General features: G+C 55.4%; 45 protein-coding genes (2 of these 45 only partly in view). 19 read left to right on the top strand and 26 right to left on the bottom strand.

Going from position 1 to position 57,671, the window contains the following annotated elements; translation table 11 throughout:
- A protein-coding gene (gene mnmA / locus SH421x_RS25950) for a tRNA 2-thiouridine(34) synthase MnmA (RefSeq protein WP_488852927.1) crosses the window boundary here: on the top strand, positions 1–1,035 show its 3' portion. It extends 78 nt beyond the left edge of the window; the window shows 1,035 of its 1,113 coding nt (coding positions 79–1,113); its start codon lies beyond the left edge, outside the window; the stop codon is at positions 1,033–1,035.
- A gap of 71 nt (positions 1,036–1,106) precedes the next feature.
- Here the strand turns inward: mnmA and SH421x_RS25945 are convergent, their stop codons facing one another.
- The 3 genes from SH421x_RS25945 to SH421x_RS25935 all read right to left on the bottom strand — a co-directional run bounded on the left by SH421x_RS25945 (position 1,107) and on the right by SH421x_RS25935 (position 3,906).
- The gene (locus SH421x_RS25945) at positions 1,107–2,054 is read right to left on the bottom strand and encodes a DUF1559 family PulG-like putative transporter (protein WP_488852926.1); all 948 of its coding nucleotides are present in this window, start codon (positions 2,052–2,054) and stop codon (positions 1,107–1,109) included.
- A gap of 88 nt (positions 2,055–2,142) precedes the next feature.
- Complete coding sequence (locus SH421x_RS25940; RefSeq protein ID WP_488852925.1) at positions 2,143–2,610, bottom strand: carboxypeptidase regulatory-like domain-containing protein; 468 nt, start codon at positions 2,608–2,610, stop codon at positions 2,143–2,145.
- Positions 2,611–3,099: 489 nt separating this feature from the next.
- Positions 3,100–3,906 (bottom strand): segregation and condensation protein A, encoded by an 807-nt coding sequence (locus SH421x_RS25935; protein WP_488852924.1) that lies wholly within the window; start codon positions 3,904–3,906, stop codon positions 3,100–3,102.
- Positions 3,907–4,707: 801 nt separating this feature from the next.
- Between SH421x_RS25935 and SH421x_RS25930 the strand changes: the two genes are divergently transcribed.
- Positions 4,708–5,334 carry a pentapeptide repeat-containing protein gene (locus SH421x_RS25930; protein ID WP_488852923.1) on the top strand — a complete coding sequence of 209 codons (627 nt, stop codon included), beginning with the start codon at positions 4,708–4,710 and terminating at the stop codon, positions 5,332–5,334.
- Positions 5,335–5,642: 308 nt separating this feature from the next.
- A complete protein-coding gene (gene der / locus SH421x_RS25925) occupies positions 5,643–7,082 on the top strand; it encodes a ribosome biogenesis GTPase Der (protein WP_488852922.1) in 1,440 nt (479 codons plus the stop codon).
- Between the two features lie 24 nt (positions 7,083–7,106).
- On the opposite strand, the gene SH421x_RS25920 is transcribed toward der, so the two are convergent.
- From SH421x_RS25920 to SH421x_RS25895, 6 genes are all read right to left on the bottom strand, one after another.
- A complete protein-coding gene (locus tag SH421x_RS25920; protein ID WP_488852921.1) occupies positions 7,107–7,658 on the bottom strand; it encodes a GrpB family protein in 552 nt (183 codons plus the stop codon).
- 5 nt (positions 7,659–7,663) lie between these two features.
- Positions 7,664–8,083, bottom strand: coding sequence for a response regulator (locus SH421x_RS25915; RefSeq protein WP_488852920.1), 420 nt, complete (start codon positions 8,081–8,083; stop codon positions 7,664–7,666).
- A gap of 16 nt (positions 8,084–8,099) precedes the next feature.
- A complete protein-coding gene (locus SH421x_RS25910; RefSeq protein ID WP_488852919.1) occupies positions 8,100–9,569 on the bottom strand; it encodes a sensor histidine kinase in 1,470 nt (489 codons plus the stop codon).
- Positions 9,570–9,864: 295 nt separating this feature from the next.
- Positions 9,865–10,197 (bottom strand): hypothetical protein, encoded by a 333-nt coding sequence (locus SH421x_RS25905; RefSeq protein ID WP_488852918.1) that lies wholly within the window; start codon positions 10,195–10,197, stop codon positions 9,865–9,867.
- Positions 10,198–10,294: 97 nt separating this feature from the next.
- Positions 10,295–10,807 carry a hypothetical protein gene (locus SH421x_RS25900; protein WP_488852917.1) on the bottom strand — a complete coding sequence of 171 codons (513 nt, stop codon included), beginning with the start codon at positions 10,805–10,807 and terminating at the stop codon, positions 10,295–10,297.
- Positions 10,808–10,851: 44 nt separating this feature from the next.
- Positions 10,852–11,190 (bottom strand): hypothetical protein, encoded by a 339-nt coding sequence (locus SH421x_RS25895; RefSeq protein ID WP_488852916.1) that lies wholly within the window; start codon positions 11,188–11,190, stop codon positions 10,852–10,854.
- A gap of 472 nt (positions 11,191–11,662) precedes the next feature.
- On the opposite strand from SH421x_RS25895, the gene SH421x_RS25890 reads away from it, so the two are divergent.
- The 4 genes from SH421x_RS25890 to SH421x_RS25875 all read left to right on the top strand — a co-directional run bounded on the left by SH421x_RS25890 (position 11,663) and on the right by SH421x_RS25875 (position 16,562).
- Positions 11,663–13,750, top strand: coding sequence for a DNA topoisomerase VI subunit B (locus SH421x_RS25890; protein WP_488852915.1), 2,088 nt, complete (start codon positions 11,663–11,665; stop codon positions 13,748–13,750).
- A 305-nt stretch (positions 13,751–14,055) separates the two neighbouring features.
- Positions 14,056–15,225 (top strand): DNA topoisomerase IV subunit A, encoded by a 1,170-nt coding sequence (locus SH421x_RS25885; protein ID WP_488852914.1) that lies wholly within the window; start codon positions 14,056–14,058, stop codon positions 15,223–15,225.
- Positions 15,226–15,314: 89 nt separating this feature from the next.
- Complete coding sequence (locus tag SH421x_RS25880) at positions 15,315–15,761, top strand: acyl-CoA thioesterase (protein ID WP_488852913.1); 447 nt, start codon at positions 15,315–15,317, stop codon at positions 15,759–15,761.
- A 12-nt stretch (positions 15,762–15,773) separates the two neighbouring features.
- Entirely contained in the window at positions 15,774–16,562 is a 789-nt protein-coding gene (locus SH421x_RS25875; protein WP_488852912.1) for a class I SAM-dependent methyltransferase, read from the top strand.
- A 34-nt stretch (positions 16,563–16,596) separates the two neighbouring features.
- On the opposite strand, the gene SH421x_RS25870 is transcribed toward SH421x_RS25875, so the two are convergent.
- From SH421x_RS25870 to SH421x_RS25860, 3 genes are all read right to left on the bottom strand, one after another.
- Positions 16,597–17,502 carry a DUF1559 family PulG-like putative transporter gene (locus SH421x_RS25870; RefSeq protein WP_488852911.1) on the bottom strand — a complete coding sequence of 302 codons (906 nt, stop codon included), beginning with the start codon at positions 17,500–17,502 and terminating at the stop codon, positions 16,597–16,599.
- A gap of 69 nt (positions 17,503–17,571) precedes the next feature.
- On the bottom strand, positions 17,572–17,988 hold the full coding sequence (locus SH421x_RS25865) for a hypothetical protein (RefSeq protein ID WP_488852910.1): 417 nt from the start codon (positions 17,986–17,988) through the stop codon (positions 17,572–17,574).
- A 347-nt stretch (positions 17,989–18,335) separates the two neighbouring features.
- Positions 18,336–18,746, bottom strand: coding sequence for a response regulator (locus SH421x_RS25860; protein WP_488852909.1), 411 nt, complete (start codon positions 18,744–18,746; stop codon positions 18,336–18,338).
- A gap of 435 nt (positions 18,747–19,181) precedes the next feature.
- Between SH421x_RS25860 and SH421x_RS25855 the strand changes: the two genes are divergently transcribed.
- The 3 genes from SH421x_RS25855 (at position 19,182) to sdhB (ending at position 23,053) form a co-directional block, all read left to right on the top strand.
- The gene (locus SH421x_RS25855) at positions 19,182–20,051 is read left to right on the top strand and encodes a succinate dehydrogenase cytochrome b558 subunit (protein ID WP_488852908.1); all 870 of its coding nucleotides are present in this window, start codon (positions 19,182–19,184) and stop codon (positions 20,049–20,051) included.
- 78 nt (positions 20,052–20,129) lie between these two features.
- Positions 20,130–22,118, top strand: a complete 1,989-nt coding sequence (gene sdhA / locus SH421x_RS25850) for a succinate dehydrogenase flavoprotein subunit (protein ID WP_488852906.1) — start codon at positions 20,130–20,132, stop codon at positions 22,116–22,118.
- A 71-nt stretch (positions 22,119–22,189) separates the two neighbouring features.
- A complete protein-coding gene (sdhB, locus tag SH421x_RS25845; protein WP_488852905.1) occupies positions 22,190–23,053 on the top strand; it encodes a succinate dehydrogenase iron-sulfur subunit in 864 nt (287 codons plus the stop codon).
- Between the two features lie 913 nt (positions 23,054–23,966).
- Here the strand turns inward: sdhB and SH421x_RS25840 are convergent.
- From SH421x_RS25840 to SH421x_RS25830, 3 genes are read right to left on the bottom strand one after another with little or no spacing between them, the layout of a single operon-like run.
- Complete coding sequence (locus SH421x_RS25840) at positions 23,967–25,262, bottom strand: tetratricopeptide repeat protein (RefSeq protein WP_488852904.1); 1,296 nt, start codon at positions 25,260–25,262, stop codon at positions 23,967–23,969.
- Positions 25,263–25,313: 51 nt separating this feature from the next.
- On the bottom strand, positions 25,314–26,630 hold the full coding sequence (locus SH421x_RS25835) for a tetratricopeptide repeat protein (protein ID WP_488852903.1): 1,317 nt from the start codon (positions 26,628–26,630) through the stop codon (positions 25,314–25,316).
- A 54-nt stretch (positions 26,631–26,684) separates the two neighbouring features.
- Positions 26,685–28,025 (bottom strand): AAA family ATPase, encoded by a 1,341-nt coding sequence (locus SH421x_RS25830; protein ID WP_488852902.1) that lies wholly within the window; start codon positions 28,023–28,025, stop codon positions 26,685–26,687.
- A 209-nt stretch (positions 28,026–28,234) separates the two neighbouring features.
- On the opposite strand from SH421x_RS25830, the gene SH421x_RS25825 reads away from it, so the two are divergent.
- Positions 28,235–28,801 carry a rhodanese-like domain-containing protein gene (locus SH421x_RS25825; RefSeq protein ID WP_488852901.1) on the top strand — a complete coding sequence of 189 codons (567 nt, stop codon included), beginning with the start codon at positions 28,235–28,237 and terminating at the stop codon, positions 28,799–28,801.
- A 205-nt stretch (positions 28,802–29,006) separates the two neighbouring features.
- Positions 29,007–29,615, top strand: a complete 609-nt coding sequence (locus tag SH421x_RS25820; RefSeq protein ID WP_488852900.1) for a hypothetical protein — start codon at positions 29,007–29,009, stop codon at positions 29,613–29,615.
- An 82-nt stretch (positions 29,616–29,697) separates the two neighbouring features.
- Here the strand turns inward: SH421x_RS25820 and SH421x_RS25815 are convergent, their stop codons facing one another.
- Positions 29,698–30,789 (bottom strand): hypothetical protein, encoded by a 1,092-nt coding sequence (locus tag SH421x_RS25815; RefSeq protein WP_488852899.1) that lies wholly within the window; start codon positions 30,787–30,789, stop codon positions 29,698–29,700.
- Positions 30,790–31,260: 471 nt separating this feature from the next.
- On the opposite strand from SH421x_RS25815, the gene SH421x_RS25810 reads away from it, so the two are divergent.
- A complete protein-coding gene (locus tag SH421x_RS25810; RefSeq protein WP_488852898.1) occupies positions 31,261–32,586 on the top strand; it encodes a flavin-containing monooxygenase in 1,326 nt (441 codons plus the stop codon).
- A 211-nt stretch (positions 32,587–32,797) separates the two neighbouring features.
- On the opposite strand, the gene SH421x_RS25805 is transcribed toward SH421x_RS25810, so the two are convergent.
- From SH421x_RS25805 to SH421x_RS25795, 3 genes are all read right to left on the bottom strand, one after another.
- Positions 32,798–33,535 carry an MBL fold metallo-hydrolase gene (locus SH421x_RS25805; protein WP_488852897.1) on the bottom strand — a complete coding sequence of 246 codons (738 nt, stop codon included), beginning with the start codon at positions 33,533–33,535 and terminating at the stop codon, positions 32,798–32,800.
- 211 nt (positions 33,536–33,746) lie between these two features.
- A complete protein-coding gene (locus SH421x_RS25800; RefSeq protein ID WP_488852896.1) occupies positions 33,747–34,208 on the bottom strand; it encodes a hypothetical protein in 462 nt (153 codons plus the stop codon).
- The gene (locus tag SH421x_RS25795; protein ID WP_488852895.1) at positions 34,198–35,109 is read right to left on the bottom strand and encodes a DUF1559 family PulG-like putative transporter; all 912 of its coding nucleotides are present in this window, start codon (positions 35,107–35,109) and stop codon (positions 34,198–34,200) included. The genes SH421x_RS25800 and SH421x_RS25795 overlap by 11 nt, the downstream gene beginning before the upstream one ends.
- A 264-nt stretch (positions 35,110–35,373) precedes the next feature.
- Between SH421x_RS25795 and hemP the strand changes: the two genes are divergently transcribed.
- The 4 genes from hemP (at position 35,374) to glgC (ending at position 39,544) form a co-directional block, all read left to right on the top strand.
- On the top strand, positions 35,374–35,574 hold the full coding sequence (gene hemP / locus SH421x_RS25790) for a hemin uptake protein HemP (protein ID WP_488852894.1): 201 nt from the start codon (positions 35,374–35,376) through the stop codon (positions 35,572–35,574).
- A 121-nt stretch (positions 35,575–35,695) separates the two neighbouring features.
- Entirely contained in the window at positions 35,696–36,256 is a 561-nt protein-coding gene (locus tag SH421x_RS25785) for a sigma-70 family RNA polymerase sigma factor (protein WP_488852893.1), read from the top strand.
- A gap of 66 nt (positions 36,257–36,322) precedes the next feature.
- Positions 36,323–37,957 (top strand): serine/threonine-protein kinase, encoded by a 1,635-nt coding sequence (locus SH421x_RS25780; protein WP_488852892.1) that lies wholly within the window; start codon positions 36,323–36,325, stop codon positions 37,955–37,957.
- A 324-nt stretch (positions 37,958–38,281) separates the two neighbouring features.
- A complete protein-coding gene (gene glgC, locus SH421x_RS25775) occupies positions 38,282–39,544 on the top strand; it encodes a glucose-1-phosphate adenylyltransferase (RefSeq protein ID WP_488852891.1) in 1,263 nt (420 codons plus the stop codon).
- 160 nt (positions 39,545–39,704) lie between these two features.
- Here the strand turns inward: glgC and SH421x_RS25770 are convergent, their stop codons facing one another.
- From SH421x_RS25770 to ppk1, 4 genes are all read right to left on the bottom strand, one after another.
- On the bottom strand, positions 39,705–40,733 hold the full coding sequence (locus SH421x_RS25770) for a formylglycine-generating enzyme family protein (protein ID WP_488852890.1): 1,029 nt from the start codon (positions 40,731–40,733) through the stop codon (positions 39,705–39,707).
- Between the two features lie 32 nt (positions 40,734–40,765).
- Positions 40,766–41,629 (bottom strand): rhomboid family intramembrane serine protease, encoded by an 864-nt coding sequence (locus SH421x_RS25765; RefSeq protein WP_488852889.1) that lies wholly within the window; start codon positions 41,627–41,629, stop codon positions 40,766–40,768.
- Between the two features lie 140 nt (positions 41,630–41,769).
- Positions 41,770–42,951, bottom strand: a complete 1,182-nt coding sequence (locus SH421x_RS25760; RefSeq protein ID WP_488852888.1) for a S1C family serine protease — start codon at positions 42,949–42,951, stop codon at positions 41,770–41,772.
- Positions 42,952–43,088: 137 nt separating this feature from the next.
- Positions 43,089–45,218 carry a polyphosphate kinase 1 gene (gene ppk1, locus SH421x_RS25755; RefSeq protein ID WP_488852887.1) on the bottom strand — a complete coding sequence of 710 codons (2,130 nt, stop codon included), beginning with the start codon at positions 45,216–45,218 and terminating at the stop codon, positions 43,089–43,091.
- Positions 45,219–45,427: 209 nt separating this feature from the next.
- Here ppk1 and SH421x_RS25750 point away from each other — a divergent pair, with 209 nt between their 5' ends.
- Both SH421x_RS25750 and SH421x_RS25745 read left to right on the top strand, forming a co-directional pair.
- Positions 45,428–46,027, top strand: coding sequence for a D-glycero-alpha-D-manno-heptose-1,7-bisphosphate 7-phosphatase (locus SH421x_RS25750; RefSeq protein ID WP_488852886.1), 600 nt, complete (start codon positions 45,428–45,430; stop codon positions 46,025–46,027).
- 421 nt (positions 46,028–46,448) lie between these two features.
- Positions 46,449–50,564 (top strand): chemotaxis protein CheB, encoded by a 4,116-nt coding sequence (locus tag SH421x_RS25745; RefSeq protein ID WP_488852885.1) that lies wholly within the window; start codon positions 46,449–46,451, stop codon positions 50,562–50,564.
- A 6-nt stretch (positions 50,565–50,570) separates the two neighbouring features.
- On the opposite strand, the gene SH421x_RS25740 is transcribed toward SH421x_RS25745, so the two are convergent.
- The 3 genes from SH421x_RS25740 to SH421x_RS25730 form a co-directional block, all read right to left on the bottom strand.
- Entirely contained in the window at positions 50,571–51,782 is a 1,212-nt protein-coding gene (locus SH421x_RS25740; RefSeq protein WP_488852884.1) for an Lpg1974 family pore-forming outer membrane protein, read from the bottom strand.
- Between the two features lie 135 nt (positions 51,783–51,917).
- Positions 51,918–53,456: a hypothetical protein gene (locus SH421x_RS25735; RefSeq protein ID WP_488852883.1), complete on the bottom strand. Its 1,539-nt coding sequence runs from the start codon at positions 53,454–53,456 to the stop codon at positions 51,918–51,920.
- A 170-nt stretch (positions 53,457–53,626) separates the two neighbouring features.
- A protein-coding gene (locus tag SH421x_RS25730) for a beta strand repeat-containing protein (protein ID WP_488852882.1) crosses the window boundary here: on the bottom strand, positions 53,627–57,671 show its 3' portion. It continues 356 nt past the right edge of the window; the window shows 4,045 of its 4,401 coding nt (coding positions 357–4,401); its start codon lies beyond the right edge, outside the window; its stop codon occupies positions 53,627–53,629.

Here is a 57,671-nt window from a genome sequence, read left to right as displayed (position 1 = left end):
GAAGTAATTGGTGTTTTTATGCGCCACGGCGAAGAATCGCCGGTTGCTAGCTGCCAGATTGATGGTCAACCGGCGCTGCCGATCCTCAACACGCGCGCGGATCACAAGCAAGGTTGCTGCAGCGCCAGTGACGCTGCTGATGCACGCCGGGTTGCTGATAACCTTCAGATCCCTTTCTATGCACTCAACCTGCAGCGCGAATTCGGGCAAATCATTGACTACTTCGTCAATGAGTATGTCGCCGGGCGAACCCCCAATCCGTGTGTGATGTGCAACAACTGGATTAAGTTCGGCAAGCTATTTGATTACGCCGATAGCGTCGGAGCCGAGTTTGTTGCGACGGGGCACTATGCCCAAATGATCACCGATCCTGGGGGGGCGACTCCTCGGTTGGTGCGAGGAGTCGATCCCGGCAAGGACCAAACTTATGTGCTGTTTGGAATCCAGCGAGAATACTTGCGGCGAATGTTGCTGCCGGTCGGACAGTTTGAGAAGTCGCGCATTCGCGAACTGGCCGGCCAGATCGGAATGAGGGTCGCTGATAAGAAGGATAGCCAAGAGATCTGCTTCGTCACTTCTGGCAAGCATGACGAGTTCATCAAGTCGCGCCGCGCAGATCTGCAAACCGCCGGAGAGATCGTAACCACCGCGGGCCAAGTGGTCGGCACGCATGACGGGATCGAAAAGTACACCATTGGCCAGCGCAAAGGGCTGGGCGTTGCGCTGGGCGAACCACGATTTGTGGTTCGCATTGATGCGCAGACAAACCAAGTGGTGATCGGCGAGAAAGAAGAGCTAGGGCGTACCGAGTTGACAGCTCGAGATTGCAACTGGCTGGTCGATCTGCCGGCCGGTCCACTCCGTTGCCGTGCTCAGATTCGTTACAACAGCGACGACGCGCCAGCTATGGTAACGCAATTGCCCGACGGGCGGATCGCAGTGACCTTTGATGAACCTCGGCGCGGCGTCGCCCCAGGCCAGGCTGTGGTTTGCTATGACGGAGATCAAGTGCTAGGGGGCGGTTGGATTGAATAATCGCCGCGCAGCAAAAGGGACTCGCAGCAGCGAGTCCCTGATGGTGTTTGCGTTATTTCGACAGTGACGATCTACGGAGCGGTGACCGTTTCTCCCCCACCGCGAGTGAAGATCGCTTGATAGGCGGCGAAATCCATCGTATCCGCAAGGAACGAAACGGATCCGTCACACCGATTGAACATCGCGCCGCCGGGGTGATAGCTGCCAAAAGCGAGCTCCATCAAGTGACCGCTTGCCGACGGATCATTGAGACGAACGTTTAAGCGAACCGCTGCCGAGCCGCAAGTTTCGCTAAACTCCGTACCGCCGGTTCCTCCATTGCAGGCGCAAGGATCGATCTGGCCCGACCCGATATACCAATGGTCGATCGCTTGGCCATCTTTGCCAAAGTCGGGATCGGTCATCGCTTCGCCCACCATCACAGTGTTTGACAAACCGTCGCGAATGTCGGCAAACCGGGTTGCCGTGCAGCCATAGATCACGCCGTTTTGTTTCAGGTCTTCAAAAGATAGCGGACCGACGGACGCGTCCACATCGCTCGCATCGTCCGCGCTGACCAACGTTCCACCGTTCCCCAGGTAGCTCATCGGGACGCGCTCTGGAATGCCGTTGAAGTCGTAATGCTTCTGTAGCGGCATGCTGGGGCAAAAATAGGTATCGATGACGGTGCAGCAAGCGGTCTCATTGGCCGAGCCGTCGGTGCCAAAGTTGTCTCCTTCGGCAAACTCAAGAGTATCGTAGAGATTGCCCTGTTCAATGAACGGCAGAATGCGAGCGGTCCAGAGATGCCCGCGGTTGTACCAAGCGTGCGGCAGCGTCAGATGCGTGTCATGGTAGTTGTGCAGACCTAGTCCGATCTGCTTCATGTTGTTGCTGCAACTCATACGACGAGCCGCTTCGCGCGCTTGCTGGACGGCCGGTAGCAGCAGCGCAATCAAGACGCCGATGATCGCGATTACGACGAGCAGTTCGACCAGAGTAAAGCCTGCGGTAGAGCGAACGGAGTTTGAATTTTTCATGCGGAAAGATCTCCTATAAATCCCAGCCGCGGAGCGACTCCCGTCACTCCTGATCTCGGCCAAAAAAGAAAGAATGTGAGTTGCGACGTTAGTTGGCGCTTGTGGTGGAACAGTCGGACTTAAGGTCAAAGTTGAAGGTTGTTTTTGAGCCATCGACTTGGACTTCAAGCTTCGATTTTTTGTTGTAGCAAGCTGGGACAATCTCTTTGACGGGTTTTGCCTTTTCGCCTTCCTCCTCTTCCATTTCTTCGTCTTCAGAGACCGGACCGGTTCTGACGCGGACCACTTTGGGGCCCGGGATGACACCGCTTTGTTCGGTATTCAGCATCAGTTGATAGTGACCCGATTCATCGGTTTGTCCGTAGGAGAAGGTTCCTTCTGGGGTTTCAAACTGAACGACCGCAGCGGGAAGGGGCGTTCCGTCAAGGGTGACCACGCCGTCGACGTCGATCAGATTCAATTTGCTGTAGTCGGTCTGAACGCCTTGGTCGCAGCCGACTAACAATGCGATGGCTGGCAGCAGCCAAACTAGCCGTACAGGTCGTGGCCGATGCATGACGAAGGTCTCCGATTGGATTGTGGATAAGTGCATCTATCGATCGGAAGACGCAGCGCTGCGGCCATTCGATCGACATGAACGTTTGCAAGTTTTCTTCCGTAGATGCCTGCGAAAGAGCGCACTCTAACAACTCAAGAGACAGTTCCGGTCGCTACTTAACGTGGAATTCATTGAAGAGTTGATGAAGATGAGAAAGCGGCTAAATTCGCGCCTCTGGGATGCACATTCCCGCGATCGAATTGCGATGGCAAGGGAGGGTAGAGTGCCGTTGTCAGGCGATAAGCGAGCGATAGTGATAGTTGATATGCATCCCCTCTTCATTTCCGCGGATTTGGGTTTAGGGGAACCTGGTTCGGCGGTCGAATTTAGAAGCGATTTTAATATCCCATTTGCGCATCAATGGAACACAAGATCGCAGGCTGGTTGGCCATGAGAGGGGGGAGGGGGCGATTGCTGGCGTTCGCGAGCCACGGCGTGATCGACGAGTTACGATTCCGCAGTACTTGATCCGCCGGCTTGATCTTCGGATGGCGCCGCCGAATAGTCGTCGACCTCGGTCAGCGTGAATTCGGTCGAGAAGTGCGGCCCAGCGGTCAGGTACATTTCGCCGTGCGGCTCTGGTTGTTGGGCGATTACCCCGCAGTGTCGCACCAGTTCTAAAACCGCCAAAAAGAGGCCGATAATCACAATCTTATGGACCGGGCCGCCAAACATCGAAGTGAACGATACGTTCTCTTCGGCAACGATGCGTTGGTGGATGCGCTCCATGTAGACGCGAATCGGCGTGTCGTCATACACAATGCTGGTCGGCTGCACCGGTTTGTTGTCGCGTACGATCCGGGTCAGTGCGCTGACCAAGTCCCACAGTTCAACCTCGTGAATTGGTTGCTGAGCGGGGTCAATGCGTCGCGGCGGCAGATCGTCCGATAGTCGGGCGAAGCGACGGTTCCAGGCACGTCCCTGATCGTCCAGTAATCCCGCCGCGTCTTTGAAACGCTTGTATTCCAACAGACGCTCGACCAACTGCTCGCGCGGATCGTCAATCAGTTCTTCGTCGGCTTCGACCCCAGGTAGCAGCAGCTTCGATTTGATCTCGACCAGCGTGCTGGCCATCTCCAAGAAGTCAGCGGCCGCGTCGACATCCAGGTGTTGTAGGATGTCGAGATAGATCACGTATTGCTCGGTGACCATCGCGATCGGAATATCACGGATATCGACCTCATGTTTGCGCACCAGATAAAGCAGCAGGTCGAGCGGACCGCGGTAGACGTCGATGTCGACCTTGAACTTCATGTCGATTTCTTTTCGGCTGTAACCTGTTGGTGGGGCCAATCAAGGGACAAGTCTTCCTCAAACAAACGATAGCAGAAGCTTGCGCAAGTCACCCAGAGCGTGGTCGATTTTTGAAATTTCCCCATGTATGCGAGCATCCCCGAGAGGTATTTGCTGCATTTCGTCTCTCTCTTTTCGTCTATTTCGTCGAGTAAGGGGAGATCGATTCGGTCTCCTTTTCTGACTTTGGTACGTGGATCTGACTAGCGAAAAGGGGAAAAGCATCCCACCAAATCGGCTCCCCCCAGAATGAACTTGGGATCGTTTGCCTCCACCCTTTCGAGCGTCATCGCTCCGAATCGAAGGTATAATAACGCTAAAAATTTACGATATTTCTCTAGGGGCGTAACTACTGGTTTTCTAGAATCATAGGTATCTGATTCGATCTTTTACCCGCATGCAACAGCTTAAAAGCAAGTAAATCACCTGAGTTTTGAGTGAAGCTTTTTGAGGCTTTCGGGACGCACCGGTTTCGATAACGACCGGAGATCGAAGCGTCATGGATGGGCGAAGAGGGAGAAGACGCAAATAGAGAGCAGCGCGACAGAGAAGCAGGCGCAGAGAACTAGGCACAGACTAGTAGGCACGATCGCGAAACGTTTTCCGCAGACTTGCCGCCGGCGTATTCATCCGCCGGTGATGCGTCTTACAACCGGTACTGTATTGTCGTAATCGGTACTTCGGTTATTTGCGCGAAGCTATGTCTTTGGATATCGCGGTTGTCGAATCTCTTCTTCTCTACAACCAGCGGGCAACAAGCGAATGATCCAAATCAAACATCGAGAATCGGGCGACGTACTCTTTGAGTTAGACGCCGAATGTCTCCAAGGGCAAAAGCTGATCGGTAAGAACCTGAAAGGCGCCGACCTCTCGAACCGCGTGCTACGGAACTGTGTCTTTGACAGCGATAATTTGAACCAATGCAATTTCGCCGGGTCAGACCTAGAAGGGGCTTCGTTTATCGGCGCCTCGGTGCAAGACGCCGATTTTACCGGGGCCAATTTGCAGAAGACACGATTTACCGACGCCATACTTTATCGCTCACTATTTATCAACGCGAATCTGACCGGCGCTAATCTGCGCTACGCGAAACTAGAAAATTGTGATCTAACTTCCGCTCGACTTGTGGAAGCCGATCTAAGTATGTGCGATTTGCGGTGCGATCTCTCCGCGGCCAATCTGACCCGGGCGGATGTCCGGGGCGCGATGCTCCGGGGGGCGAACCTCAGCGGCGCCAAAATCGACGACGCCGACTTCACCGATGCAGATATGCACGACGCCAACATGACCGGAACCCTGATTGAACGGGCCAAAAACGCGTGTGCGAAGCATAAAAAGTTTCAACCAATCGTACGGAGCAAACGCCCATGGTGGAAAATCTGGGCGTAGACGCGGACATGCCTTAAAATTTTTGAGGCTCACTTTTGGGACTTTGGCGCCGTTTTACGGACGTTCCTCGACGCACAATGTGGGGGTTTTGGGGCCGTCCACGGTTTTTTGCTTCCCAGAGTAGCGTGCAAATGCCGCAGAACTCTCATTTCAGGTTTGACAAGCATTTGGCACGCTGATTTTCAGGTCGTGATCGTCTACACTAGGAGTTTACTTGGGCGCCTCGCAAGTCGGGGGGTGCGTTGCCTTCGGAACGCCGTTTCGATCAAGCAACTGGCCGGCGCCGCTAGCATTTGAGCCGTAGAATTATGAGTTTGCCGCAAATCGTTATCGTCGGGCGCCCTAATGTGGGCAAATCAAGCCTGTTCAATTGGCTTGCTGGTCGGCGTTTGGCGATCGTTGACAATGTGGCCGGTGTGACCCGCGACCGCATGACCTATCTAATGCAGTGGCGCGATCGCTACTTTGAGATCGTGGATACCGGCGGGATCGGCGTCAATGACGTCGATGATCTGACCGACGAAATTGAGCAGCAGATCGCGGTCGCGATCGATTCGGCCGATCTGATCTTGTTTGTCGTCGATACTCGCGAAGGGATTCTGCCTCTCGATCAAGAGGTCGCTCGTCGCCTGCGTCACATCAACAAGCCAATTGTGTTGGTCGCAAACAAGACCGATGAATCGCACATGGACCACGACGCCGACCAGTTTTATCAACTGGGACGCGGCAAACTGGTGCCTGTCAGCACGCTGCAAAATCGAAACAAAGATGATCTGCTGAACGTCATCGCCGATCGATTGCCGGATGCCGAAGAAGGGGAAGAGACCGGCGAACCCGAGATGAAAATCGCGGTGGTCGGGCGCCGGAACGTCGGCAAGAGTACGTTCGTCAATACATTGGCACGCGCCGAACGGATGATCGTCAGCGAAGTCGCCGGCACCACGCGCGACAGCGTCGATATTCGATTTGAACTTGACGGAAAGTCGTTCACCGCGATCGATACGCCGGGGTTACGCCGCCGAGCCAGCGTGAAAACCGATATCGACTTTTACAGCACGCATCGCGCCGAACGCAGCATTCGACGCGCAGACGTCGTGTTGATGTTCTTTGATGCGTCACAGCAAGTCAGCAAAGTTGATAAGCAACTGATCTCGTACATCGCCGAGAATTACAAACCGGTCATTTTTGTCGTCAACAAGTGGGATCTTTACCACGATAAGATGCCGACCGATCGTTGGGCGACTTATCTGCATGACACCTTCCGGAACATCCCCTACGCGCCAGTCGCGTTTATCACGGGGCAGACCGGCAAGAACGTGAAAGCGCTGCTGAACCACGCTCAGATGTTGTTCAAGCAATCGCTGGAGCGGATCACGACCGGCGAACTCAACCGCATTGTGCGATTTGCGATCGAGAAGACGCCGCCACCGTTGTACAAGCTGCGACGTCCCAAGATCTACTTCGCTACGCAGATCGGCGCTCAACCGCCGACGATTGTGTTGAAGTGCAATTCGCCCAAAGCGTTTAGCGATGGCTATCGTCGCTATCTGCTGTCGATGATTCGCGATCACGTCAGCTTTAGCGAAGTGCCAATCAAGCTGTATCTGCATCGTCGTCAAGAAGCGGACTTCAAGGGAGACGCGCCGTCCGACGGCGCCGAGGATCTGCAAGAGACGGATGCCGACTTGGACTCAAGCTCCAGCGACGCAGCGATCAGCGACATGTTGAATGAAATGAAGGACGAATAGATCGAAGCAAGCTACGGTGAAATGCTACGACGTTTCACTGGCAGCTGCTTTGATGATGCTTTCGATCACTTCTGTCTTGGCCGCCGCATAGGCGTTCATGTCGGTCCATGCTTGTTGGGTCAGTTCGCGTTTGACCTGCTCGTAGCGCTCTCGATCCGCGCGGTGGCTGCGCAAGCGATCGCGGAACATCAGGTTGCGAGCGCTCTCGATGCAACCATACGAATAGACATGCACATGCACGTCTCGATCAGGCGTGCGTAGCATCCGATGCTCTCGCCAGTCTGGTTCACGCACGCGAAGCAGATAGCCTGCCTGCTCAAGCTGCGGCAGATAGGCCGCCTCGTCGGCTGAATCGGCGACGACCACTAAGATGTCGATGATCGGCTTGGCGGCTAGCCCAGGAACGGATGTAGAGCCGATATGTTCGATCTGCAACGCGGTAGCTGGAAGCGCCGCTTCGATCACGCTGGCGTGAGCCGCAAACTTGTCTGGCCAGGATCGATCAGATTCAACAAGGCGAATCTCGCGTGATTCTACACCGCCGATCAGTCCTGTTTCGAGCGGATAATCGGACATGCTGATTAGTTCGTCAGGCAATAGCGATCAATCGCGGATTGCAATTGGATCTTGCTGATCGGCTTAACGATGTAGTCTTTAACAAACGGGTATTTCATGGCGCCCATTTTGTCTTCGATGAACGCGGAAGAGGAATACATCACGACCGACATGAAGTTATAGTTATCACCCAGTTGGCGTTGCAATGCTTCGAGAACCTCATGGCCCGTCATGCGAGGCATGTTGATGTCGAGCAGAATGAGCGCCGGCGGAGGGGGCTCGCCCAGCTCTTGGGTCCGGCGTTGTTCGTCGATGATCGCTTCTAGGAAATGATCGCCAGCGGCAAACTCGACGAAGGTGACGTCCGACTCAAGCTGATTCGAGATCCGTTTGATCAAATAGCGATCGACATCACTATCGTCGACTACGGCAATCGTTAAAGGCATTGACAGTCCTTGCGACTTAGGGAATGGCGGATCGGTTATTTTGCGGCAAGACCACGGTAAACACCGTGTTCCCCGGGATGGACTCAAAGGAGATCTCGCCCCCAAGTTGGGAGACGTACTTTTTGGCCAAGGCCAGTCCAATGCCGCTGCCTGCGATGTCGCCTTGGGAGAAGCGTTGAAACAACTTGAACACGCGGCTATGAAACTCGGGTGGAATACCGACTCCGTTGTCCGCTACAGAGAAGCAAAATTTGTGAGGTTCGCTCCATGTCTTGAGTCGCACGATGCATTCAGGCTGTTGAGGATCGCAATACTTGATTGCGTTGGATAACAGGTTTTCGAGCGTAACGTCAAAGCGAACGGCAATACTGTAGACCGGTTCGAGATGTCGAAATTCGGTGCTGACTTTGACCGAGTTGGTGTCTAGGGACGCCCAAATCATTTCAAAGCGATTTTGAACATTGATTGCTTCCCAACCGACCTCGACCATTTCGGACTTCGCCAGCGACAACACGACCTCGATGCGCGAGGCCAGACGCTCGGCCAGTCCTTGGGCTTTCAGGAGGTTAGCCTTCACTTCGGCTTGATCGCCCAGTTCCAAGTCGGTATCGCAAACGTGGAGCAAGCCAGCAATCGACGCCAGCGGCGCTTTCAAGTCATGCGAAGCGCTGTAGGCGAATTGCTTCAGCTCATCATTCAGTCGCTCTAGCTCGGTCGCCTTCAAGGCGATTTCCAATTCTTTCGCTTTGCGGTCCGTGATATCGATGATGGTCGCCATCGTCGATTTTCCGGCCATTTCTTCGACCGGAGTCAGACCAATTTCGATGGGGAATTCCGTTCCGTTCTTACGTACTCCGAACAAGTCGCGTCCACTTCCCATTTCTCGGGCGCTGCGATCGTTGTTGTAACTGACCCGATAGGCCGCATGTTTGCGGCGGAATCTTTGGGGGATGAGATTCTCGACCGGGTGCCCGATCATCTCAGCGTGTTCATAGCCAAATAATTGACAAGCTTTGTTGTTCACCAGTTCGATCGCGCCAGCTTCATTGACTTGAATCATGGCGCTAGAAGCTGCGTTGAGTGCCCGCACGATAATCGCTTCGTGTTTCTTCCGTTCGCGGATATCCAAAACCGAGACGATCACCATCAGCTCTGCGCCGACTTGGACGGGATCGAGGCCAACTTCGACCGGGATCATTTCGCCATCTTTTCGCACTCCATGCAGGTCCCGTCCCGTCCCCATGCGGCGACTTGTGGGGAACTCGAAAAAGGCGTCGCGCAACTCAGAATGAAAGATGCGAGTTTTCTCGGGGACCATCACTTCGACCGACTGGCCATAGAGTTCGCCTTTGCGATATCCAAATAACTCATCAAGCCGGCTATTGCTGCGGATGACTTTTCCTGCCGACGAGATCAGCATGATGGCGATCGGACAGATCTCGATATCGATCGAAAAATCGTCGGTCGGACCGACATGGTCACTCATCTCCGCCATCCTGCCCTCCCCCGTTCCTGCATGAGGGCGAATCCGGAGCCCCATCGCGGCCAGCAGGAGATTGGGCTTGAGCGCCCCTCCTTTCGGCTTCGCTATTGTGCCCCATTTCACCAGCGTCGACAACATCGAGCAGCAAAACGGGCTGCCCAAAGATCAAGGCGATTTAGAGCGGCGCTCACGTTTGCCTGGGATTACTGTTATTTCCCCAAAAATGGCTTGTCGAAAAATTTTGTTAGATCGGAAATGAAGGATCGATGATGTGAATTGTCTGCTTTGTTTTGCTCGCCTAGGGCGTCTCGACCGGCGAATAAATTGCTGTCGGTGTAGGTAAAATCTGTTCTAGAGCGCTCACTCGCTGCTCCAGCGATGAGAGGCGAGCCTGGGTTTCGGGACTGGTGCCGGTGCAGGTTTTGGTCCCCAGGCTAAGACTAAAACATCCGCTCACAAAGACCATTAAGCTTCCCGAACAGAGCATCATCGCCAGAGAGGGAGAACGCATCGGCAGGCCTGCAATTGAATGGTTAGAGAGAGAATCACGCCGAGGGGGAATAATCGGCATGCATTGGCCGCTGGTCAAGGTCAACTTGAGTGGTTGATAGCGGCGCCAGCAATCGTCCATTTTGGCGGGCCAATCGCGGCCAAGTCGATTCTTGCCGAGCGCACAAAAAAAGGGCGAACCTGACGGCCCACCCTTTTTAAGGAAAACGTTGGTTTGTTTAACGGCAGTTGACGCAGTTACCGTTGCAATTGCCATTGCCGCAGCGCGAGCCAAAGCGCCCCTTAAATCCGCCGCCACCATGGTGGTGATGGTGCATTGAGCTGTAAGGGTTGGGCTCGCGATGTTCCCAGGGGCCACGCACATAGTAGACCCCAAACTGATAGGTATTGTTGGGCCAATGCGGGGTGGGGCTTAGTTGCGACAACGATTCGGCCGAAGTGGGACCGGGATAGACCGGACCAAATTGGTGATTAATCGGCGTCACGCGGCTCGACGGCACGCCCCAGCTGTAGTTGGTTTGCAGCGAAGCGGTCGGCGGCACGACCAAGGCCATCGGCGTGTGCCAGTCTTGGTAGTAGTATCCCCCGTGCCACGGATAGGTCTGAGCATTCTCCGCGGCAATCACGGCGGCGCTGTTGTAGGTGACAGGCCAGCCGGCTTGAGCGCTGCCGGCGGCTGCGGCCGAAGCCGCAATGCCGACCAATGCGGCGAAAATCAGGTTACGGGTCATCACTGGGGATCCTTGCGTAGAACTTGCTTGGTCGTCTGGCCGACTTAGAACAACGGATTGATTGGCGAAAGCCAATTGTGACCGCCGTACCAATGAACGCTCGTTCGATTCCAGCCGCGCCCGCCGTTGTAGGTTTGGTAGTAACGTCGTGAGTGTCGATACAAAAACTCATGCGGAGCCAGCGGCGGATACGTGATACTTGTGTGGCCCACCAGCGGCGGAGTCGGAAACGGCGCGACGTACATCTCGGCGTTGATCCCGTACTGTTGGTCTGCGACGTAGTACTGCGTGAACGGCTGTTGGGCCGAGGCTGAGCTTGCGATTGTCAGGCCAGTGGCCAAGACAAAACCGCAGATCAACGCTCGCATGGCGAAATTTTGCATCGTCGTCTCCTTCGGCATGCGGCATATTCGGCCGCCGTCGAGCAGTAATAAAATGTTCGGTTGGGTATTGCGCGAGCGCCCTGGATGGATGCTCTCGCAAAAAAAATCGACTGCTGGAAACGTTATTCGGAACTCCGCAAGCAACGGGTGAATGTTTCTCGCCGGTTTATGCCAAGTGCCCCTAGTGTGACGATCCTGCCGTCTTTTCCGCAAACTCGCGGATTGTGCAGTCGTTGTAGCCGGCAAAGTTTACTACAATCGGCAACTTGTCTTGGCTAGCGACTTCGCCGTCCGGCTTGCAGGAAAGTTGCCCCCTATCCCAATTTGCTGGGGGTTGCGATTCGGTGGTCCGTCAACGAAATTACGCCGCAGACGGAAGTTTGGACGCTTTCGCGCCGATGTTTGTCGAATCACTTTCTCTTCCCAAGCATGTCACGGATCTGACGCTGCCAGCCCGAAAGGAACGCCTGTTTTGTCGACGATTGAGGCGGAAATGACGACCCCTAGCTCTCCCAAAAGCAAACGCCGGGCAACGGCCGAAACGATGGCCAAAAGCCAGCGTGAAATTTCGGTCAGTGAGTTCTTCGCCAAGAACCGCCACTTGCTCGGTTTTGATAATCCCCGCAAAGCGCTGCTGACCACCATCAAAGAGGCGGTCGACAACTCACTGGACGCTTGCGAAGAAGCGGGGATCGTCCCCGAGATTTGGGTCCACGTCGAACAGACAGGGACTAACCGCTATAAAGCGGGGATCCAGGATAACGGTCCCGGCATCATGAAAAAGCAGATCCCGCTGATCTTCGGCAAACTGCTATATGGATCCAAATTCCACCGTTTACGGATGAGCCGCGGCCAGCAAGGAATTGGTATCAGTGCGGCCGGCATGTACGGTCTGTTGACGACCGGCAAGCCGGTCAAAATTGTCTCGAAGATCTCGATTCGTAAACCGGCTCATTACTATGAGCTACGGATCAACACCAAGACCAACGATCCCGAAATCCTGGACGGCGCTGACATCGAAGCCGGCGAAAAAGGGCACAAGTACATCGCCGCAAATGGGATCGAATGGGTCACCCACTACGATCCCAAGACGCCGGAAGCGAAGCCAGAAGAGCTGCGCAGCGGCACCCGCGTCACCATTGAGCTAGAAGCGAAATATCAACGCGGCCGCGGCAGCGTGGACGAATATCTAGAGCAAACGGCAATCGCCAATCCGCACGTAACGATCCACTATTTGGATCCCGAAAACAACCTGCGGAACTACAGTCGCTCGACCCGCAAGTTGCCGCCAGAACCGATCGAAATCAAGCCGCATCCGTACGGCGTTGAAGTCGGCCGGCTGATTACCATGCTAAAGGAAACGCCGGAAACGACGATCTCTGGATTTCTTACCAACTCGTTCTCACGAGTCTCTAACGGCATCGCCAAACAGATCTGCGACGCAGCGAAGATCGGTACGCGGACGCATGGGAAAAAGCTGAACCGCGACGACATCGAAAAGCTGTATCACGCGATTCAAGAAACGAAGATTAGCAACCCATCGACCGACTGTATTGTGCCGATCGGCGAGGATCTGTTGCTCAAAGGGATGCACCAAGTGGTGCCGGCCGAGTTCTACTGCGCCGCAACGCGGCCCCCTTCGGTCTATCGCGGCAATCCGTTTTTGATCGAAGTCGCATTGGCTTATGGTGGCGCCGTCGAAACCACCAAGATTACCAAGGATCTGCTGAAGGAGTTGTTGTCCGAAAGCGACGCGCGGACTGTTCGTCAGTTTTTGATCAACACCTTCAACGGCCTTGGCGCTGATGCTGCCGACAAGATTACAAAAGCTTCCAAGATGGGCGCGCGAAAGAGCCCCGGCAAACTGAAGCCGCGTGAGATTGACGGTTTGTTTGATGCAATGCAAAACGTCAACGTCAACGAAGGGCAGTCGATGAACGTCTTGCGGTACGCCAACCGCGTGCCGTTGCAGTTTAGTCAGGCCGGTTGTGCGATTACGCAGTCGATCACCGGTATGAACTGGCGAAGCTATGGACTGTCGCAGTCGCGCGGCAACTTGCCCAGCGGTCCGGTGACGTTGATGGTCCACATGGCCAGCGTTTGGGTGCCGTTCACCAGCGAATCGAAAGAAGCGGTTGCAAGCTACCCCGAGATTCAAAAAGAACTTCGGCTTGGGCTCCAAGCGGTAGGGCGTAAGCTCGGCATGTTCCTGCGCAAACGGCAGTTGGTCAAGCAACAAGCTGACCGACGCAGCATCTTCCTGCGTTACCTAGGCGAAGTTGCGACCGCAGTCAGTGAGCTGAACGGCTGTGATCGCCAAGCGGTGTATGACAATCTGATGGCGGTCGCGCAAAAGAAGACCGCCGAGGCCGACATGAAACTGAACTCGTCCGGCAAGCTGGTCGAAGAGATCGAAGACTTTGGCGACAACGTGTTGATCGTCGAAAAAACGACCGCCGATTTGCTGAATCGACCGAGCGCCGCCAACAACGAACTAGAGGACGACTCGCCGCTGAACGATGGCAGCGACGAAGAGTTTGAAGAAATGGAAGACGAATAGTCGGCAGCTAATGCACGCAGCTTGGCATGGGCCACGGGACCGCAGCGCGAGTTTTGAGGTTCCGCTATGTGAGGACCAAGAAAGAATGGAGCGCGGATTCCCAGGATGAAGAACGGATAACGCGGTAGAAATTAAGTCGAAAGCGTTCACACTAGCCCGCAGCGCCAGCGAGGGAATCCGCTTGGCGATTCCAATCCGGTTCGAAGTAGCCAGACGAATTCCCTCGCTGGCGCTGCGGGCTAGTGTCCACAAAATTCGAGATCGCACACAAAAATACAACTCACCTAGAAGATAGACGTAGCTCCATGGCCAAGAAAAAATCTGTCAAGAAGCAAGCGGACCTGCCGTTGAACAGAGACAGCAACGAGAAGGTCAAGCTGACGCAGCGTGACAAAAAGACGATCGGCAGTCTGATCAATCTGGCTGATACGGTCGTTGCTTCTGCGCAAAAGACCAAAGATCCGCGTCTAGAAATTCCGACGCGCAGTCTGTCTAACGTCCGCTATAACAAGTCGCAGCGGATTTTGGAGATGGGCAAAAATACCACCGCGCGACAGCTCTTCAACTTGAATCAAGCCAAGAGCTACATGCAGACGATGCTGGCCGCCGCCGGCTGCAAGCGGCTGGTCGAATCAGGCAAGACAACCAGCATCCGAGGTCTCTACTACCTGATGAAGCATACGATCGCCGGCACCAAAGAAGAAACCTTCAGTGATCAGGCCGAAAGCGATCCGATCATCGAAGACTTGGAAGTGTTGCTCGAATCGCTACGCGAAGAACTGCATCTCTACGCGCAGCAGCGAGGTAGCATGGTCGGAAATATTGTCCTGAATGACAAAGGGGACACGATCGACTGCTCACGCATGGGGAGCGGTGGCTACGGGATTCCGTCAATCGTCGAAGAGGACGTAATTCAGTTTACGGAGTGCGGCGCCGACTTTGTCCTGCATGTCGAAAAAGATACGGTCTGGCAACGTTTTAACGAAGACAAGTTCTGGAAGAAGCACAACTGCATTCTGACGCATGGTAGTGGACAGCCGCCGCGCGGCGTTCGTCGTTTGCTGCATCGCTTGCACAACGAGTTAAAGCTGCCGATCTACTGCGTTTTTGATAACGATCCGTGGGGATATTATATCTACAGCGTGATCAAGCAAGGCTCGATCAATCTGGCCTATGAATCAAAGCGGATGGCGGTGCCAGAAGCGAAATTTCTGGGACTGCGCGCGATTGACTACGAACGTTGCAATCTAAACCCCAGCGTCCAAATCGCGCTGAACGACACCGACCGCAAGCGGGCCAAGCAAATCGCCAAATATCCCTGGTTCGAGCAGAAAAAGAGCTGGCAAAAAGAGATCCAAAAGCTGTTGGACAACGGCTTCAAGTTAGAAGTCGAAGCGTTGATCAGCCAGGGGCTGAGTTATGTGACCGACGTCTACGTGCCAGAGCGTTTAGAAGACAAGCAATGGTTGGACTAAGGATAAGGCGTTCGTGAATTTCAGCTTGGCGCGTTAGAATTAGCCGATAGCCCATCAAACTCCTGTTGGCTCCCTAAGGAGGGCGCAAAGTGAACTTTGAGAAACCGCCGGAACTGGCCGACTACTACGCTGTTGCCGAGATTCCGGTGCAATGGGGCGACATGGATTCGTTCCAACATGTCAACAACGCGGTTTATCTGCGCTGGTTCGAATCGGCACGCGTCGAGTATCTCTCGGCAGCCAAGTTAGACGGAGTGATGGCCGAGACCGGTACCGGTCCGATTCTCTACTCGGTAACTTGCAACTTTCGCCGCCAAGTTCGCTTTCCTGATACGGTTTTGATTGGCGCCAAAGCGACACGGCTCGGCGGAACCAGCATCCGCATCAGCCATGCGATCTACAGCGTCAACCAAAAGCAAATCGTCGCCGATGGCGAATCTGGCGTCGTTTACTTTGACTACAAGAACCAGCAGGCGATGCGCATTCCGGATGAAATTCGGTCGCTAATGAAGACTTTTGAAGGACACGATATTTAATTTCGGTCTGCTATGAATCAGCCACGTGCGAAGGCCGAAATCTACGATCTGCCTGAATATTACGACATCATCTTTGCCGACGAATGGGAAGCGGAGTTCGATTTTCTCCGCTTCTGTTTCGACCGTTATGTCGAAGGGCCTACGCAGCGACTGTTAGAGCCAGCTTGCGGCACCGGACGATTGCTGGTCGAGCTACACAGCGCCGGTTACACGGTCGCCGGAGTCGAACTGAACGAGTCGATGGCGCAGTATTGTCGAGCTCGCTGTCCCGGAGCCGATCTGCTGGCCGGCGACATGGCCAACTTTCGACTTGATCAATTTGCTTGTTCGGAGCCGTTTGACGCCGGTTTCAACATGATCAACAGCGTGCGGCATCTGCTGTCAGAAGAATTAGCCGTCGCCCATTTTCGCTGCATGGCGGCGGCGATTCGTCCCGGCGGAATTTACATCGTTGGGCTTCATCTCACACCGACCGTCGGACAGCCGCTCGAAGATGAAACGTGGATCGCAACCCGCGATGGCGTAACGGTTACGTGTCATCTAGAAACGTATGATCGCGATCTCGACGCGCGGATCGAACGGGCTTCGCTCTGCTACGACATCGCAAAGAATGGTCACGACGTCCAAGTGGTCGGCGATCTTAATTTTCGGACTTATACCGCCGAGCAAATGGAGCAAACCTTGCAAGCGGCCGGCGGTTGGGAAGTCGTTGCGACTTATGACTTTACCTATGACCCCCACGAACCAATTGTCGTGGGGGAAGATAGCGAAGATGTCGTCTATGTGCTACGGCGGAAGTGAACCACAAAGCAGGGCGGACCGTGCGATCATGCCCCTACTGCGAAAGCGAAACCGGGTTGCCGTCTGCTTTGTTGGCCAGGTTCTGTAGGACGCTCCAGTTCATCGTTTTGGGCATGAATTGGACCGAGCCATCACACAGCAAAAAGAAGCAACCGCCGGCCGAGTGGGCGCTGCCAAAGTTGGCGTCTAGATCACTCAGCGTGCCGGTGACCAGCGGCTGACTGATCGGCGATTTCAGCATGCGGGTGGCATGAAAACCCCAGCGATAATGCGGACCATCCACGTTGGTTCGATAGACGTTGTCAGGTCGGCCAGGGAACTCTTCGATCCGTTTCTCGCCGATCGCAAACGTGTTGGAAAGCCCATCGGTGATGTTGGCGAAGTTCACGTTCGTAATCTGGCTAAATACGCCAAACACAAGGGCTTTGTTGGACGTGTTGCTGTGGCTCCCTTCACCGCCGGCGCAAAATGCGTAATCACCGCGCGAGCAGGTGACCATATAGTCGCCGGGTTGGCCTGCTTCAGGTTGGCGGCGCGAAGGGCAGAAATAGCCGGGTACCAGATTAGCGATCCCATCCGCGTTGTTGGTGTGAGTGACAGCTTCCTTGATGTCGAATTGATCGTGAATGTTGCCTTGCTCTAAAAAGGGAAGCAGCGGCACAAAGCCGCTCATGGTGTTGTAGTTGGTTCCAGCGGTACTGCTATAACCGCCCTGCGGCAGCACGCCGAATGTGTCATGAAAGTTATGCAGTCCCAGGCCAAGCTGTTTCAGATTGTTCTGGCATTGGCTGCGACGAGCCGCCTCGCGGGCTTGCTGCACCGCCGGCAACAACAGCGCGATCAAGACGCCGATGATCGCGATAACGACCAACAGTTCAACCAGGGTGAAGCCGGCGAACGGCTGGAAAGTGTGAGCGTGGAGCTTTCGATTGCGTCGCATTGGGATTCTCTCCGAAGAGTGCATGATGACAGCGATGAATGGTGGGCAGAGCCGGCCGCGCAGCCAAGTTTAAAGTTCGATATCGATCGTATTGGGCTCCGTATTGACCGTCCGGCTGAGCGGAGTTGTCGACAGGGACGAGTATTTGGGCGGAACCAACGGCCGCGGCAATTCATAGTTGGGGTCGTTCACCTCCAGGCCTGATTTAACCTCGGTCGACGAGTTCACGATCACGCGATGTTCGCCGGCGACCGCACCATCTCCGTCACTTGCTAGTGATAAGACGTACGTTCCGTCCGCTTTGATTTCACCGCGCGACGCCGGCAAGGCTTCATCCACCGGGTTAAAGATGATCGTGCCGCGCGACAACGGTTTGCCGTCGTAGGTGATCTTGCCTTGAACGGGAAAGGATTGCGGCCCTGCGTTGCCGCTACAGCCGAGCAGCATGGCCGTGAAAAACAGAGAAAAGAGGGGACAAGCTTTCATCGTAAGGCCTTTTTGGGGTTCCGCTGGGGGCCGGGGCGGCGGCGCGCTTACCTCTCTCTGGCCACTGCATGGTGAAGGACTTCCATGCCTGACCAGCGCCGCAACAAATCGGCCGGCCGGCAAGCACCAAGGAAGCGAGCGAAAGAGAGAGCAGGATCAACACAGACGTCAAGTTGACTCTTGACGCTTGTTCATCGTGGCGGCACAGCGCAGCGCATTCAATCCGAAAATGCGTAGTAAAAATCCGTTATTTTGCCAGATGCGCAAATAGTCAGAAGTGGGGCGCCTGATTGTCCCAGGTAAGAAACCTGCCCTTTAAAGGTCAGGCAGGGAGTGGGATCGCAAGCTTAGTTATCGCCGATCCGCTCGGCGTGCCCCGGAAAGCATTGCTCCAGCGCTTCTCGCACGGTCGATGTGATATCGGGCAAGCTGACCGGTTTGGCCAGAATGGAAAAAACCTGAGCTGCGATCGCTTGCTGGCGGATCATGTCATCCAGATTGCCGGAGAGCAGAATGCAAGGCAACTGCGATACGGTGGTGCGACATTCCACGATCGCTTCTAGCCCCGTCTTGCGCGGCATATGATAGTCGAACAGCGCCACATCGATTCGCATCGATCGCACGAGATCAACCGCTTCCAGCCCATCTTTCGCCAAGTGCGTATTAAAGCCGCGTGCGGCAAATACTTCGGCCAACGCTTCGCGAAAACCGCGATCGTCATCGGTGATCAACAAATTAGGGGCTTGAACAATCCCCATGGTTAATTCTTCCGTCCATGCTCGGTTGAAAGGAAAGCTCGTTGGCTAGGCGCCGTTTTATAAATAGTCGCTGATTACCTCTAGAGCAATTTTAATTCCAATTTCTCAATGTGCAGGCAGATTTGCAGTAAATCTCGACCATTTAAGCATTTGGCACGTTTTGTAGTCCTATTGCGGTAAGTCCCGCCGCTGCCGAATTGACAGGCGGTTGCCTAGATTGACATCATGCAGCAAATCATCGCACTTTTACGTAAATCATGACGGCGAGGGTACTTCAAATGCCGATTCCGTTTGCGGTATAACCAAGTACGCATCGGGCAGTGCACGTCAATCTTTCCGCCGAGCATGTATCGGTAGATGCCCGTATTGCGTTCTAAACCCTTGCTGCTAGGACAGTTAGGGTTAGTCGCCGATCGCCGCCAAAGAGGGTTGCAGGTGAGTAATAAACCCGGATTCTGGGCTCGTAACGAATTTTTGATTCGCCGGCTCCATTCGCTGACAGGTCTTTTACCGGTCGGCGCGTATATGATTGTCCACTTATTGGTGAATTCGAGCGTCGCTGTTTCGCCGGAGACGTTTCAGCGGAGCGTTTTCAGCATTCACTCATTGGGGGCGCTGTTGCCGCTGGTCGAGTGGACGTTCATCTTTCTGCCGATCATGTTTCATGCGTTTCTCGGTCTGATGTTTACGTTTGGCGCATCGCCCAACTACACCGAGTACCGCTATGACAGCAATTTCCGTTACACCATGCAGCGGGCGACCGGCCTGCTGGCTTTTGTCTTTATCGCTTGGCATGTGTTTCACATGCACGGTTGGATTCATAACGAAGCCTGGCGACATCTGATCGCCGGCTACGGAGGGATGTTTCATCCCTACAATGCCGCAAGCTCGGCCGGGTTGGCGATGCAGGCTTCGGTGCTTTATCCGGTTTTCTACACGATCGGCGTATTGGCCTGCGTGTTTCACCTGTCGAACGGCTTGTTCACGATGGGGATCACCTGGGGCGTGTGGATCAGTCCGAAAGCGCAGATCGGCGCTAAGCTGGTGACCAGCGTCTTTGGCTTAGGACTCGCACTTGTGGGTATCACCGCGATCGTAGGTCTCTCGACGATGAAAAACTTCAGCGAGATCCGCGAAAAGGAAAACACCGCCTACGAATTGCTAGTCGAAATCGGAGACATTCCGGCCAACCCCGAAAAGCGGGATCTGTCGGCCGATGAATCGCTAGATGTGGCTCCGCTGTACGAGGGGGCGCCGACTGCTCCGAAAACAGAAGCAGCAGACAAACCGGCGGTCAGCGAGTAACCTCGCGCTACGATATTAGAAACAAAGCATACCCTGGTCGTCACTTGGCGGCCCGACTTGAGACGAGGACATTCTGGCATGGCGAAGCAACGCGTTCTAATCGTCGGCGGCGGACTTGCCGGTTTGGCGGCCACGATGAAACTGGCCGAACTCGGCATCGCAGTTGACCTGCTGAGCATCACTCCGGTCAAGCGTTCGCATAGCGTGTGCGCCCAAGGGGGGATCAACAGCGTCAACGATCAGACGCGACAATTGGGCGACAACGAGTGGAAACACTTTGACGACACCATCTACGGCGGCGACTTTTTGAACCACCAGCCGCCGGTCTATGAGATGGCCAACTGGGCGCCCAAGGTGATCGATCTGATGGATCGCTTGGGGGTGACGTTTAATCGCACGCAGGAAGGCTTCCTTGATCGCCGCCGCTTTGGCGGTACGCTCTACAAGCGAACGGCGTTCGCCGGAGCGACCACCGGCCAGCAGTTGCTGTACGCGTTGGACGAACAAGTTCGCCGCTGGGAAGTCGAAGGGCTGGTTAAGAAGTATGAAGCCTGGGACTTTATGAGTCCTATCTTGGACGATGCCGGCGTCTGCGTCGGCGCCGTAGCGCAAGATATTGTGACGATGGAGCTGCGGACGTTCCGAGCGGATGCTGTGGTCGTTGCGACCGGCGGTTGCGGTTTGATCTATGGTCGCTCGACCATGTCGATGACCTGCACCGGCAGTGCGGCGAGCCGATGTTTGCAGGTTGGCGCCAAGTATGGCAACGGCGAATGCATTCAGGTGCATCCGACCGCAATTCCCGGCGCTGACAAATTGCGCCTGATGAGCGAAAGTGCTCGCGGCGAAGGGGGACGCGTCTGGGTTCCGCGCACGCCGCAAGATTCGCGTGCCCCCAAAAGCATTCCTGAAGCGGAGCGTTACTACTTCCTCGAAGAACGTTATCCCGCATACGGCAATTTGGTGCCGCGCGACATTGCGACGCGTGAAATTTTCAACGTCTGTATTAACGAAGGGCTAAGTGTCGAGAAAGATCGCCCCTGCGTTTATCTTGACCTGACCCATATCGACGCCGCCGAACTAACCCGCAAGCTGGGCGGCATTCTCGATATCTATCAGAAGTTCCAAGGGGTCGATCCTCGTTTCACGCCGATGAAGATCTTCCCGGCGGTTCACTACTCGATGGGCGGTCTCTGGACCGATTATCAGCGGACGGCTGAAGGTGGGCTGCAGCCAGGTTCCCCTAAGAACCAGGTTACCAACATCCCAAACTTGTACGCGATCGGCGAAGTCGATTACCACTATCATGGCGCCAATCGCTTGGGGGCGAACTCGCTGCTCAGCTGCATTTTCTCGGGACTGTTTCTGGCGCCGGGACTTGAAACGCTGCTCAAGAGCGTGCCGGAAGGACAAGCCGCGCATGAGCGTCCGCAGTCGCTGTTTGACTCAGCACTGACCAAGCAAAAGAACCGTCACGAAGCACTGCTGAAAAACACCGGTGGAGAGAACCCCTACCTGATCCATCAGGAACTGGGGAACATCATGACCAAAGCGGCGACCGTAGTCCGCGTCAATGAACAACTTGAGAACGCGATCGGCGTCGTCCATGATCTGGGCGAACGCGTCAAGCGCTGCTCGTTGTCCGATACGGGATCCTGGTCGAACCAAAATGTCTTGTTCACCAAGGCGCTGCAAGATATGTTCCCGATCGCCAAAGCGATCCTGAAGGGGGCCCTGCTACGTGACGAATGCCGTGGCGCCCATTACAAGCCGGCGTTTGAATTGCCGGGGCTGACCTCCGAAAATTATGAAGAGCGTCACCACCAGGCCGAACAATGGTGCGACAAGTTCCAGGAGAACGTCGACAAGTTCCTCAAGTCGACGATCGCAACGATCGACGACAAGGGGGATCCGACGATCACTTACGAAGAAGTCGACACCTCATTGCTGCCGCCGCGCCCTCGACTATATGGTTTGGTCGGCGCTGACATCATCGAAAAGACCTGGAAAGAACGAACTCGAGCGAAGCAAGCAGCAGCCAAAGCTGCCGAAGCCGCATCGAACTAATCACGAACAACCGTTGAACCTGCCGTCGCGCTGCGACGCTTTTACCGATTCTCAGGAGTCGCCAGTAAGCCATGATCGCTCACTCTGAAGACAAGCCGAGCCGTCCCAAGCCGCAGTCGTTCACCGTTAAGGTGCTTCGGAAAAACGGCCCCGGCCAGCCAAGCTACTGGGCCTATTTTACGATTCCTTACGAACCAGAATTAAACGTCATCAGCGTGCTGCAAAAGATCGCAGCGCGCGGCCAGGAAGATGGGGGCAAAAAATGCTCGCCGGTTTGCTGGGACTGCAATTGTCTGGAAGAAGTCTGCGGCGCTTGCACGATGGTGATCAACGGCAAAGTGCGTCAAAGCTGTTCGGCGTTGATTGACGTCCTGCTGGACGAACATGGCTCGACGCTTGAGCTGCGTCCGATGACCAAGTTCCCGGTTGTCCGCGACCTCATGGTTGATCGTAGCCGCATGTTTCAGGCCTTGAAAAAGGTCAAAGCCTGGGTGCCGGTCGACGGTTACTACGATCTGGGACCGGGACCCAAGCAATCGATGGCCGCCCAGGAAGCTTCGTACCCGCTGTCGGAATGTATGACCTGCGGCTGCTGTGTCGAAGCTTGCCCGCAGTACTCGAAGATCGAACTCGACCAACAGTCAGGTGAATCCGTCGAAGCTTTCCAAGAGCGCAAAGCAGAAGCGTACGACGAGAATTTTGTCGGCCCGCAGGCAATCAGCCAAGTGGTTCTGTTCAACATGAATCCGACTGGCCACATGAACAAGCGTGAGCGGATGGACGCGATCACCGATGAAGGTGGCGTTCAGGTTTGCGGTAACGCCCAAAACTGCGTCGCCGTCTGTCCAAAGCATATCCCGCTGACCCGCAGCATCGCCAAAGTCGGCCGCGACGCGACGTTCCACACGCTAAAGAAGTGGTTTGATTGGTCGTAAAAGGCTAAAAGCTCAAAACGGTAACACGCCAGCCCGAGGCAGTGCAAGTTTTGGGGTTGCGCTATTCGGCCAAAAAAGAATGGAACGCGGCAAAGCCACGGATGAAGAACGGAAAAACGCGGTAGGAATCCATGACACGTCCCCAGTGTCTTAAGCCCAACGCGGCAGTCCTAAAATAGCCCAGGGCGCTCGTCGCACAGGGACGGAGCCCTGGGTGCATAAGACATACAAAAATGGTGACGTTTGAGCCGGCAGTCACCCTTCTTCAATCCAACGTCAGCATCACGTTGGTGGACGACTACCCGGGGCTGCGTCGCCTGCGGCGAACTGCCCCCGGGCTCTTTTAGAACAGCCCGTTGGGCTTAAGTCACTGGGGGCAACTTTTATGATTTTCCGACCGTGTTCTATTCTTCATGAATCGCCAAATAGCGCAACTTAAAAAGGCGCAAGCCGAGGGTATGCGTTTAGAAAACCGAAAGCGCCAAGCCCCGCTTTGCAGATCTTGCACTGATGCTCGCGTGTTCGACGAAGTTCGGCGCCGCGATTGCTTTTTCGGCGACTTTGCTGGATTCCATCTTCCTGGAGGACGGCCACCAAAGCCTGGCGAGCGAGTATCCATGCGCGGTCTCTACTTGATAGCGAAACCTCCCCAAGACAATTGAAAAGTGGGTTCTGTCGCAGCGGAAGCAGCATGGACAAAGCTGGAGTCCGACGGCGCCTTCCATCGACTAGATACAGAGTGAAATTTGCCGAGGTCAACGAAGCAATTGGCAATTCGCTTCCCATTGGTCACAGGTCGTTACAAAAATGATATCGGCGACAGGCGAACTAAGAGGAAGGGCTTGAAGATCGAAATCGGGAGGATGGAGGTTTCGGATCTTTTCGGGTGGAGAGTCAGGCGCGGAGATTGTCGCTACCCTCTTTTCTGGTAGAGAGACAGCTGAACGGTCGCCAGCAACGTTGGCAACATGACCGTGACTAGCGCCGTGCAGGATGCGTAATTCCAGGATGTGGTGAGCCAACCGGCCAGACTGCAAGCCGCGACCAGCGCCGCGAGTAGGCCGCCGACGGCGGTAATGCCGATCAGGCAGCGCATGAGATCGCGAGGCCAGCCGTAATCGCACTCGCAATACTTCGCGAGTGTTGGGATCGGCGCTGCGATCCCTAGCGCCAGCATAAACAGCGGCCAAGCGTCTAACGAGATCTTGCCGAGCAAAGCGAACACTGCCGCGACGAATGGTATTGTTGACAGCAACGTCAGCAGAACGACCACATCCGCAATCCGTTTTTGCAGCGGCAGCAGAAGGTGCTTTCCCTCTCGATCATAAGAGAGTAGCCATAATGCAGCCGGTTCAATGGTGAAACTAGCTAGGGCAGGAGGAAAAAAGAGCAGCAGCGGCAGTTCCAGTAGGATCGCGTTTCTCGGAGGGGGCAAATAGAGAAACAAAGAGACGCACACCAAGGTGATCGTCGCGATGATGGCGTACATGATGACTGCGAAATCCGACAGCGTCTGCAGTCGGAAGCCGTTCGCCCAGCGGTACCACGGAAACCGCTGGATTCGACACTCCGTTAACCCCGACTGGGCCCAAAAGAGATGCGGATTGAGTCGTAGCGCCTCGCGAAAGGCCGCGGCGGCGGCAGTAAGCTCTTCTCTCCGCAAGAGCGTAAAACCGAACGCTGTATGAACCATTGGCTCTTCCGGAGCCAGTCGTAGCGCAATTCGCACCGTTTGGTATGCCGCGGGATAGTCCGAAGACTCAACCTGTGAACGCAGCTTTTCGACGATGCAGGGGACGCTCTCGGCTGATATTTCGAGCCCGTGTTGCGCTGCACTAATCGCGGCGACAAATTTTCCCTGGTAACGCAGCGTTCTGGCCAGCAGCGCTTGGTAGGGTGCGTAGGGCGGGCTGATTTTCAGTGCTTGCCTGGCTGCCGCTTCCGCTTCCGCAAATTGCAGGCACTTGATCAGATAGATCGCATGAATTTGGTGGACATAGTCGCTATCGGGCGAAAGCTGCAGCGCCTGACGAATGTGCGATTCCCCTTCGTCGGACAGTCCACACTTCGCCAGGCACCAACCGAGCGCAGCATGCGCTTTGGCATGATCCGGCGACTCGGCCAACACGGCGCGATAGACGTCGGCGGCCAGGTCGAAGCGCTTCTGGTCCAACAACAAATCGGCCCGCTGTATCAAGTCGTGCGTCATACGGCTCGCGTCCAAATTACATCAGAGACGTTGTCGCTCAATCTGCTTCAACTAGTGACGTACCCGCACGGTCCCCAAATAGTTCAACGCAAACTGCGACAGCAGCCCGCCGATGCACAAGAGATAAAACGGCCCCATCAACGCGTTATAGATCGTGACCATTGTATCCACCGGCACAAACATGCCGGTGACGGCGCCTGCGACACAGAGAAAACTGCCTAGTCCTAAGACTGCTGCAATCGCGATTGTTACGTTCCGCGGCCACCCTTCGTCGCAGCCGTAAATACGGGAGAGCGACGGCAGCAGGATGCCGAACGAGGCAGAGACAATCAGCGTCGGTAGCCACGCTTCGGTTCCTTCCAGTCGCATCGCAGCAAACGGATAGAGCGCCAGCCCCGAAAAGACGCCCAGCAGGCAGAGGCCGATCATGTTGGAGGTTCGAATCTGTTCGGTCGACAGAGCTAAGCGGCCAAAGCGATTTAAACGCAGCATCAAATCCAAGAGCGGGCTCGCGATCCAAGTCATCACCGCAAACGCGATATACAGCACCAGTAGCGGATTGACGTATGGCGCTAACTGCGGATTATTTTCGGCAAACGTCCAAACCATCCGATAGCCGACGTAACCGCCGATCAAAATCATCCACTGGGTGCGGCCCGACAGACGATTCATCCACAGGAAATATTTCAGCAGCCACGCGTAAAGCGTATTGCGCGATTTTAGTCCTTCAATCAAACCGATACGGGCCATTTCTAGGTCTGGTTCTAGACGCAACGCTTCGCCGAAGTGCTGGATCGCTTCTTCGCGTTTGCCTTGTTGCAGCAACGACCAACCAAGATTCGCGTGTGAATAGCCGTTGTCTGGATCGCGCTCCATCGCGGCTCGTAGCGACGCGTTCGCGTCGTCGGTTTTCCCTTGCTGCCGCAGCGCCAGGGCTCGCAAGTTTAGGCACTCGACATCTTCCGCATCTAGCCGCAAACCAAGCTCGGTGATCTCTTGCGCCTTGCTCCACTGCTTGAGCATGATCAGACCGCGGGCAAAGGACGCGTAATAGGCAGGCGCAGCCGGCTCGATTTCGACAGCGCGTCGGGCCGCTTCCAGGCCTTCCTCAGGGCGATTCCGCTCATAAAGAATACTCGCATGAATGTGATGCACCAGCGCCGCGTCCGGCGCCAATTGCAGCGCCTCGCCGATGTGCGTGGTCGCTTGGTCATATTGCTTCTGCTCGTTATAGCAGGCCGCCAGCAAGGCGTGAGCAAGCGGATTATTGGGCTGAGTGGAGAGCGCCGACTGCAGCGATTCGGCCGCTTTGTCAAAACGCGCTTGCTGCATCAACAATCGGGCATGTTCAATCTGCGCTTGACTCATCAACGTCACTTCGTATGGAGGCGAGAAGGAGAGAGGGAATAGTCGTGAGGAAAATCAAAGTTTCATGTACTTAAGAATGTCGTCGTAGACGCCACCCTGGTTCGAGAAGACGGCATAGTTTTTCGCCGTGGCGAACCACTCTTTGGTCGACTGATTCACTTTTTTCGCCGCCGTTTGCAGGTCGGCGGTCGTTAGCGGCAATGGAACGCCGGTTCGCATCGCTTCGGTCAGCTTTGCTTCTACCGCTAGGTCGACGACTGCTTTTAAATCGGCGCCTGAGAAGCCTTCGGTCGACTTGGCGATCTTCGTTGTATCGATATCCTTTTGCGGCTTGCCGCGCAGTTGCACTTGCAGCACATCGGATCGGGCCGGCGCATCCGGCGGCGGGACAAAAATCAGGCGATCAAACCGTCCCGGACGCCGAAACGCCGGATCGATATGCCAAGGGGCATTGGTCGCCGCGAGGATCACGACTCCTTCGTTGTTAGAATCGACGCCATCCAGCTCTGACAGAAATTGATTGATGATCTGTCGCGCAGCGCCGCTAGCCATATCGCTGCGACGTGCGCCGAGTGCGTCGACCTCGTCAAAGAAGAGAACGCAAGGAGCGTTGCGGCGAGCCTGCTCGAAGATCGCGTGCAGGTTACGCTCGCTTTGGCCGATCCACATTTCTAAGACGTCGTTGATGCCGATCGACAAGAACGAGGCGTTGATCTCTCCGGCTGTCGCCCGCGCAAGATAAGTTTTGCCGCAGCCAGGCGGTCCGTACATCAGGATGCCCCCGCCCACTTTTTTGCCGTAGGCGGCGAACATCTCGGCCTGCTCAAGCGGGTAGATCGCTTTCATGCGGATGTCTTCCTTGACGCTCGCCATGCCGCCAACATCGGCAAATTTGATCTTCGGCCGCTCTGGCGCATCCACCTCTTCCAGATCGGGCGAAGCGTCGGTGAATTCGCGCACGCGTCCTTCGCTCACCTCCGAGTCTTGCCAGACGGCGCCAACGCCCAATTGGGCCGATAGTTGCTCGTCTTCGACATCGGGATCGGTTTCGATCGCTTCTTTGTAATGGGCCACAGCGCTGCGAACTTCACCATCGGATAGCAGCAATCGCGCCAACACCACACGCGCTGCCGGCGAAGCTTCGCCGCGCTGGACAAGTTCTTCCAGAATGACCAACGCATGACTTGCTTTGGCCGAACGTACATAGTGCTGAGCGAGCGCAAGTTTGACGGCGGCGTTCTGCGGCTCGTAAGTTAGCGCCTCTTTCAGCTCGGTCTCGACTTCGGCGCTTCGCCCCAGATCGGCTAGCGTTTGCGCCAAATGAAGTCGCAGCGGAATGTTGTTGGGAGAGACTTCCAAAGCCGCACGCAGTGCGGCGACAGTATCGTTTGACATTCAGGCCATACTCCAGCGGGAGGAAAGGAGACCTCCAATATACGGTATGCGGCCGCAGTTTTTAACTCACCTTGTAGACTTGACATGTCGTAAGGTTGCGATATATTGATATTATGGGAAGCAGGCAGTGCGGAAAGTCGGCGAGCATCGTCGCCGCTCCCGTTTGCCGAGCAGCCAGTTTTACACTTCTCTGTGAAGGAGATTCCGCCATGTCCGACATCACCACTATTTCGCCGGTCCAATTGATCGAACGCGAGAAGTCGGGCCATCCGATTGAACTGATTGACGTTCGTACGCCGGTCGAGTTTCGCGAGGTTCACGCTGCGCAGGCTCGCAATACGCCGCTCGATTCGCTGGACGTGGCCGACATTATGAAGACGCGCCAGCAAGCGGCGGATCAGCCGCTGTACGTCATCTGCCGCAGCGGCAAACGGGCTGAGCAGGCCTGCCAAAAGTTTGTCGCCGCCGGCTTCACCAATGTGGTGAACGTCGAAGGGGGAACGATGGCCTGGGAAGCGGCCAAGCTGCCGGTTGTGCGCGGCCAGAAGATGATGTCGCTAGAGCGTCAGGTACGCATCGCGGCTGGCTCGCTAGTGCTGCTGGGCGCTGTGCTGGGATTGGCGGTTCACCCGTGGTTTATCGGTCTGTCGGCATTCGTTGGCGCCGGGCTGATCTTCGCCGGCGTGACCGATACTTGCGGCATGGGAATGATGCTCGCCCGGATGCCGTGGAATCAGGTGAAAGATGGAGCGTCAGGCAGTTGTCGCGTGGCGTGATTCGGATGCTTCGTAATGGGCTGTGAGAAATCTCTGGCTCGGCGGGGTGATCTTGGCATAATGGGATGCGTCGCCGTTGGCCGCGATCTGCCTGTTCTCGCTTCCGTTGTCTGAATCCGCAATGATCCAAGTAAGGTTCGCCGCTCTGTTGCTCTTGCTGTCAACCATTGGGTGTTCGTGCAATCGTACGACGTTTCCGAGTTCGTTGAACGCCGGGAAGGTGGTGATTGTAGAACGGCATGAGGAAAAGTTCGCCTTTCCGCTGGCACTGCAGCATCAGGGAAAAACTTGGACGCGGATCGGCGAAAGTCGCGGCAAGCCAAGTGAAGGCGTGATTTTCGAGTACACGCTGGGCGATCCCAATCAGGTTCTTAAGTATTTCCAGGGTTGCTCTCGTTGTGAAATAGAGTGGTGCATCGACGTCTGGCGTCGAGATGGTTTGCGTGATCCATGGGTGAAGGATGGGATCTCGATTGCCGTTGACACAGAGTCTGGGACGGCTCTGGAACTGACTCACGAGAGAAGTCTCGACACATTTGGTCCGTGTCGCAACTTTTATCCCGATGGTTCTCTACGCGGGGAAAAGCACTGTGGACCGAACATGACGACGACTGGCCCTGCCAAGGGCTATTTTACCTCAGGCGCCGTTTTCTGGTCGGGCGTCTATGAAGAGCCCGATAGTTTGAGCATGGAAAGCGTGGCGTTCTATGACGAGCAAGGGTCCGAGATCGAAGGATTAACGTTTAGCGATAAAGAATTGCGTTACAAGCAATGGTTAGAACTCACCACGCCGAGAATCGATACGCGACCGTAGTCGAGGTGACGGCACAAAAAAAAGCTGCTCGCCTGACAGAGACGAGCAGCTTTGAATTATACGGTAGCTAAAAATCGTTGACTTAGATCTGCGGATCTTCTTCAAACGATTCCAGCTTGGTCGGGAAGAACAACTCGCGAACGGCGATTAGCAGGCGTTGTTCGATCGGCGAGTGACCGGCGTTGATTCCTTTTTGAACCAGCGTGGCCAACAGCGCCTGACCTTCGGGCCAGCGAACGCTCATTACTTTGCTGCAATCTTCCAGCAGTTGATAGATGCGAGCTCGGGTGACGCCCAGCATGCGAGCTTGCATGCGAACGCTTTGCGGCTTGCCTCCCAGGCCGAGACGTCCGACCGCAAGGTCAAAGACAGTGTCGCCTGCGTCCAGTTTGATTTGCTTCAGCAGTGCGTCAGCGATGTAAGCGCGGACGTCATCTTCGGAAGGCTGATTGTCGTCGACCAGCTTGTCGAGAACGAAGCGTTCGACAACCGGCACAAAGTTGGGCTGCAACTTCAGGGCGAACTGATCTTGCGGTTTCACGTTCTCGAGCATCTGGTGGATGCGGAAGAAGACTTCCAAGACCACGCGAACTCGTTTTTCGCCATGCGTTTTCAGACGACGGATCTCGGCGACGGTGTAGTCGAGATAGAAGCTGAGCGGCGTGTTCCAGATCACGGTCGGCACTTCGGCCAGCGAAGAGGCCAAACGGCCGAGCTTCTCGTGCTGCAAGTTATGAATCCGAACCGATTCGCGCCACTTGGCCCACAGCAGTTCAGAAACAAGCGTGTGGTCAAACTGACCATCCGGCGTGCAAGGCATGCCGAGGATTTCGTCCCCTTGGGACGCGGGAGCTTGCTCTTGGGCGCCATACGGCGTTGAATGGGGTTCTTCCTTCGTGGCGCGATGCAGAAGGCGAACCAGTGAGCTGATTTTCTTCTGGCCAATGCCAGGAGTCGCTGAGAGCTCTTCAAACGGGGTTGCTAGCAGGTCGCCCAGCGAACGGCCGAGAAAAGCAAGCGGCAAGCGGCGATCGTTTGGCAGCGCCCAATAGGCGAGCGGCTTTTCGAGACGATCCGAGAATTTGTTTTCATCCAGCAGCGTTCGCTTCACTTCATCGAAGCTGCTGATTAGTTGATAATCTTCAGCCGATGCGACCTTGGTCACTCGCATCATAATAATCTGCTCCTCTTAAAGCGCGGTTCTGTTCCGAGTAGCACGATTCTCAAGTATAGGTCGATATTGAGACTCGACCGGCTGCCTGGGAAATGTGCAGTGCCTACTGCTTTGTCTGCAAAGTATTAATTAATCTTCGCTAAATCAAAGAAGTTGTCCAGTGATTTCCATTCTCATGATCATGAATTTTTGCCACCGCCTCTTCCGTTGGTAGCTCATGAATTGTTCAGAATGTGTTAATGCTTCCCGGTTTCCGCAATCGCGGTAACTTAAAAAACATTAATAACCACCCAGTAGCTGTCTGTTTAATTCTCCATCTGCTTTTCAGAGATGTCAAGTTAAATTGAATTGACGAATCGAAAAATGAATTCGTTTGCGTGTCGAGCAGTTACGAACTTGACTCCCCAATTGAGACCAATAATATCTCGTTAAGGCAATCTCTTGTCCGTAAGTTCACTATCTAAGCAGTCGATGCAGGCAACCAAATCAACCTTCTGCGTCATTGGCGCAGGGCCGTCTGGATTGACGGTCTTGAAAAATCTTTTGCAAATGGGCGTCCCTTGTCACGCGCTGGAACGCGAAAACGAGGTCGGAGGAAACTGGAACTTTGGCAAAACTGCTAGCAGCGTCTATCAATCGACGCATCTGATCTCCTCCAAGCGGATGACTGCTTATGACGAATTCCCCATGCCTGAGTCGTTTTCGTCCTACCCGAGCCATCAAGAGGTGCAGCAGTATTTGTGCAGTTATGCGCGCGAATTTGATCTTTATTCGCATATTGAATTTGGAACTACGGTAAGCCACATCGCGCCTGTCGGACAGGACGCTTGGGAAGTCCAGGTCGCTGACGAGGAAACGCCTCGTCAATATGCTGGGGTCATCATTGCCAACGGCCATCACTGGGATCCGTTAACGCCTCAAATCCCTGGCAATTTTTCGGGCGAAGCAATACATGCGCGGCAGTATAAGTCAAGCGAGCAACTCCGAGGGAAACGCGTCCTAGTGGTCGGTGCAGGCAATACCGGCTGCGACATTGCCGTCGAAGCGGCGATTCACGCTGATCAAGCTGCGATCAGCATGCGTCGCGGATATCACTTTTTGCCCAAATTCATTCGGGGTAAGCCTGCCGACGTGATCGGCGATCGCTTGCGATCATGGCCGCTGCCAAAATCATGGAAGCGCTGGATTGCACGGCAAGTTGTCGCGTTTGTCGTCGGTCGCCCTGAGAAGTACGGACTTCCCCGGCCGGATCATGACATCTTTGCGACCCATCCGATCATCAACTCGCAGCTGCCCTATTTCGCCGGACATGGTCGTGTGCAGGTCTTTGGCGACGTCAAACAGTTTGACGAGGGTGATGTTGTCTTTGCCGATGATCGTCGCCAAGCGTTTGACCTAGTGATCTTTGCGACCGGCTACAAGCTATCGTTTCCGTTTGTCGATCTAAATCAGTTGAACGTTCAAGAGGGATCGCCGCGGCTCTTTTTGCACGCATTTCATCCCGATCGAGACAATTTGTTTGTCGCCGGCATGATTCAACCCAATAGCGGACAATGGCCGTTGACCGAATTACAGGCCAAGATCATCGCCCGATTTATCGCGGCGCAAACGAATCAGCCGCAAGTCGCCGCTTGGTTTCGCGCTCTGAAGCACTCCAGCGGAGTCGGCTTGTCCACAAGCGACGAATTCATCGCTTCGCCCCGTCATCGACTCGAAGTCGACTATTACGACTACCGCAAGAGACTGCGGAATATCTTGCAGCGCATGGACAGGGTGAAGCCGCTGGTGCGGAAATGATGAATATCGAAACCCGAATGTCGAATGCAATCGAATCGCAACGCCAGCCCGAGTGCGCCGATTGAAGTTGGGCTATTTCGGACCGATTGAACACTAGCCCGCAGCGCGAGCGAGGGAATGCGGCTGGCTACTTCAATCCGGGTTAGAATCGCCAAGCGGATTCCCTCGCTCGCGCTGCGGGCTAGTGTGAACGTTTTCGATATTCGTCTCTTTAGAAATCAATCACCAGCTCATCTTCCGCCAGGATCGTTTGGGGAAAGATCTTTTGGGCGATTTCTAATCCGATCGGGTCGTTGATGTTGTCCAGAGGATTGACGTGGGTTAGCACTAAGCGACCGACGCCTGCGGCTTGGGCGACTTGAGCGACCGGCGTGACGCAACTGTGACCGGTCACCGCGGCGAAGTCTTCAAGACCGTCAGGAAAATAACATTCGTGCAACAACAGATCAACGCCGCGGATCTTGTCGACGTAATCCGCGTCGAGCGCGGCGGTCGTGTCAGTGACATAGGCCATAGACTGGTTGGCGAAGTCCAAGCGATAGCCAACGCTGCCGCCGGGGTGTTTTAAGGGAAACCAACTCAATCGCCCGCCGCCGCTCAGCGGGACATCGCCTGTGAGCGGAATGAAATCACACGGAGGCGCCACCGGAAACAGTAGCGGCGATAGCAAGTGTTGCTGAATCGCATCGATTTTGTCTTGCTCGGCATGAACGCAAGCGGTCGTCTCTTTTTGATGGAGCGTATCAAACAGAAACGTCACGCCAAACACATGATCAAGATGCGCATGGGAAAGAAATATATCGAGCTGCGGCGTAGCGATCCGACTACGAACGCGATGGAAACCGGTCCCGGCATCCAGCACCACGCCGATCTGGGGCAACATAAAACAGGCAGTTTGTCGCGTTTGGCTGGGGTGATAGCCAGAAACGCCGAGACAGTGAAGTTGCATGACCCAACAGCAAATCAAGGAGCGAACAGCAGGCCGGCGGCTAATCGCCGCAGATAACACATCTATCGTAGAAGATGCGGCCGCATGTTGCGACGCCTTTCTCTGGGGCCAGCCCACAAAGAAGGCCAGCGCAAAAGAAAAAGCCGCCGCGACATAGCCCGAAGGTTACGCCGCGACGACTGCTGCTAGGTATTGGTAATTGGTCGTCGGTTTAGCGGCGACGTTTGGAGCTTAGTTCAAATTTGAACTCGTTAGGACCGTCGGCGGTGACGTCTGCGGTCAAGATGCTACGTTGGTTGTAGATGGGTGGGACGATAACTCGTTGAAGTGGTTTGCGACCTTCAGCAACCCACTTCATCATTGCTTCTTCATCATCAGCCGCAATTCCACCGTCATCCGTTGACTGAATTTCGATTCGATGGCTGCCGACAATTGGAGCATACGCGCCTTCCGACGTGAATTTGCCATCAATAATCGTTGCAAACGCTTTCGGGCCTATCGTGTTATTACTCGGAACGAAGTAGACAACGCCTTCCACAAGCGGCTTGCCGTCATAGGTCACAACACCGCTTACATTCGCGCGATCATACACATCGTCTTGCTTGGCGCACCCAATCCATAGGAATGCCGACGATGCGATGAAAATCCCACAGTGGAGAAGACTAGTATTCACTAATAACCTCCCCACCGCCGCGAGTTGCAAGAGCGTCGAGAGTTCCCGCATCGATCGTGTCGGCGATAAAATGCACGGAACCATCAACGAACGTAAACTGCGAACCGCCTGGGTGCTCACTACGGAACGAGTGTCGCCAGTTGCCGTCATAGATTCCGTCGTCCGCCTTGTCCTTCGGGTTGTATGCGAACTCGGTGGTAAAGGCCATCGAAAGCGAGTAGGGATTGGACCAATATGTAAATGAATATCGCGACTGACCATTGCAAGCACCTGAAGTAAACTTGTAGTCAGGCAGGTTATAAGCTGATTCGCCAACCAGCAAAGTGTTGCTCGTTCCGTCCGTGACATCCCGAAAGGCGGTCTTCCCCGTCAAAGACTTGGCGTAGACGATCGCACCGTTTAACGCTTGATCTTGGACCGCATAGGAACTTGCTGCTTCGGAACCGACATTGACGGCGTAGTGCCCTTCCGCTCGTCCTGCATCGCAGCTACCGCCAACTTCACGTCGCTGAGCGGCGGACGGGCACATAAACGCTTCAATTTTCTGTCCCGTGACTGCTTGGTTGTAAGTGCTGGAGTTAGTTTGAGTCGGATCATACAGTTGATAGGCGGCCGATTGCTCTAAGTATGGCAAAATCGCGCAAAAGTAACTCCCGCCGCTAAGTTCGGTGGAAGAAACTCCTCCGGATACCGTGGCGCCATATTCGACTGTCGGAAATTGCCGACCGGTGTCATGGTAGTTGTGCGTCGCCAGGCCGATCTGCTTTAAGTTGTTGGTGCAAGACATCCGCCGCGCCGCTTCGCGGGCCTGTTGCACAGCCGGCAACAACAACGCGATCAGCACGCCGATAATCGCGATCACCACCAACAACTCGACTAATGTGAAACCTTGACGACGCATGGTCGGCTCTCCTCTTAGAACTTGCCCTAGCAGGGACAGTGGGGGGGATTTCGCAACGCGAAACGGTTGTCGACCGTGTGGGCTGGCGGGAGAGCTGGCGAACGGCTGGCAGATATTTGCGAGAAAACTCGGAAGAACGCGTTGCGAGCGAAACTGATATCGAGTATCAATATCGCTGTAGGGAGTTTAGCCGCTTGTCGGCGGCATTGTCAACGACCGACTTTAAAAAACTTCCCCTCCGCCGATTTTCACCACGATTTGCCTATGTCCAGCGACAGCTCACCAGCCCCGGAAGACAAACAAGCCGCGGCTAATCAGGCTCTGCCCAGCACCGCCGGTCCTAATTCCAAAATCGTCGACTCGATTGAATTGATGGACGGCGCCAACGAAATTTTGATCTCCCACAAAGGCGCCTTCTATCGGTTGCGCGAGACTCGCAGCGGCAAGCTGATTTTGCAAAAGTAGTGGGTTGCGCGGCGCGGCCCTCCACTCCCAACCCATCTCCCTACGGTCCGTTTTCTCTTGGTTCGGTGGCGTGCTAAGCTATGCGTAGCCCCCATTTCCCGACTTTCCAGGAGTTCGCCGCGTGAGCGAAGATACGTTTCAGCTGTTGGCTGCGCTCTCGCGTGGTGAGACCGGCGCTGCTGAGAAGCTGTTGCCGATGGTCTATACCGAGCTGAAGGGAATCGCCGCGCGGCAAATGCAGCGCGAGCGAGCCGATCATACGCTGCAGCCGACCGCATTGGTTCACGAAGCCTATCTAAAGCTGATCGATCAAAGCCGCGTCCAGTGGCAAGGCCGGACCCACTTTTGCGCCATCGCCGCCAACATCATGCGGCGAATATTGGTTGACCATGCCCGCGGCCGCAACGCCGCCAAACGGGGCGCTGGCGCTCAGAAGATCGCCATCGACGAAAATCTGACCCCTGAAGCTTCGCCACGCGAAGTCGATCTGGTCGCACTGGACGACGCGCTGGAGCAGTTGGCCGAACTCAATCCTCGGCACGCGCGCATTGTCGAGCTGCGTTATTTTGGCGGACTAACCGTCGAAGAAACCGCCGCCACCCTCGACATCTCGGCATCGACCGTCAAAAACGATTGGCGCGCCGCAAAGGCGTGGCTGCTGACTCAGTTGGAAGCAGAGTAGCCACGTAAGCCCGAGGCGCAAGCCAAAGGAATCTGTGCGCTGTCCCTGAGGTTTGCAAAATTGCCCATGACGCCGGAAGACTATCAACAAGCGTGTGAAGCGTTTGAGCAGGCGAGCCAACTGCCGTTGGCCGAACGCAGCAGTTGGTTGGCTGCGCGGTTTGCTGCTCGGACTGACTTGCAACAGCAGGTCGCGGCGATGCTTGCTCAGGCCGATGATAGCCGGCTAGATCACTCGCCACTCGACGCGGTATTGACGCCGGATAGTCCGACGATCGGCTTGGACACGTCGAACTGGCGGCCTGTACAGCCGGATCAAATTCAAATCAGTGGCTATGAAATCGAAGCCGAAATTGCCCGCGGCGGCATGGGCGTAGTCTATCGCGCTCGCCAGCAAAACCCTAGTCGGACGGTTGCGCTGAAAATGATCCTCGCCGGGCAATTTGCCTCGAACGACGAAGTTGCGAGGTTTCGAACCGAAGCGGAAGCGGCCGCCAACTTGAGCCATCCCGGCATCGTGCCAATTTATGAGGTCGGCAGTCACCAAGGACGGCATTATTTTTCGATGGGCTACGTCGCTGGTCAAAGCTTGGCAGTTGCGATGAAGTCGCGCTCGTTTGAACCTGACGAAGCGGCTGACCTAGTCCGACAAATCGCCGAAGCGATCGAGTACGCGCATCAACATGGGGTGATTCACCGTGATCTCAAGCCGTCGAACGTGCTGCTGGATGAAGAAGGGCGACCTCAAGTGACTGATTTTGGCTTAGCCAAACGGGTCGGCGAAGAGGCGAACCTGACTTGCACCGGTCAAATCATGGGAAGCCCCGGTTATATGGCGCCGGAGCAAGCGACTGGCCATGCGCATCAAGTGGGGACGGCGACCGACGTGTATGGGCTAGGAGCAATTCTGTATGCGCTGCTGACCGGCAAGCCGCCATTTGAGAGCGCCAACTTGCTTCACGCGATTGACTTGGTTTGTTCGTCCGACGTCGTGCCGCCGCGCAAGCACAATCGGCAAATCCCGCGGAAGCTAGAAACCATCTGTTTGAAGTGCTTGCACAAAACGCCAGGCGCTCGGTATCGAACGGCCGCCGATCTCGCAGCCGACTTGCGCGCCTATCTGCTCAACGAGCCGATTCAGGCGCATCCCTTATCTACCTTCAAACGGGTTGTCTTTTGGGCGCGGCGTCGCCCCGGCTTGGCGATTGCTTGGTCGGCGATGTTGCTCTTTTACGCCTATCATTTGTTTTGCGTGTGGATTGTCCGCGACCCGGTGTCGTCGACTCCTTTATTTCAAGGAATCGCGACCGCAACCGCCGTGGGGTATGCAAGCGGCGCATGGTTTTTCCAGCGGAGGTATGAGAAGCCGCGCTACCGGACCACGACGATCTATTTGTGGATGACAATGAACGTCGTGCTGCTGACGATGCTGCTGTTTTCGACCAACGGCGCGAACAGTCCCCTCGTGCTGGGATATTTACTGTTAGTGGCCGCAAGTGGGGCGCTCTATCAAACCGGTCTCGTCGGTTATGTCACTTCGATCGCACTGTTGGGCTATTACATCCACGTCTGCTTTGCCCTCTTTTTTCCGACGGGGCCGCCGTTTGATCTGCACTGGACGATTTGCTTGACGCTTTCGATCTTGCTGTTGGGAATGATCCAGTACTTTGTGGTGCGCAAGATTCGTCTGGTCAACGGCTGAGCAGCGCTATAGGCTAGAAGTCAGCCGCAAGGTTCGGATTCGATCAGAAATGTAGGCCACGGCTCATTGAAGAATGGAGCCCGCTGAACAGCGGTCATCCACATCATCAACGCATAAGCAGCGCTATCCGCTGACGCAAAGCGAGTGAGCATAATCGCTACTGCCGGCGCGAAAGACGCCGCGTGTTAAATTCTGGCGAAACGCCGCTTTCATTTTCTATTTTGTGAACTACGCAGCGTCGATAAAATAAGCCGGAAGTCGCGACGGCGCACCCCACATCCGCCCGGCTCCTCCTTCCCTAGCATCTTGTTCAGGAGCGCCCTCATGCAAAACGTACTCTCCGTCATCTTGGCTGGCGGTAAAGGGTCGCGATTGGAACCGCTGACGCGCGATCGCGCAAAACCGGCGGTTCCCTTTGGCGGCGTCTATCGCATTGTTGACTTCGCGCTCTCCAACTGTTTGAACAGTGGGTTGCGACATATTCAGTTGCTGACGCAGTACAAAGGTCAAAGTCTCGATCGGCACGCCAACACCGGCTGGCAGCGTTACTTCTGCCGCGAGTTGGGCGAGTTTATCGACGTCATCCCACCGCAACAGCGCATTGATGAGCAGTGGTATCAAGGTACTGCCGACGCGGTTTACCAAAACATCTACGCGATGGAGAAGCATCGCCCTGACTATGTGATGATCCTCGCCGGCGACCACATCTACAAGATGAACTACGCGTCGATGATCGACTATCACATCGAAAACGGCGCCGACCTAACAATCGGAGCGCTCCGCGTTTCGACCGAAGAAGCCAAATCGTTTGGCGTGATGCAGGTCGACACCGATCAGCGAATTATCGGTTTTGAAGAAAAGTCGCAGACGCCGAAAACGATTCCCGGCGATTCAGAGCATTGCTTGGCGTCGATGGGCATTTACGTCTTCAACACGCACTTTTTGTTTGAGCAGCTTTGCCAGGATGCGACCCGTCGCGATAGCGTCCATGACTTTGGCAAGAACATCATTCCCTCGATCATCGACAAGCAACGTGTCTTCGCTTTTCCGTTCCGAGACGAGAACCGCAAGCAAGACGCCTATTGGCGTGACGTAGGTACGCTAGACGCTTACTTTGAAGCGAACATGGACCTGGTTCACGTTGATCCGCAGTTGAACTTGTACGATCAGGATTGGCCGCTCCGAACCTATCAGCCCAACGTCCCCCCGCCGAAGTTTGTCTTCGCCGGCACGGCTGACGAAGGTCGACGCGGCTGTGCGCTCGACAGCATCGTCTGCGGCGGCTCGATCATCTCGGGCGGCGAAGTCGAACGCAGCATCATCGGCGCCAATGTACGCGTCAACAGCTTCGCGCATGTTGAAGACTCGATCTTGTTTGAGGGGGTCAACATCGGCCGCCATACGCGGATCCGTCGGGCGATTATCGATAAGGGGGTTCAGATCCCCGCCGGGACAGAAATCGGTTTTGATCTAGATATGGATCGACGTCGCGGCTTTACGATCAGCTCTGGCGGAGTGGTGGTGATCGCCAAAGGAGACGCCGTCGAAAGCATGGTCCGCGCCGAACGAGCACAAGCCATCGCCTAACCGGCCAACATAACCAAACCCAGGGCGACGAACCCTCCCTCCTCGTCGTCCAGCAGGAATAGGCGCGCAAGCGTCTATTCCATTTTTTGTTTCGAATCCAAGCGAACGCTAGACGGCACGGGGCGAAAATCTGAAAACTATTTGCCGAAGCAGGGAGTCGCTAGTTAGTGGATTGTACGCAGCGAAACCCAGTAAAATTGTTGGGCGAGCGAGGCGCAGCGTGGGCGCGATACCAGACCATCGCTTCGCTGACGCCATCTTGCTCAGATGACAACCAGCTGCCGCCGCGGATAACTCGTTCTTCTCCTTCAACCGGGCCGACCGGATCTACGAGATCGGCCAGTTGATAGGCGTCTTCGGCGTAGTAATCGCTGCACCATTCGGCGGCGTTGCCTGCCATGTCGTAAAGTCCAAATCCATTGGCGGCAAACTTGCCCACCGGTGCGACTTCGGCATAGCCATCGCTTGCGGCGTCGGCAAACGGGAATCGCCCTTGCCAGACGTTGCCAATTTTTCCTTCCGCATCCTGAGCTGGATAGTGACTGACGCTTTGACCGCCGCGAGCTGCAAATTCCCATTCGGCTTCGGTCGGCAAGCGTTGGCCGGCCCACTCGGCGTAGGCGCGGGCGTCATACCACGAAACCTGCAGCACGGGATAATCTTCCCGACCGATGATCGTGCTGCCGGGGCCGGTGGGATGTCTCCACTGGGCGCCATCTACGATCGACGCTTCGCCGGTCTTGGAATCGAACACCCACGATCGCCCGCGACGTTCAGCGTCGGTCAGATATTGAGTCGCTTCGACAAACGCAGCGAACTGGGCGTTGGTCGTTTCGTATTGAGCGATCCGCAGCGGCGATATGTTTACTTGAACGACCGGCTGTGTTTCGAGCGGTCCGTTGGGCTTGCCCAACAGAAAGAGCCCACCGCTGAGCGAGATCATTCCATCGTCGTCAGTTTCAGGAGCAGCTGCTGCTGCGATCGGCGACTCGGATGGTGCAGTGCCGGAGAGGCCGGCGATGCTAAGCGCAGGGAAGCCTCCTTCTGGCGGAAAGAAATAGCCGCCGACGCCCAGGCTCAGGATTACCAGACCGAGAATTGGCAACAGGTACGAGCGGCGCGGCTTACTCGGCGGTTTGCCGGCTGCCAGCTGTCGCATGTAGTGCAGCCTTTGGGTTGATCGGGTCACGACGGCCTCCTTGCCGCATCGACAATTCGCGATTAGCTATGCTTTTGTTTCATCCGGCGGCTGTACGCTTCTAGTTTGCGCTTCTCGTCGACGGTCAGGCTCCCTATTCCTTCGTCCCGGATTTTATCGAGGATCCGCTCCGCTTCATCATTGGAGTCGAGGTACGGATCATCAGTGGGGGGCGAATGGACTTTCAATTTCGGTTTTCGCTTCATCGACTTGCGAAGTCGCTCAGGAAGGCCGCCCAAAGTGAGCCAACTTAAATTCCAGCCGCCATAGAAATAGGCCAAGCCAAAGGCGGCGCCAGCCAAATGCACGGTGAACGCAACAAGACTTTGCCCCGGTGCGAATGCGCCAAACACATTGAACGCGATGATCACCACGCCCAACAGCCAAGCCGGAACGGGGAAGAGCAAATTGACATAAATCGTGACGCGGGGGAAGTTGCAGATGAACAAGATCAAAACCGTCGTCACCGCTCCTGAGGCGCCGACAACTGTGCCGCCGCTGCCGGCCGCCAAACAAGCGGCCGACCAGAAAACTCCGCCAAAGATGACGCTGATTAGATAGAACCGCAAAAACTCGGCGCTGCCGTATCGCTCTTCAATCTGACGGCCGAACATCCACAACACAAACATGTTGCCGATAATATGAAAAATGTCGCTTTGGCTATGCAAAAAGCCGTAGGTCAGAAACTGAAACCAGAGCAGTGGGTGGAGCAGCGTGTCAGAATGTAGCGCAGCATAGTTCCCCAGCTGACTCCCAAAAGCGAGCCAGTCCACGAAAAAGACAATCACATTGATAATCACCAACGTGTTGACGACCGACCGCCCGCTCGAACTGAAAGAGAGAGAGCGCGGTTCGTCTTGATAATACTCGCGGTCGTAGATTCCCATATTCCGTAACGCAGTTCGGCCGCTGGAGGTTGCATCGCCGGCCTAATCGATATCACCGGCCGCACCAATAACATCTTAGGCGCCAAGTCGCTCTAAGTGCAGTCCAGTTTAGCACGTTGCTACGGCATGGGCGCAGATCGCTAATCGCCGACGCCTAACGTGACCGGAATGTCAACATTCTTTCCTTCCCGCAAAACGCTCAAAGTGACAACTTCCCCAGGATTTTTTCGCTCAATAGCGGTCAGCAGGTCATCGGCTGATTGGACGGCGGCGCCGTCAACTGCGGTAATTACGTCGGCTTTGCTGCGATCGACGCGAGTTTCCTCAAATATATAGGGGCCTCGGCGGACTTGTTCACGAACCAATTGGAACCCTCGCAGCCCTGCTTTTTCGGCCGATCCCCCTTGAGCGAGCGACGCGATCCCCAGCCCTTCATCCGTCAAATAAACGCGCGTCACGCCCAAATCGGGCCGCGTTACTTTGCCATCGGCGATCAATTGCGGAGCCACTCGACGAATCGTCCCCACCGGAATCGCGAATCCTACGCCGGTGTTCTGGCCGGTACGGCTGGCGATCGCCGTATTCATCCCGATCAAGCGGCCGTTGCTATCAAACAGCGGGCCCCCCGAATTCCCCCGATTTAGCGCGGCGTCGATCTGAATGATCGCTTTCATCGTTCGACCGCTCCGAGAAGGGAGTAAACGATTCAAGCTAGAAATAATCCCGATGGTCATCGTCCGTTCCAGCCCAAACGGGTTACCGATGGCGAACGCTTTTTGTCCAACCCGCAGATTCGCAGAATCCCCCAGTTCAACAGGAACCAGTAGATCGGCAGGCACATCAATTTTGAGCACCGCGATATCATTGACTGGATCTTGCCCCACCAGTTGGGCGGGATAGGTCTCGGCATTGAAGAGGGTGACGTCGATCTCCGTAGCCCCTTCGATCACATGATAGTTGGTCAGCACGTGCCCTTGCTTGTCGAGCACTGAGCCCGATCCAGAGCCTTCGGCCGGCGATTCGTTGGTCAGTAGCCCAAACACCGTATCGCGCTGCACGCTACGCGTCATGATGTGGCAGGCGCTGCGATTGCCCTTTTCATAAACATAGATATTGCGTTCTTCGTCAGGCGTCAGCCCTAGCTCACTGGTCGACGGTCGCAGTTGTTGCAGCGGTCGAGCGTCGCTGATACGCGGTTCTGTTGTCGAACGCCAAGCGTTGGCCGTTGGCGCGACAGGTTGCTGGGCGAAGGTCGCTTGGCTAATCGCCCAAGCCAGCACGCAGCAGATGAGCGAGCCGGCGGAAAAACAGTTTTTCGGCATAAGGCTGACTCCCAACAGAGAGTAGAGATAACAGTGACGGAATTGCAAACGACACCACTGACGTGTCCCAGATAGTACGAACTTTCGGCTTGAACGGTTCAAGGATTGCTAGCTGCAATTTATGGAAATCAACCTGTTTATGCTAAGCGATCCTTGGCCCGATGCAACGTCAGCGCCATCAGGGCTGAATGCGTGCCGAGACGCGCTACTTCGGGATCGTCCTCACTGGGGGTCATCATCTGATAGCTGCCGTCAGACTGCATGAGCCAGGCCTGTCGTCGGTCTTTCAAGCAAATGTCGAGGATCTCCCATAAGCGTTCTTTCAAATGGCGTGACTCGACTGGGACGATCGCTTCGACGCGCTTGGTCAAGTTGCGAGACATCCAGTCCGCCGAGCCGATGTAGAACTCGCCGTCGAGCGGACTTTCGGCGCCATTGGCGAAGTAATAGATCCGCGAATGTTCCAAAAACCGGCCGACGATTGAACGGAGTCGCATGTTGTCGGTGACCCCTTCAACGCCGGGGCGCAAGCAGGCGAAACCGCGGACGATCAGTTCGACTTGCACGCCTGCTTGCGAGGCTTCGGTGATTGCGCGGCACAACTCGGGGTCTTCCATCGCATTGAACTTGGCGACGATCAGCGAAGGGAGGCCCTTCTGATGATTGTCGATTTCTCGCTGCACCATCTGCAAAAACTTCTCGCGCATGTTGATCGGCGCGACCAGCAGTTTGTCGAACGTAGGCGAACGAGAACGTCCTGTCAGCATGTGAAACAGATTCACCACATCATTACAGATGACCGGATCACAGGTGAACAGTCCGACGTCGGTATAAACGCGCGCCGTTTTGACGTGATAGTTGCCGGTGCCGATATGCGCATAGCAGCGCAGCCCGTCGGCTTCTTTGCGGACGACAAGGGCAATCTTGGTATGCGTTTTCAGCCCTAATACGCCGTAGACGACATGCGCGCCGATTTTCTCCAGTTCTTTGGCCCAGTGCAGATTACGCTCTTCGTCAAACCGCGCCTTCAGTTCGATTAAGCAGGCGACCTGCTTGCCTGATTCGGCCGCTTGAATCAACGAACGGACGAACGGCGTGTCGTCACCGACGCGGTACACCGTCATTTTGATCGCGACCACTTTGGGGTCCCGCGCGGCGCGGCGAATAAAGTTTTCGACCGTTGCGTCAAAGCTGTCGTAGGGATGATGAACCAGCATGTCGCCTGCTTTGATGACCGAAAAAATATCGGCCTCGTCGTCCAGCAACGCGTTAGGAATCACCGGGTTCCACGGTTCATCACGCAACGCTTTGATGTCGAGACCGGCGATCGGCAGCAGCCCCGAGTAGTCTAGTTCTGACGGCAATTCGTAAACGTCATCTTCGGTCAACTCAAATTGACGCATCAGCAATCCGCGGACCCAAGGGTTGGGATCGCTTTCGATCTCCAACCGGACGACCGGCTGAAACTTGCGTTGCCGCAGTTCTTCGGCGACGACCGTTCGCAGGCTTTCCATGTCGTCATCGTCGTCCAATTCGACTTCGGCGTTTCGCGTAATCCGAAACGAGGTTGAATCGACAATTGTCATTCCGGGAAACAGCATTCCGGCATTGTGATGAATCAGATCTTTCAGCCCGAGATAGTGCCACTTTGTCTTGTCTTCGTCTTCGAGGGCGATCCACTGCGGCATGATGTTCGGCACTTTGACCCGCGCGAACAGGTTTTCTTCGGAGTCTGGTACGCGGAGCACAAAGCCGAGCGAGATCGACAAGTTGGACATGTAAGGGAAAGGGTGCCCTGGATCGAGTGCTAGCGGCGTCAGCGCCGGATAGACGTTTCGCGTGAAGAACTCGTGTGCTCTTGTTTTTTGCGAGTCGGTCAGGTCTTCCCATTGCAGCAAGTGAATCCCATTTTCGGCCAGCTGCGGCAGGATGGCGTTGTCATACGCTTCTCCTTGCTGCGCATACATTTCGTCAACGGCCTGACGCAGCGATTGCAAGTGCAGTTCGGTCGCCGGCGCGCCGATCGAATGCGATAATTCGGCCCGCTTGCGAGTGCGCAGCAAGGCCAATCGTTTCATGAAGAACTCGTCCAGGTTCGACGTGAAGATCGCCAAAAACTTGACCCGCTCCAACAGCGGCGTGCGGTCATCCAGCGCTTGCTGCAATACGCGACGGTTAAATTCGAGCCAGCTCAGATCTCGGTCGAACCAGGCGTCACGCCAAGTTTTGGGTTCATCTGCGACGGGGAATTCCGGTCGATCGAGCATTGCAAATCTCTGAGACGGCAAAACGTAAAACAAAACTTCTTCAAGCTGAATCCTACACGTTCTAGGGGGAACATCAACCGAGCCGGGGCAATCTTAACCATCGGCCAATACTTCCCAGCGATAGCAACCCGGATTGGGCTTGGGGGAACGACCGCATTGCTGCTAAAAACAGAACTCCCGACGCCCCTTTGTACACCCCCGAGAGAGCGATGTCTCACGCTTGCGGCGCCTTGTTCCTGGATCGTGACGGTACGATCAATGTCGAACGCGAATATCTGGCCGATCCATCGCAGTTAGAACTGCTGCCGGGCGCAGCCGCCGCAATTGCTGCCGCGAATCGCGCCCAAGTCCCCGTCATCGTCATCACCAATCAGTCTGGCGTCGCTCGGGGTATGTTTCCAGAATCGCGAATCGCCGAGATCCACGAGCGTCTCGATCAACTGTTGGCCGAACAGGGAGCGACGATCGACGCCTACTATTATTGTCCACATCATCCGAAATCGGCCAGCGCCGCCTATCGCGTCGATTGTGAATGCCGCAAACCACGAGCCGGCATGCTGTTCGCCGCGGCAGCCGAGCATGGGTTGGATCTGCACGAAAGCGTCATGATCGGCGACAAAGCGTCGGATCTTAGCGTCGGCCGTTTTGCCGGGTGCCAATCCATCCTCGTGCGAACCGGATATGGGGCCGAAACCGAACAGCAACTGCCGGCCGCGGTTGCATCGCTGATTGGACGATTTGACTCGCTAAAGCCTGCCGTCGAATTTTGGCTACGTGCCCGGCTCAGCCAGGCTCTCGTTGCCGCATAGGCAAGATGGTGCAGCCGCTGATCGGCGGAGATAATTCTAAATCTCGCCGCACCTAAGGGTGTTTAGAATTCCCTACCTTTCGCAGCGAGCGGTGGAATACTGGTTGTTTAGCGATCATTTGGGCAGTTTTGCAGGCTCGATTTTCTTCCCGTTGAAATGCCCTAGCAGGGAAACCAGAGTGTTCATTGAGGTGAACTGCGGTCGTCCACTGCAAAAATGCTGAGATGGCTGAAAATCAGGCAATTTCAGGCGTTTTCTGGGTTATTTTTGACGCGTAACCCGCCCGGCGAGCTGCCACTCTAATGATTTTTGGCGATTCGGCATGGAGGTTGCTTTTAGTTCGCCCCAAACCAATGGTCGAAGAGAGGTCGACGACTAGAAACCAATTGTCGACTGTTCAACAGTTAGGGGGAGATTGGTCATGGGCGTAACACCAGAACAAATCGATTCGTGCGGGAATCATCAAGAGGGGAAAACTGGAGATCAAGGTTCGTCAGACGACGAACCGGGTAATAAGCCGGCATTACAGGAAATTGGTTCCAGTAACCCGTCGCAGTTTTCTGTAGTGGGTTTGGGCGCATCGGCTGGCGGACTAGAGTCGCTAGAGATATTCTTCGCCAACATGCCGTACGACTCTGGAATGGCGTTTGTCGTGGTTCAGCATTTGTCACCTGACTTCAAAAGCGTGATGGATGAACTGCTGGCTCGGCAAACGAAAATCCCAATTTATCGTGTCACGGATGGTATTGAGGTCAAGCCCAACGCGATTTACCTGATACCGCCGAAAAAGGAAATGATTATCGCCAGCGGCAAGCTGCTGTTGAGTGATAAGGATCCCAAATCTGGATTGGCGTTGCCGATCGATATCTTCTTTCGCTCGTTGGCCCAGGACTGTGGCCCGCGATCGATTGGGATCGTTTTGTCCGGTACCGGCAGCGATGGCTCGCGTGGTATCCGTGATATTCATGAGGTTGGGGGCTTAGTCATTGCCCAGGAATCGGACTCCGCCAAGTTTGATGGCATGCCGAAAAGCGCCGTAGAAACCGGCGAAGTCGACCTAATACTTCCGCCTGACAAGATTCCGCCTGCGTTGTTGTCCTATGTTCAGCACCACAGCGCTGATAGTTATGCGTTGGAACAGGCGCAAAAAAATCCGTCGATCTTAGAGGGGTTCGATGCGATTTTCCAATTGCTGCGGACCAACTATGACATCAACTTTTCGTTCTACAAGCAGACGACGGTCACCCGCCGCGTGCAGCGTCGGTTGCTGATGAATCAGATCACCGATCTGGAAGAATACGTCGAACGTCTGCGCAATGACCCAGACGAGCTCAATCGGCTGTACAAAGACCTATTGATTGGCGTAACAAAATTCTTTCGCGATCGCGAAGCGTTTGATCGTCTTCAACAGGAAGTCTTGCCGCAGTTGATAGAAAAGATCCCGGACAACGGCGAGCTGCGCATCTGGGTCGCCGGGTGTGCGACCGGAGAAGAGCCGTATTCGATCGCCATTCTCGTGCAAGAGCTGATCGAACAATCGAAGCGTCCAATCTCGGTAAAGATCTTTGCAACCGACGTTCATCGGACTTCGCTGGAATTCGCCAGTGTAGGCGTTTATACCGAATCATCGGTTTCCGAAGTTTTGCCGGACCGACTCGATCGATTTTTCACACGGGTCAAAGACGGATATCGCGTCTCCCAAGAGTTACGCCAGATGATCGTCTTCGCTCCGCACAACATCATTAAGGATGCTCCTTTTACGAAGATCGACCTGATCACTTGTCGGAATTTGTTGATCTACCTGGAAACGCTGGCCCAGAAAAAAGCGATTTCTCTGTTTCATTTCGCGCTCAACACAGGCGGCGTGATGATGATGGGGCCGAGCGAAAGCCCCGGCGAATTGTTGGAAGAGTTCGAGCCCATCGACGAACGTTGGAAGGTGTATCGCAAGCGACGCGACAAACGCTTGTCGCCTGATATGCGCTTGCCTCTTTCTGCTGGCTACGCGAGGCCGCAAGGTTTGTCACGCTTTAGCGTCGCATCGGCGGCGGTTGCTCCGCCCAATGCTCCCCTGCTCCGCGCGTATGACGAACTGTTAAAGGACCATGCGCCACCGAGTTTGTTGGTGAATGATCATCGCGAGTTGATCCAATCGTTTGGCGGCGGAGCGAACTATTTGAAAATGCGCGATGGTCGCCCCTCGCACGACTTTCTCGATCTGATGATTCCTGATCTACGTATCCCGGTTACCACGGCGATTCAACAGGCTGCAAAAAAACGAGCGCCGGTTAGTTTTCGCGGCATCCGCATTCAGGTGGGAGACGAGCAACAAATCGTCCATTTGGCTGTCAAACCGATTCAAGATCGCCAAACCGGAAGCGAGTTTTTTCTGATCACGTTTCAGCCGCTGAAATCTCAAAGCAATCACGAGGTCGCGACCAACGCCGAAGTCGGACTGGGAATTGCCGAGGCCTCACGCGATCAGATCGTGGCGCTGGAAGGAGAGCTGCGCTATACGAAAGAAAATCTGCAAGCGACCGTCGAGGAGATGGAGACCAGCAACGAAGAGTTGCAAGCGACCAATGAAGAACTGGTCGCGTCGAACGAAGAATTGCAGAGCACCAATGAAGAACTGCATAGCGTGAACGAAGAGCTTTATACCGTCAACGCTGAGTTCCAGAAGAAGATCGCCGAATTGACAGAAATGACGGCGGACTTCGACAGCTTGCTGCATAGCACGGACTTGGGAGTCGCATTTTTGGATCGAGATCTTTGCATTCGAAAATATACGCCCAAGATCGGCGAAGCGTTTCATCTGGTCGCCTCCGATGTGGGGCGCCGAATTGACAGCTTTTCTAACAGCATCGAACACCCTGAATTAATTAACGATCTAAAAGCGGTTCTCGAATCGGGCGAGACGATCGAAAGAGAGGTTCGTGCGGATCAAGATCAGATGCTGCTCATGCGGGTTCTCCCCTATCGGCCCAAACATGCGGTCGAAGGAGTGGTGCTGACCTTGATTGACATTACCCGCTTGAAGCAGGCCGAAAGTGAATCACGGTTGATGTCGAAAGTTTTTGTCGATGCGGCGGATCCGATCGTCGTCGAAGATCTACAAGGAAGAATTACCGATTTAAACGCCGAGGCCCAACGCATCTTTGATTACTCGCGCAACGATCTGATCGGGAAGAGCTTTGAGGTTTTGGTCCCTGCTGAAGATCGCCTCCGTTCACGCGAACTCCGTCAGCGATGTTTAGAAAAGGGGGGCCTGCGCAATATCGAAACGGTCAAGCAAGATCGCCAAGGCCGGGTATTTCCGGTCTTATTAACGCTCTCTGTTTTGACCAACGAAGAAGGGAAGCCTGTTGCGATCGCCAGCAGCGCCAAAGATATCACCGATCGAATCTACGCCGAGAAAGCGGCGCAAAGCGCTGCCAACAATCGCGATCAGTTTTTGGCGATGCTCTCGCACGAACTGCGAAATCCGCTAGGAGCCACGCTGACCGCGACCTACGTCTTGGATCTGGAGCCGAATTTGTCGCCAGAAGTTCGCGAAGTCTGCAATGTGATTCAACGACAGACGCTGCAAGCAGCCAGATTGCTGGATGATCTCTTGGACGTATCGCGGGTTACCCGAGGAAAAATCGAAATCCGAACTCAAGTGGTCGACTTGCGAACGCTGGTCGAAGACGTAACCCAGGCGGTCGGCCCGATGATCCAGGCTCGCGATCATCAACTAATCATTGACATCCCTGAGACGCCGGTGCTAGTCGAAGGGGATCCGACACGTCTGCTGCAAATCCAGGAAAACCTGCTGGCGAATGCGGCCCGTTATACTCCGCCTGGCGGTGAGATTCGCTTCTCGATTGCACGCGAAGATGGAGAAGCGGTTAACCGAGTCAAAGACAACGGCAGCGGAATTCCGCCCCATATGCTAGAGAACATTTTTGAATTGTTCGTACAGTCAGATAGCACGTTGGATCGCACCGACGGCGGGATGGGGCTTGGCTTGACCCTGGTCAAGACGCTGGTCGAACTGCACGGCGGTCGGGTCTCGGCTCATAGTGAAGGACCGGGCAAAGGCAGCGAGTTTATCTTGCGATTGCCGCTGTTGGCCGATGGTCGCATCCAGAAGGCCGAAGGGAACGGAAAGCCGACGATCACGCGCACCCAGCGACGCATTGTATTGGTCGAAGACAACAAAGATTGTCGCGAGATGTTAGAGACGATGCTGCGACTGGACGGGCACGAGGTCTGCACAGCGAGCGAAGGTCAGCAGGGGCTCGACTTAATCCTGCATCAGAACCCGGATGTTGCGATTGTGGATATCGGACTACCGCATTTAAGCGGTTACGAAATCGCCCAGCAAGTTCGAAAGCAACTAGGATCCGCTCCCTTTTTGATCGCGTTGACCGGCTATGGTCGCACGGAAGATCGCAAAGCGGTTAATAACGCAGGCTTTAACATGCATTTGGTCAAGCCGCTTAAACCGGCCGAGCTGACGCGTGCCCTAGAACAACTGAATCAATCCAAGTAACGAAGCCTACCAGTTCACGCCGATCGAAGTGACCACGCCGAAAAAACCGACGTTGCCCGTCTCACTGGTCGCGCTGCCGACGCCGTTCCAGAACTGACCTTCCATCGCGACGCTCGCAAATGGTTTCCAGACGCGACAATAGGAAGCGCCTTGCCATTGCAGACCCAATTGCAGTTCACCAATCGAAATGAGATCATCGCGATTGGAAGTGCTGGTCGTGGTAAATGGAGTCGATAGATCCAGATCTTCGCCGGCATTTAGCGTGCTTTGGGCATCGCCAAACAGCAACGAACCACGACCACGCGAAAACAGCGACCAGCAGCGAGCGACGGGAACAGAAGCGAACATCGACAAGGTTGGGCCGAACCCGCTGATCCCATGTTGATAGTCAATTTGTCCTGAGAGATTGCCAGAGACGTCGGTGGTTTGAGCGAGATAGCTCTGGTCGATCTCGGCGTAACGTACGCCGCCGGCAACACCAAAGTTCCAGCACGAAAAGCTCCCCTTCTTGGTCAGCTCAAGATCGATCGTATAGGCCGTCAGTCCCGAACTGGCGCTAAACGTTTCACCAGGAATCGTTGTTGAAGTATCTACATCGCCAAACAGCGGCGGCGTAATCTGACCAAATCCATTGGCCGGCGGCTGCGCCGTGATGCTGTCAGGATCATGAGAAAATCGCCACCAAGTTGCTTGGAATCCAATGTTGGAATCCATTTGCACGCCGGCAAAAATTCGGGGAGCGAACGCCATCTTCGAGTCGAACTCGACCACCTGATTGGATGAGAAACTTACTCCGTCGGATTGCGTCAGCGTATAGGCGGGGTTTTGACTGAACCGCGGGGCCAGAAAGGTCGCTTCAAAGCCAGCGTACCAGTTGCAACCACACGCAGAGCTGGGGTTATCGCAACAGCTGGACTGCTCGCCGCCAGACATCATCATCGAGTCAGGCGAAGCATAAACGGTTTCGTCCGTGATGGCCGTCTCGGCGTGATAGCTGACCGGAGCGACTTGCGCGCCCGGAGCGAAGAGCGAAGCCTTCGGCTGGCTAGCCGTTGGCTGGGGCGCAGCTGCGATCGGGCGCGCGGCTTGTGTTCGATGGAGACGTTGCGGCGGCGCGTTGGAACGGGCAGCACCGACAGGTTGCGGTGACTCGGCGAATGTGGCGGTCGAAAGCGCTCCGCAGAGCAGTGCGACGGCAAATAGGCGAGTAATGGACATCCAGCAGTCTCCACAAACGTAGTCCGGGAACGAGCCAGAGACAGACTCTGGACTTCCCTCTATTCGTTCATCGGTAGTCTGCGCGGGATAATTCAACTTTTCTGGTTGTAGCGATCCTGCGGCCGCTAGCAGCTATCAGGGAGCAGGGGAGAGTGTGACGACAAATTCTTCTTCATCGGCCAGCGGAGGTTCGCCGTTATCGATGACCAACACGCGAAACAGCACCGGGCCGGGAAGATCCGCGGCGGTAGGAGTCCAGCGAATAATTGCGTGGTTATTGTCTATTTTTTCAATGGTAGCGCCCGGCGGCGAATCTTCGGAATCCAAGATATAAGTGAGCGTGTCGCCTGCGTTGGGATCGGTCGCGGTAATTTGGATAACCAGTTCGACGCCAACCTGAGCGGTTTGATCCGGGATCGGCGCCAGATCCGGCGACAAATTAACCGCCACCTCGGCAGGAAAGCAGAGTAGATAAGCCCCATCGTGATCGACAGCGCCATCTCCATTCCAGGCAATCGCAAACGTGGCGTCGGTCGCGGCGATGTTTGGCGCGCGCTGGTGGCCGAAGGCCGGCCCCGCGGTGTTTGCATTCACGAAGAACTCGTCCGCTAGCACCGGGGCGGTCGAAGTGAGATCAATTTCGCGAGCTTTGACATTGAATCCGGTTCCGTCTTGAACGCCATCGGTCCAGGCCGCGATCAGAGCGCCTTCGACTGTCGCCGCGAGATTTACCTCCAACTGTTGGCCTTGGGTCGCCGCATTGACCTGGAATTCAGCGCCAATCAATCCGCTGGTAGCGCCCACTTGTTGCGCGTAAATTCCCCAGCCGTCTCCGTCTTGATTGCGACTTTGCCAAGCGACGGCAAAGCTATCACCGAGCGCGACAGCACTCGCCCCCAATTGACTTTGAGCCGTGTTGCTGTTGACGAGAAATTCACCACCCAGCTTGGTTCCATTGGCGTTCAAACGTTGGGCGTAGATCCCCCAATCACTGCCATCCTGATGACGACTGCTCCAGGTGACCAGCATCACGCCATCGGAGTTGATTGCAATGTCGGCGTAAGCTTGCTGGCGAAAGGTGGTTGTGTTGACCAACATTTCGTTACCCACCGCCACGCCGCTGCTGCTGAATCGGCGGGCGAAGATTCCATCAAAATCACCGGCGCCTACTCCTTGCCAAACAAAAGTGGCTGTCCCGTCCGATGCGATAGCGACTTCCGGATTTTCCTGCACTCCGCCGGTCGTTTGATTGATCCGCACTTCACCGGTTAATGCATTTCCGGAGGCATCAAACCAACGCGCAAAAATGCCGGCATGATCTCCCGCACCGCGACCTTGCCAGACGGCGACAAATCCGCCGCTGGGGAGCATGGTGACCGAGACGTTCGCTTGCTCGCCGGCGGTCGTCTGATTGATCAGCTGTGGCGAACCGAGTGGTTGGCCTGCCTCGTCCAAAAGTCGAAAGAAAACGCCGTCGCGATCACCGATCCCGACCCCAGAGTAGGCGACGACCAGCGATCCGCTGTCGAGATACGTCGCCGAATTGCCGGCATGGGTAATTTGGTCCCCGATGGTCGGGTCGTTGACCAGTTGCTCAATGCCGGTTGGCGAAGCGCTCAAAAGTTGGCGACCTTCGAGCCGCTCACAAGCTAAAGATCGTCGTCGGTTGGACATGCAAATCGGAGACGTTGGTAGGAAGTGGAGGGTCAGAATAATCCATACTAATCACGACCTGCCAACGAACATCCTGTTTCTGCTGTCTGGTTCGCAATAAAGAAAAGGACATCTCGATCGAGATGTCCTTTCCGAATTAATTGTTACAGGTCGAGCGCTTCAGCTCGGGACTAGAGCCACGATTCGTCCAGGATGTCGTTCAAGGCCTGATCAAATTGATCGCCGTTGATCGATTCGCCTTCCAGCGGCGGCTCTCCAACCGCAACAACCGTCACTGTACCGATAGCGGCCAGACTATCCAGCGTGCCGTCATTGATGACGACGTTGACCTCGCGATCGGTTTCGTCAGGATCAGCCGAGCTGTTTTCGTAGGTCAACGTACGCAAGACCAGCTCGTAGTTGGACAGCGTATCTTCACCGGTGAGCGTGAGCACGCCGTTGAGGTAGCTCGCCAAAATTGCCGTTCCAGTCGTATCAACCGCCAGCGTTTCGGAGTCGCCATCCAGCAAATTGGTGATGGTCACCGTTGCCGAAACCAGGGTGGTGTTGTCGAAGTCGGTGACTGTCAGGTCGGTATCAACAATTGCGACCGGACCTCCATCCTCCGTAAATGTCGCAACAAAGCCGTTACCGTCGTCCGCGCCGTTCAGGTCAACTATCGGAGCGTTGTTGACGGCCACCACAGTGACGGTGCTGACGACCGCAACGCTGTCGTCGGTCCCGTCGTTGACGGTGACTTCGATCAGCCGATCCCCTGCGGTTGGGTTTTGCGATACGTTTTCGTAGGCGAGCGTACCCAAGACCAATTGATAGTTGGCCAAGCTGTCTTCGCCGATCAAGGTCAGAACTCCGCCCACATAGTTGGCCAGGATCGACGTTCCGGTAACATCCACAGAGAGAACTTCATCATCGCCGTCCGTCAAATTGGTGACGGTTACGGTCGCCGAAGTCAACGTCGCGCTGTCCGTATCAAACACGCCGAGGTCGGTATCGACAATCGTCACCGGTCCGCCCTCTTCGGTAAAGGTCACGGCGAAACCGGTTCCTTCGTCCTCGCCGTTCAGGTCGACAATCGGCGGAGCGTTTGTCAACGTAACGGTGAACGATTCGGAATCGGCGCCGGGTAAGTTGGCGTCGTCATCAATCACCAGCACGACAAACACGAACGGTCCTGGCCCATCCTCGATGGTCGGCGTCCACTCGATCAATGCGGTCGTTTCGCTGGTCTTGGTGATTGTGGCCGAGGCCGGGATGCTGCCGCTAGGATCGTCGCGATCGAGTTGGAAGGTGAGATTGTCCCCTTCCAGGTCCGATGCGGTAATCGTCAGTTGCATCAGCACGCCGACTTGCGCTTGCTGATCGTCAATCGCTTCTAAGTTGGGCGATTCGTTGAGGTTCACTACGGTAACGGTGCTGATCGCCGCGATGCTTTCGTCGACTCCATCGTTGACGACCACTTCGATGACGCGAGCCGTTTCGGTCGGGTTGAGCAAAGTGTTGTCGTAGGTCAACGTTCCCAGGACCAACTGATAATTGGCCAAGGTATCTTCGCCGGTCAGGGTCAGCACGCCGCCCACATAGCTGGCCGTGATCGCCGTGCCGGTCGTATCGACCGCCAGAACTTCGTCATCGCTATCCAGCAAATTGGTGATCGTGACGGTGGCCGAAGTGAGCGTCGTATTATCGGTATCGGTGATCGTTAGGTCGGTATCGACAATCGCGACCGGGCCTTCACCTTCGGTAAACGTGGCGGCAAAATCGGCGCCCTCATCTTCCCCATTCAGGTCCACCACCGGCAACGCATTGACCAGCGTGACAGTGAATGATTCGGTATCCGACAGCGGATCGGTCGCGTCATCATCGGTCACTAGCACGTAGAAGACAAACGGGCCGGCGCCATCTTCGAGGGTTGGAGTCCACTCGATAATCGCCGTGGTGTCGCTGGTCTTGGTGATGGTCGCCGAAGCAGGAATGTTGCCGCTGGGATTGTCGCGATCCAACTGGAACGTCAGGACGTCCCCTTCTGCATCGGTTGCGGTGACAATCACTTGCATCGGCACGCCGACGTTCGCATCCTGATCGTCAATCACTTGCAGATCGGGGGCATCATTCACGCCAGCAATCGTTACGGTGCTAATTGCGGCGACGCTGTCATCGGTCCCGTCGTTGACGATCACTCCAATCACGCGAGCCGTCTCAGTCGGGTTTTGTGCAGTGTTGTCGTAGGTCAGCGTACTTAGAACCAACTGATAGTTGGCCAAGGTATCTTCGCCGGTCAGGGTTAGCACGCCGCCGACATAGCTGGCCGTGATCGCCGTGCCGGTCGTGTCGACCGCCAGTACTTCGGCATCGCCGTCAAGCAAGTTGGTGATCGTGACAGTGGCGGAAGCCAACGTCAGGCTGTCGGTATCCGTGATCGCCAAGTTGGCGTCAACAATCGCGACCGGGCCTTCGTCTTCGGTGAAGGTTGCACTAAAGTCGATTCCTTCGTCTTCCCCATTCAGATCGACCGCCGGTAGAGCATTGACGATCGAAACCGTGAAGGACTCCGTATCCGACAGTGGATCGGTCGCGTCGTCATCGGTCACCAGCACGTAGAAAACAAACGGGCCGGCGCCATCTTCGACGGTTGGGGTCCACTCGATGATCGCCGTGGTGTCACTGGTTTTGGTGATGGTCGCCGAAGCAGGAATGTTGCTGCTGGGATTGTCGCGATCGAGTTGGAACGTCAACACGTCCCCTTCTGGATCGGTCGCGGTGACGGTCACTTGCATCGGTACGCCAACATTAGCGACCTGATCGTCAATCACTTGCAGATCGGGCGCGTCATTCACGCCGACAATCGTCACGGTGCTGATCGCCGCGACGCTGTCGTTGTCGCCATCGTTGACGGTCACTTCAATGACGCGAGCCGTTTCGGTCGGGTTTTGCGACGTGTTATTGTAAGTGAGCGTACTGAGAACCAATTGATAATTGGCCAACGTATCTTCACCAGTCAGGGTCAATACGCCGCCCACATAGCTGGCGGTGATCGCCGTGCCGGTGGTGTCGACCGCCAGTACTTCGGCATCGCTGTCCAACAGATTGGTGATCGTTACCGTCGCTGAGGCCAGGGTCGAGCTGTCGGAGTCGGTGATCGCCAAATCGGTGTCGACGATCGCGATCGGACCTTCATCTTCAGTAAAGGTTGTTGCAAAGTCGATTCCTTCGCCGTCACCATTCAGGTCGACCGAGGGAGCATTGTTTTCGACCACCATCGTCACAGTGCTGACCGCTGCGAGGCTATCGTCAGTTCCGTCGTTGACGACCACTTCGATTAAACGAGCAGTCGCGGTGGGAGTCAGCGAAGTGTTGTTGTAGGTCAACGTACGCAGAACCAACTGATAGTTGGCCAGGGTGTCAGTGCCGGATAAGGTCAATACGCCTGCGACGTAGCTGGCCGTGATCGAAGTGCCGGTCGTATCGACGGCTAGTACTTCGGCGGCGCCGTCCAGCAGGTTAGAGATCGTTACCGTCGCTGAAGCGAGATTCAAGTTGTCGACATCGTCCACCGTCAAATCCGTGTCGACGATCGCAACTGGACCTCCCTCTTGGGTGAAGGTGCCGGCGAAGTCGACGCCGGCGTCAGCGCCGTTCAGATCGACTGTCGGCAGGTCATTAACCGGGACCACCGTAATCTTTGCAGCCGCGATGACACTGTCCGATACGCCGTCGTTGACCGTGACATTGATTGTGCGAATGCCGGCGGTCGGATTTTGCGAAGCATTGTCATACTTCAGCGTTCGAAGTACTTGCTGATAGTTGGCGACCGAATCGGCGCCTGTGAGAATCAATTCGCCGGTGTTCGGATCATACGCGGCCGTGATGCTGGTCCCGGTCACGTCGACCGAGAGCGATTCGTTGGTCGTGTCTGGACGATTCGTCAGCACCACCTTGGCCGAAGCCAGCAGCGGGCTATCCGCATCGGTCACCGTCATGTTGGCGCCAACCGCCGCGACCGGGCCGCCATCTTCTGTAAACGTGCCGCTATAGCCGGTGCCTGTTGTGGGGCCGTTCAAATCGACGGACGGAGCCTGGTTTCCTTCGGCCGATACGACAATGGTGAAGGTCTCGGCATCTGCTAACGGAGTTGTGCCGCGATCAATCGCGATGACGATGATCTTGAACGTGCCGACCTGGTCGGCCGTCGGCGTCCAAGTGAAAACGCCTGAGGTG

Source organism: Blastopirellula sp. SH421 (genome assembly GCF_057808535.1).
This window is presented reverse-complemented; position numbering and strand designations above follow the sequence as displayed.

Bases quoted from the DNA above. Each gene is read 5' to 3' on its own strand.
- SH421x_RS25780 (WP_488852892.1), top strand. From the start codon at position 36,323: ATGACGCCGGAAGACTATCAACAAGCGTGTGAAGCGTTTGAGCAGGCG.
- der (WP_488852922.1), top strand. From the start codon at position 5,643: ATGAGTTTGCCGCAAATCGTTATCGTCGGGCGCCCTAATGTGGGCAAA.
- SH421x_RS25885 (WP_488852914.1), top strand. From the start codon at position 14,056: ATGGCCAAGAAAAAATCTGTCAAGAAGCAAGCGGACCTGCCGTTGAAC.
- ppk1 (WP_488852887.1), bottom strand. From the start codon at position 45,218: ATGCTCGATCGACCGGAATTCCCCGTCGCAGATGAACCCAAAACTTGG.
- SH421x_RS25905 (WP_488852918.1), bottom strand. From the start codon at position 10,197: ATGGACGATTGCTGGCGCCGCTATCAACCACTCAAGTTGACCTTGACC.
- SH421x_RS25815 (WP_488852899.1), bottom strand. From the start codon at position 30,789: ATGATGCGAGTGACCAAGGTCGCATCGGCTGAAGATTATCAACTAATC.
- SH421x_RS25835 (WP_488852903.1), bottom strand. From the start codon at position 26,630: ATGAGTCAAGCGCAGATTGAACATGCCCGATTGTTGATGCAGCAAGCG.
- SH421x_RS25875 (WP_488852912.1), top strand. From the start codon at position 15,774: ATGAATCAGCCACGTGCGAAGGCCGAAATCTACGATCTGCCTGAATAT.
- SH421x_RS25825 (WP_488852901.1), top strand. From the start codon at position 28,235: ATGTCCGACATCACCACTATTTCGCCGGTCCAATTGATCGAACGCGAG.
- SH421x_RS25930 (WP_488852923.1), top strand. From the start codon at position 4,708: ATGATCCAAATCAAACATCGAGAATCGGGCGACGTACTCTTTGAGTTA.
- SH421x_RS25805 (WP_488852897.1), bottom strand. From the start codon at position 33,535: ATGCAACTTCACTGTCTCGGCGTTTCTGGCTATCACCCCAGCCAAACG.
- SH421x_RS25910 (WP_488852919.1), bottom strand. From the start codon at position 9,569: ATGAGTGACCATGTCGGTCCGACCGACGATTTTTCGATCGATATCGAG.
- sdhB (WP_488852905.1), top strand. From the start codon at position 22,190: ATGATCGCTCACTCTGAAGACAAGCCGAGCCGTCCCAAGCCGCAGTCG.
- SH421x_RS25865 (WP_488852910.1), bottom strand. From the start codon at position 17,988: ATGAAAGCTTGTCCCCTCTTTTCTCTGTTTTTCACGGCCATGCTGCTC.
- SH421x_RS25860 (WP_488852909.1), bottom strand. From the start codon at position 18,746: ATGGGGATTGTTCAAGCCCCTAATTTGTTGATCACCGATGACGATCGC.
- SH421x_RS25900 (WP_488852917.1), bottom strand. From the start codon at position 10,807: ATGACCCGTAACCTGATTTTCGCCGCATTGGTCGGCATTGCGGCTTCG.
- SH421x_RS25745 (WP_488852885.1), top strand. From the start codon at position 46,449: ATGGGCGTAACACCAGAACAAATCGATTCGTGCGGGAATCATCAAGAG.
- SH421x_RS25750 (WP_488852886.1), top strand. From the start codon at position 45,428: ATGTCTCACGCTTGCGGCGCCTTGTTCCTGGATCGTGACGGTACGATC.
- SH421x_RS25915 (WP_488852920.1), bottom strand. From the start codon at position 8,083: ATGCCTTTAACGATTGCCGTAGTCGACGATAGTGATGTCGATCGCTAT.
- SH421x_RS25740 (WP_488852884.1), bottom strand. From the start codon at position 51,782: ATGTCCATTACTCGCCTATTTGCCGTCGCACTGCTCTGCGGAGCGCTT.
- SH421x_RS25940 (WP_488852925.1), bottom strand. From the start codon at position 2,610: ATGCATCGGCCACGACCTGTACGGCTAGTTTGGCTGCTGCCAGCCATC.
- SH421x_RS25760 (WP_488852888.1), bottom strand. From the start codon at position 42,951: ATGCCGAAAAACTGTTTTTCCGCCGGCTCGCTCATCTGCTGCGTGCTG.
- SH421x_RS25870 (WP_488852911.1), bottom strand. From the start codon at position 17,502: ATGCGACGCAATCGAAAGCTCCACGCTCACACTTTCCAGCCGTTCGCC.
- glgC (WP_488852891.1), top strand. From the start codon at position 38,282: ATGCAAAACGTACTCTCCGTCATCTTGGCTGGCGGTAAAGGGTCGCGA.
- SH421x_RS25795 (WP_488852895.1), bottom strand. From the start codon at position 35,109: ATGCGTCGTCAAGGTTTCACATTAGTCGAGTTGTTGGTGGTGATCGCG.
- SH421x_RS25765 (WP_488852889.1), bottom strand. From the start codon at position 41,629: ATGGGAATCTACGACCGCGAGTATTATCAAGACGAACCGCGCTCTCTC.
- SH421x_RS25920 (WP_488852921.1), bottom strand. From the start codon at position 7,658: ATGTCCGATTATCCGCTCGAAACAGGACTGATCGGCGGTGTAGAATCA.
- SH421x_RS25895 (WP_488852916.1), bottom strand. From the start codon at position 11,190: ATGCAAAATTTCGCCATGCGAGCGTTGATCTGCGGTTTTGTCTTGGCC.
- SH421x_RS25945 (WP_488852926.1), bottom strand. From the start codon at position 2,054: ATGAAAAATTCAAACTCCGTTCGCTCTACCGCAGGCTTTACTCTGGTC.
- SH421x_RS25935 (WP_488852924.1), bottom strand. From the start codon at position 3,906: ATGAAGTTCAAGGTCGACATCGACGTCTACCGCGGTCCGCTCGACCTG.
- hemP (WP_488852894.1), top strand. From the start codon at position 35,374: ATGTCCAGCGACAGCTCACCAGCCCCGGAAGACAAACAAGCCGCGGCT.
- SH421x_RS25830 (WP_488852902.1), bottom strand. From the start codon at position 28,025: ATGTCAAACGATACTGTCGCCGCACTGCGTGCGGCTTTGGAAGTCTCT.
- SH421x_RS25735 (WP_488852883.1), bottom strand. From the start codon at position 53,456: ATGTCCAACCGACGACGATCTTTAGCTTGTGAGCGGCTCGAAGGTCGC.
- SH421x_RS25840 (WP_488852904.1), bottom strand. From the start codon at position 25,262: ATGACGCACGACTTGATACAGCGGGCCGATTTGTTGTTGGACCAGAAG.
- sdhA (WP_488852906.1), top strand. From the start codon at position 20,130: ATGGCGAAGCAACGCGTTCTAATCGTCGGCGGCGGACTTGCCGGTTTG.
- SH421x_RS25810 (WP_488852898.1), top strand. From the start codon at position 31,261: ATGCAGGCAACCAAATCAACCTTCTGCGTCATTGGCGCAGGGCCGTCT.